58 protein-coding genes and 1 pseudogene (1 of these 59 running past the window's edge) are annotated in these 55,280 nt (G+C 62.5%); 34 read left to right on the top strand and 25 right to left on the bottom strand.

From position 1 onward, the window contains the following. The 8 genes from VSR71_RS31850 to VSR71_RS31815 form a co-directional block, all read left to right on the top strand. A protein-coding gene (locus VSR71_RS31850; RefSeq protein ID WP_342917545.1) for a cupin domain-containing protein crosses the window boundary here: on the top strand, positions 1-18 show its 3' portion. Its footprint begins 513 nt before the window's first position; the window shows 18 of its 531 coding nt (coding positions 514-531); its start codon lies off the left edge, out of view; the stop codon is at positions 16-18. 63 nt (positions 19-81) lie between these two features. Continuing rightward, positions 82-588: a hemerythrin family protein gene (locus tag VSR71_RS31845; RefSeq protein WP_342917544.1), complete on the top strand. Its 507-nt coding sequence runs from the start codon at positions 82-84 to the stop codon at positions 586-588. Between the two features lie 2 nt (positions 589-590). After that, positions 591-1,532: a 3-carboxyethylcatechol 2,3-dioxygenase gene (locus VSR71_RS31840; RefSeq protein WP_342917543.1), complete on the top strand. Its 942-nt coding sequence runs from the start codon at positions 591-593 to the stop codon at positions 1,530-1,532. A 42-nt stretch (positions 1,533-1,574) separates the two neighbouring features. Further along, on the top strand, positions 1,575-2,366 hold the full coding sequence (mhpD, locus tag VSR71_RS31835) for a 2-keto-4-pentenoate hydratase (protein WP_342917542.1): 792 nt from the start codon (positions 1,575-1,577) through the stop codon (positions 2,364-2,366). 13 nt (positions 2,367-2,379) lie between these two features. Continuing rightward, a complete protein-coding gene (locus tag VSR71_RS31830; protein WP_342917541.1) occupies positions 2,380-3,348 on the top strand; it encodes an acetaldehyde dehydrogenase (acetylating) in 969 nt (322 codons plus the stop codon). Continuing rightward, positions 3,345-4,379: a 4-hydroxy-2-oxovalerate aldolase gene (dmpG, locus tag VSR71_RS31825; RefSeq protein ID WP_342917540.1), complete on the top strand. Its 1,035-nt coding sequence runs from the start codon at positions 3,345-3,347 to the stop codon at positions 4,377-4,379. The genes VSR71_RS31830 and dmpG overlap by 4 nt, the downstream gene beginning before the upstream one ends. A 17-nt stretch (positions 4,380-4,396) precedes the next feature. Continuing rightward, positions 4,397-5,269 carry an alpha/beta fold hydrolase gene (locus VSR71_RS31820; RefSeq protein ID WP_342917539.1) on the top strand — a complete coding sequence of 291 codons (873 nt, stop codon included), beginning with the start codon at positions 4,397-4,399 and terminating at the stop codon, positions 5,267-5,269. Positions 5,270-5,366: 97 nt separating this feature from the next. Then, positions 5,367-6,110 (top strand): SDR family NAD(P)-dependent oxidoreductase, encoded by a 744-nt coding sequence (locus VSR71_RS31815; protein WP_342917538.1) that lies wholly within the window; start codon positions 5,367-5,369, stop codon positions 6,108-6,110. A 109-nt stretch (positions 6,111-6,219) separates the two neighbouring features. On the opposite strand, the gene VSR71_RS31810 is transcribed toward VSR71_RS31815, so the two are convergent. The 4 genes and pseudogenes from VSR71_RS31810 to VSR71_RS31795 form a co-directional block, all read right to left on the bottom strand. Next, positions 6,220-6,423: a GSU2403 family nucleotidyltransferase fold protein gene (locus tag VSR71_RS31810; protein WP_342917537.1), complete on the bottom strand. Its 204-nt coding sequence runs from the start codon at positions 6,421-6,423 to the stop codon at positions 6,220-6,222. Then, entirely contained in the window at positions 6,384-6,800 is a 417-nt protein-coding gene (locus VSR71_RS31805; RefSeq protein ID WP_342917536.1) for a GSU2403 family nucleotidyltransferase fold protein, read from the bottom strand. The genes VSR71_RS31810 and VSR71_RS31805 overlap by 40 nt, the downstream gene beginning before the upstream one ends. 326 nt (positions 6,801-7,126) lie before the next feature. Further along, positions 7,127-8,497, bottom strand: a complete 1,371-nt coding sequence (locus VSR71_RS31800) for a Fic family protein (RefSeq protein ID WP_342917535.1) — start codon at positions 8,495-8,497, stop codon at positions 7,127-7,129. Positions 8,498-8,606: 109 nt separating this feature from the next. Then, positions 8,607-8,849, bottom strand: a pseudogene (locus VSR71_RS31795) (tyrosine-type recombinase/integrase); the annotation flags it as partial. Between the two features lie 304 nt (positions 8,850-9,153). Here VSR71_RS31795 and VSR71_RS31790 point away from each other — a divergent pair. Next, complete coding sequence (locus VSR71_RS31790; protein WP_342917534.1) at positions 9,154-9,735, top strand: copper resistance protein CopQ; 582 nt, start codon at positions 9,154-9,156, stop codon at positions 9,733-9,735. 210 nt (positions 9,736-9,945) lie between these two features. Further along, positions 9,946-10,515 carry a TetR/AcrR family transcriptional regulator gene (locus VSR71_RS31785; protein WP_342917533.1) on the top strand — a complete coding sequence of 190 codons (570 nt, stop codon included), beginning with the start codon at positions 9,946-9,948 and terminating at the stop codon, positions 10,513-10,515. A gap of 125 nt (positions 10,516-10,640) precedes the next feature. Here VSR71_RS31785 and VSR71_RS31780 read toward each other — a convergent pair whose 3' ends face one another. Together VSR71_RS31780 and VSR71_RS31775 are read right to left on the bottom strand one after the other, a co-directional pair. Then, positions 10,641-11,213 (bottom strand): NADPH-dependent FMN reductase, encoded by a 573-nt coding sequence (locus VSR71_RS31780; protein ID WP_342917532.1) that lies wholly within the window; start codon positions 11,211-11,213, stop codon positions 10,641-10,643. A 696-nt stretch (positions 11,214-11,909) separates the two neighbouring features. Continuing rightward, on the bottom strand, positions 11,910-13,157 hold the full coding sequence (locus VSR71_RS31775) for a tyrosine-type recombinase/integrase (protein WP_342917531.1): 1,248 nt from the start codon (positions 13,155-13,157) through the stop codon (positions 11,910-11,912). 140 nt (positions 13,158-13,297) lie between these two features. On the opposite strand from VSR71_RS31775, the gene VSR71_RS31770 reads away from it, so the two are divergent. Together VSR71_RS31770 and VSR71_RS31765 are read left to right on the top strand one after the other, a co-directional pair. Beyond that, positions 13,298-14,473 carry a DNA-binding protein gene (locus VSR71_RS31770; protein WP_342917530.1) on the top strand — a complete coding sequence of 392 codons (1,176 nt, stop codon included), beginning with the start codon at positions 13,298-13,300 and terminating at the stop codon, positions 14,471-14,473. Further along, positions 14,457-14,723 (top strand): H-NS family nucleoid-associated regulatory protein, encoded by a 267-nt coding sequence (locus tag VSR71_RS31765; protein WP_342917529.1) that lies wholly within the window; start codon positions 14,457-14,459, stop codon positions 14,721-14,723. Before VSR71_RS31770 ends, VSR71_RS31765 begins: the two co-directional genes overlap by 17 nt. Before the next feature lie 221 nt (positions 14,724-14,944). Here the strand turns inward: VSR71_RS31765 and VSR71_RS31760 are convergent, their stop codons facing one another. The 6 genes from VSR71_RS31760 to VSR71_RS31735 all read right to left on the bottom strand — a co-directional run bounded on the left by VSR71_RS31760 (position 14,945) and on the right by VSR71_RS31735 (position 21,012). Next, on the bottom strand, positions 14,945-15,853 hold the full coding sequence (locus VSR71_RS31760) for an alpha/beta hydrolase (RefSeq protein ID WP_342917528.1): 909 nt from the start codon (positions 15,851-15,853) through the stop codon (positions 14,945-14,947). Between the two features lie 138 nt (positions 15,854-15,991). Further along, entirely contained in the window at positions 15,992-16,975 is a 984-nt protein-coding gene (locus VSR71_RS31755; RefSeq protein ID WP_342917527.1) for a LysR family transcriptional regulator, read from the bottom strand. Between the two features lie 272 nt (positions 16,976-17,247). Next, positions 17,248-18,867 (bottom strand): class I adenylate-forming enzyme family protein, encoded by a 1,620-nt coding sequence (locus tag VSR71_RS31750; protein WP_342917526.1) that lies wholly within the window; start codon positions 18,865-18,867, stop codon positions 17,248-17,250. Next, positions 18,867-19,664 (bottom strand): enoyl-CoA hydratase/isomerase family protein, encoded by a 798-nt coding sequence (locus VSR71_RS31745; RefSeq protein WP_342917525.1) that lies wholly within the window; start codon positions 19,662-19,664, stop codon positions 18,867-18,869. Before VSR71_RS31745 ends, VSR71_RS31750 begins: the two co-directional genes overlap by 1 nt. Before the next feature lie 50 nt (positions 19,665-19,714). After that, entirely contained in the window at positions 19,715-20,503 is a 789-nt protein-coding gene (locus VSR71_RS31740; RefSeq protein WP_342917524.1) for an enoyl-CoA hydratase/isomerase family protein, read from the bottom strand. Between the two features lie 212 nt (positions 20,504-20,715). Next, positions 20,716-21,012, bottom strand: a complete 297-nt coding sequence (locus VSR71_RS31735) for a DUF1330 domain-containing protein (RefSeq protein WP_342917523.1) — start codon at positions 21,010-21,012, stop codon at positions 20,716-20,718. A gap of 477 nt (positions 21,013-21,489) precedes the next feature. On the opposite strand from VSR71_RS31735, the gene VSR71_RS31730 reads away from it, so the two are divergent. Beyond that, the gene (locus VSR71_RS31730) at positions 21,490-22,836 is read left to right on the top strand and encodes an MFS transporter (protein WP_342917522.1); all 1,347 of its coding nucleotides are present in this window, start codon (positions 21,490-21,492) and stop codon (positions 22,834-22,836) included. 232 nt (positions 22,837-23,068) lie between these two features. On the opposite strand, the gene VSR71_RS31725 is transcribed toward VSR71_RS31730, so the two are convergent. From VSR71_RS31725 to VSR71_RS31715, 3 genes are all read right to left on the bottom strand, one after another. Further along, on the bottom strand, positions 23,069-24,436 hold the full coding sequence (locus VSR71_RS31725) for an aromatic acid/H+ symport family MFS transporter (RefSeq protein ID WP_342917521.1): 1,368 nt from the start codon (positions 24,434-24,436) through the stop codon (positions 23,069-23,071). A gap of 111 nt (positions 24,437-24,547) precedes the next feature. Beyond that, positions 24,548-25,321, bottom strand: a complete 774-nt coding sequence (locus tag VSR71_RS31720; protein ID WP_342917520.1) for a gamma-glutamyl-gamma-aminobutyrate hydrolase family protein — start codon at positions 25,319-25,321, stop codon at positions 24,548-24,550. Positions 25,322-25,419: 98 nt separating this feature from the next. Further along, positions 25,420-25,653 carry a hypothetical protein gene (locus tag VSR71_RS31715; RefSeq protein WP_342917519.1) on the bottom strand — a complete coding sequence of 78 codons (234 nt, stop codon included), beginning with the start codon at positions 25,651-25,653 and terminating at the stop codon, positions 25,420-25,422. A gap of 224 nt (positions 25,654-25,877) precedes the next feature. Between VSR71_RS31715 and VSR71_RS31710 the strand changes: the two genes are divergently transcribed. The 5 genes from VSR71_RS31710 (at position 25,878) to VSR71_RS31690 (ending at position 31,142) form a co-directional block, all read left to right on the top strand. After that, a complete protein-coding gene (locus VSR71_RS31710) occupies positions 25,878-27,194 on the top strand; it encodes an aromatic ring-hydroxylating dioxygenase subunit alpha (RefSeq protein ID WP_342917518.1) in 1,317 nt (438 codons plus the stop codon). Between the two features lie 82 nt (positions 27,195-27,276). After that, positions 27,277-28,713, top strand: a complete 1,437-nt coding sequence (locus tag VSR71_RS31705) for a glutamine synthetase family protein (RefSeq protein WP_342917517.1) — start codon at positions 27,277-27,279, stop codon at positions 28,711-28,713. Between the two features lie 22 nt (positions 28,714-28,735). After that, a complete protein-coding gene (locus tag VSR71_RS31700) occupies positions 28,736-29,059 on the top strand; it encodes a 2Fe-2S iron-sulfur cluster-binding protein (RefSeq protein ID WP_342917516.1) in 324 nt (107 codons plus the stop codon). A 3-nt stretch (positions 29,060-29,062) separates the two neighbouring features. Further along, a complete protein-coding gene (locus VSR71_RS31695) occupies positions 29,063-30,319 on the top strand; it encodes an NAD(P)/FAD-dependent oxidoreductase (protein WP_342917515.1) in 1,257 nt (418 codons plus the stop codon). A gap of 94 nt (positions 30,320-30,413) precedes the next feature. Next, positions 30,414-31,142 (top strand): GntR family transcriptional regulator, encoded by a 729-nt coding sequence (locus VSR71_RS31690; RefSeq protein ID WP_342917514.1) that lies wholly within the window; start codon positions 30,414-30,416, stop codon positions 31,140-31,142. Positions 31,143-31,156: 14 nt separating this feature from the next. On the opposite strand, the gene VSR71_RS31685 is transcribed toward VSR71_RS31690, so the two are convergent. The 3 genes from VSR71_RS31685 to VSR71_RS31675 form a co-directional block, all read right to left on the bottom strand. Beyond that, positions 31,157-32,074 (bottom strand): oxygenase MpaB family protein, encoded by a 918-nt coding sequence (locus VSR71_RS31685; protein ID WP_342917513.1) that lies wholly within the window; start codon positions 32,072-32,074, stop codon positions 31,157-31,159. A gap of 174 nt (positions 32,075-32,248) precedes the next feature. After that, positions 32,249-32,959: a nitroreductase gene (locus tag VSR71_RS31680; RefSeq protein WP_342917512.1), complete on the bottom strand. Its 711-nt coding sequence runs from the start codon at positions 32,957-32,959 to the stop codon at positions 32,249-32,251. A gap of 3 nt (positions 32,960-32,962) precedes the next feature. Continuing rightward, a complete protein-coding gene (locus VSR71_RS31675; RefSeq protein WP_342917511.1) occupies positions 32,963-33,511 on the bottom strand; it encodes a DUF4863 family protein in 549 nt (182 codons plus the stop codon). 114 nt (positions 33,512-33,625) lie between these two features. Here VSR71_RS31675 and VSR71_RS31670 point away from each other — a divergent pair, with 114 nt between their 5' ends. The 5 genes from VSR71_RS31670 (at position 33,626) to VSR71_RS31650 (ending at position 36,750) form a co-directional block, all read left to right on the top strand. Next, positions 33,626-34,606: a LysR substrate-binding domain-containing protein gene (locus VSR71_RS31670; protein WP_342917510.1), complete on the top strand. Its 981-nt coding sequence runs from the start codon at positions 33,626-33,628 to the stop codon at positions 34,604-34,606. A gap of 108 nt (positions 34,607-34,714) precedes the next feature. Then, entirely contained in the window at positions 34,715-35,077 is a 363-nt protein-coding gene (locus VSR71_RS31665; RefSeq protein ID WP_342917555.1) for a TetR-like C-terminal domain-containing protein, read from the top strand. Positions 35,078-35,144: 67 nt separating this feature from the next. Continuing rightward, on the top strand, positions 35,145-35,552 hold the full coding sequence (locus tag VSR71_RS31660; RefSeq protein WP_342917509.1) for a hypothetical protein: 408 nt from the start codon (positions 35,145-35,147) through the stop codon (positions 35,550-35,552). 208 nt (positions 35,553-35,760) lie between these two features. Next, on the top strand, positions 35,761-36,093 hold the full coding sequence (locus VSR71_RS31655; RefSeq protein ID WP_342917508.1) for a DUF883 family protein: 333 nt from the start codon (positions 35,761-35,763) through the stop codon (positions 36,091-36,093). 240 nt (positions 36,094-36,333) lie between these two features. Then, entirely contained in the window at positions 36,334-36,750 is a 417-nt protein-coding gene (locus tag VSR71_RS31650; protein WP_342917507.1) for a TraR/DksA family transcriptional regulator, read from the top strand. A 1-nt stretch (position 36,751) separates the two neighbouring features. Here VSR71_RS31650 and VSR71_RS31645 read toward each other — a convergent pair whose 3' ends face one another. Then, the gene (locus VSR71_RS31645) at positions 36,752-37,006 is read right to left on the bottom strand and encodes a hypothetical protein (protein ID WP_342917506.1); all 255 of its coding nucleotides are present in this window, start codon (positions 37,004-37,006) and stop codon (positions 36,752-36,754) included. A gap of 422 nt (positions 37,007-37,428) precedes the next feature. Here VSR71_RS31645 and VSR71_RS31640 point away from each other — a divergent pair, with 422 nt between their 5' ends. After that, entirely contained in the window at positions 37,429-37,860 is a 432-nt protein-coding gene (locus VSR71_RS31640) for a host attachment protein (protein ID WP_342917505.1), read from the top strand. Positions 37,861-37,981: 121 nt separating this feature from the next. Here VSR71_RS31640 and VSR71_RS31635 read toward each other — a convergent pair whose 3' ends face one another. Next, positions 37,982-38,692: an SDR family oxidoreductase gene (locus VSR71_RS31635; protein WP_342917504.1), complete on the bottom strand. Its 711-nt coding sequence runs from the start codon at positions 38,690-38,692 to the stop codon at positions 37,982-37,984. A gap of 290 nt (positions 38,693-38,982) precedes the next feature. On the opposite strand from VSR71_RS31635, the gene VSR71_RS31630 reads away from it, so the two are divergent. The 8 genes from VSR71_RS31630 to VSR71_RS31595 are packed head-to-tail and all read left to right on the top strand — an operon-like array spanning position 38,983 to position 45,484. Next, positions 38,983-39,453 carry an SUF system Fe-S cluster assembly regulator gene (locus tag VSR71_RS31630; protein WP_342917554.1) on the top strand — a complete coding sequence of 157 codons (471 nt, stop codon included), beginning with the start codon at positions 38,983-38,985 and terminating at the stop codon, positions 39,451-39,453. Positions 39,454-39,484: 31 nt separating this feature from the next. After that, positions 39,485-40,933 carry a Fe-S cluster assembly protein SufB gene (gene sufB / locus VSR71_RS31625; protein ID WP_342917503.1) on the top strand — a complete coding sequence of 483 codons (1,449 nt, stop codon included), beginning with the start codon at positions 39,485-39,487 and terminating at the stop codon, positions 40,931-40,933. A gap of 46 nt (positions 40,934-40,979) precedes the next feature. Then, positions 40,980-41,750 (top strand): Fe-S cluster assembly ATPase SufC, encoded by a 771-nt coding sequence (sufC, locus tag VSR71_RS31620; RefSeq protein WP_342917502.1) that lies wholly within the window; start codon positions 40,980-40,982, stop codon positions 41,748-41,750. Beyond that, positions 41,747-43,078, top strand: coding sequence for a Fe-S cluster assembly protein SufD (sufD, locus tag VSR71_RS31615; protein WP_342917501.1), 1,332 nt, complete (start codon positions 41,747-41,749; stop codon positions 43,076-43,078). The genes sufC and sufD overlap by 4 nt, the downstream gene beginning before the upstream one ends. Then, complete coding sequence (locus VSR71_RS31610; RefSeq protein ID WP_342917500.1) at positions 43,075-44,343, top strand: cysteine desulfurase; 1,269 nt, start codon at positions 43,075-43,077, stop codon at positions 44,341-44,343. The genes sufD and VSR71_RS31610 overlap by 4 nt, the downstream gene beginning before the upstream one ends. Then, positions 44,343-44,789, top strand: a complete 447-nt coding sequence (gene sufU, locus VSR71_RS31605; protein WP_342917499.1) for a Fe-S cluster assembly sulfur transfer protein SufU — start codon at positions 44,343-44,345, stop codon at positions 44,787-44,789. Before VSR71_RS31610 ends, sufU begins: the two co-directional genes overlap by 1 nt. 4 nt (positions 44,790-44,793) lie before the next feature. Further along, the gene (locus VSR71_RS31600; RefSeq protein ID WP_342917498.1) at positions 44,794-45,162 is read left to right on the top strand and encodes an SUF system Fe-S cluster assembly protein; all 369 of its coding nucleotides are present in this window, start codon (positions 44,794-44,796) and stop codon (positions 45,160-45,162) included. Between the two features lies 1 nt (position 45,163). Next, on the top strand, positions 45,164-45,484 hold the full coding sequence (locus VSR71_RS31595; RefSeq protein WP_342917497.1) for a non-heme iron oxygenase ferredoxin subunit: 321 nt from the start codon (positions 45,164-45,166) through the stop codon (positions 45,482-45,484). Positions 45,485-45,661: 177 nt separating this feature from the next. Here VSR71_RS31595 and VSR71_RS31590 read toward each other — a convergent pair whose 3' ends face one another. The 4 genes from VSR71_RS31590 to VSR71_RS31575 form a co-directional block, all read right to left on the bottom strand. Beyond that, entirely contained in the window at positions 45,662-46,711 is a 1,050-nt protein-coding gene (locus tag VSR71_RS31590) for a porin (RefSeq protein ID WP_342917553.1), read from the bottom strand. A 309-nt stretch (positions 46,712-47,020) separates the two neighbouring features. Then, positions 47,021-47,683, bottom strand: a complete 663-nt coding sequence (locus VSR71_RS31585) for a response regulator transcription factor (RefSeq protein WP_342917496.1) — start codon at positions 47,681-47,683, stop codon at positions 47,021-47,023. Next, complete coding sequence (locus VSR71_RS31580) at positions 47,664-49,331, bottom strand: MASE1 domain-containing protein (protein WP_342917495.1); 1,668 nt, start codon at positions 49,329-49,331, stop codon at positions 47,664-47,666. Before VSR71_RS31580 ends, VSR71_RS31585 begins: the two co-directional genes overlap by 20 nt. A gap of 903 nt (positions 49,332-50,234) precedes the next feature. Next, complete coding sequence (locus VSR71_RS31575; RefSeq protein ID WP_342917494.1) at positions 50,235-51,899, bottom strand: ABC-F family ATP-binding cassette domain-containing protein; 1,665 nt, start codon at positions 51,897-51,899, stop codon at positions 50,235-50,237. 504 nt (positions 51,900-52,403) lie between these two features. Here VSR71_RS31575 and VSR71_RS31570 point away from each other — a divergent pair. After that, the gene (locus tag VSR71_RS31570; protein WP_211958502.1) at positions 52,404-52,607 is read left to right on the top strand and encodes a cold-shock protein; all 204 of its coding nucleotides are present in this window, start codon (positions 52,404-52,406) and stop codon (positions 52,605-52,607) included. Positions 52,608-52,703: 96 nt separating this feature from the next. Here the strand turns inward: VSR71_RS31570 and rpoD are convergent, their stop codons facing one another. Then, positions 52,704-54,572, bottom strand: coding sequence for an RNA polymerase sigma factor RpoD (gene rpoD / locus VSR71_RS31565; protein WP_342917493.1), 1,869 nt, complete (start codon positions 54,570-54,572; stop codon positions 52,704-52,706). On the opposite strand from rpoD, the gene VSR71_RS31560 reads away from it, so the two are divergent. Further along, the gene (locus tag VSR71_RS31560; protein WP_342917492.1) at positions 54,571-54,747 is read left to right on the top strand and encodes a hypothetical protein; all 177 of its coding nucleotides are present in this window, start codon (positions 54,571-54,573) and stop codon (positions 54,745-54,747) included. The genes rpoD and VSR71_RS31560 overlap by 2 nt on opposite strands. The last annotated feature ends 533 nt before the right edge of the window (positions 54,748-55,280 follow it).

Here is a 55,280-nt window from a genome sequence, read left to right as displayed (position 1 = left end):
ATCGGTGCCGACAGGTAAAGGTTGGGGCAGTCCGCCAGCGGCACCCACTGCCGCTGGCGAACTTGCCAGGAGAGTATTGGAATGAAAGACACATCGGATATCGGGGCGCCGCCCGCCGCGGATGCGTGCCAGGAGCTAACGTGGACGGATGCCATGTTGCTGGGCCATGGGCCGATCGATGACGCACACCAGGAATTCGTTGAAGTGGTGAACGCCCTGGCCCACTGCACGCCAGAGACGGCGGCAGCGCGCCTGCAGGAGCTCGAGGCACATGTACACACGCATTTCGCCGTCGAGAAGGCGTGGATGGAGAAGACGGATTTCCCGGCCGCCGATTGCCATATCGACGAGCACGAGCGCGTCATCGACGCCGTGCAGAAGGTCAACGCAAAACTGCTGCTTGGCGAACTCGGGCTGCAGGACCTGAAGCGGCTGGCAAAAGCCTTGACGGACTGGTTCCCCGCTCATGCGGCCTACATGGATTCGGCACTGTCTGCCTGGATCAATAAGAAGACCTACGGCGGTGCGCCGGTCGTGCTCCGGCGCGATCTCCGCGCGGACCTGCGTCACGCCGAGGCAGGAGCATAAGCATGCCGCTTCATCTTGAATGCCTCTCGCACACGCCGTTGCACGGCTACTTCGACCCGGCCCCGCAGATCCTTGCCGAAGTCGAGCGCGCGCAGGCTGCCGCCCGCGCGCGCGTCGAAGCCTTCGATCCCGAGCTTGTGATCGCCTTCGTGCCGGACCATTACAACGGTTTCTTCTATGACCTGATGCCGCAGTTCTGTGTCGGCGTGGCCGCCAGCGCGGTGGGAGACTTCAAGAGCCTGGCCGGCCCGCTGTCGGTCCCGTCCGATACGGCGCAGGCGCTGGCGCAAGCGGTGCTGGATGCCGATATGGACGTAGCGGTCTCGTACCGCATGCAGGTCGACCACGGCTGCGCGCAGGCGCTGGAAATACTGTCCGGCAGCCTCGACCGCTACCCGGTGATACCGGTCTTCATCAATTCGGTGGCGCCACCGATGGCGAGCTGCCGGCGCGCACGGCTGCTGGGCGATGCCATCGGGCGCTTTGCCGGGCGCCTGGGCAAGCGCGTGCTGGTGGTGGGTTCGGGCGGCATATCCCATGAGCCGCCAGTGCCGGAAATTGCCACGGCCGCGCCGGAGAACGTTGAGCGGCTGATTGCCGGGCGCAATCCGAGTCCGGAATCACGGGCCGCGCGGCAGGCCCGCACCCTTGCCGCCGCGCAGGCGTTTGCCGCCGGCGAAAGCCACCTGCGTGCGCTCAATCCCGAGTGGGACCGCGCCTTCCTCAAGACCATGGCGAGCGGGGACCTGACCGCAGTGGATGGCCTGACCACCCAGGCCATCACTCGCGAGGGCGGAAAGTCCGGCCACGAGATCCGGACCTGGATCGCCGCCTTTGCCGCACTTGCCGCCAACGGGCCATACCGGGCCGAACTCGATTATTACCGGGCCATCCCCGAATGGATTGCCGGCTTTGCCGTCATGCACGCACAGCCAGATGCGTGAGGCCAAGGCCTCAGACCAGACCTGAAAGACAAGGACAACGACATGACCAATCCACATATCGTGCAAGCACTGGCCGAACGCCTGCGCCGCGCCGAGCAAAGCCGCATTCCCGTTGCGCCGCTGCGCGGGGAAATCGCTGCCGGCGACGCCGCCACGGCTTACGCCGTACAGAGTGCCAACGTGCAGGCGTGGCGCGCCCTGGGCCGCCGCGTGGTCGGCCGCAAGATCGGGCTGACCTCGCTTGCAGTGCAGCGCCAGCTCGGCGTGGACCAGCCTGACTTTGGCACGTTGTTCGCCGACATGGTGTACGGCGACGACGAACCCATTCCCGTTGCCCGCACGCTGCAGCCCAAGGCCGAGGCCGAAGTGGCACTCGTGCTCAAGCGCGACGTCACCGCCCGCGATGCCACGCTGGTAGACCTGATCAATGCGGTCGACTACGTGCTGCCGGCCGTCGAAGTCGTGGGCAGCCGCATCGAGAACTGGAACATCTCCTTTGTCGACACCGTGGCCGACAACGCCTCCAGCGGCCTGGTGGTGCTGGGCGCGGTGCCGGTGCCGCTGGCCGGCCTGGACCTGAAGGGCGTGCAGATGGAGATGTTCCGGGGCGAGCAGCGGGTCTCAACCGGCAAAGGCGCCGACTGCCTGGGGCATCCGCTGAACGCCGCGGTGTGGCTGGCGCGCAAGCTGGCATCGCTGGGCGATCCCCTGCGCGCCGGTGACCTGGTGCTGACCGGTGCGCTCGGGCCGATGGTCCCGGTGGAACCGGGCCAGTGCTACGAAGCCCGCATCAGCGGTATCGGCAGCGTCCGTGCGGCGTTCGCCGCAGAGTGAAAGAGAGAAAGACATGGCTTCCAAGAAACTCAAAGCAGCAATCATCGGCTCGGGCAATATCGGTACCGACCTGATGATCAAGATCCTGCGCAACGGCAGGCATCTGGAGATCGCGGCAATGGTCGGCATCGATCCGGCCTCGGACGGGCTCGCCCGGGCCGTGCGCCTGGGCGTGGCCACCACGCATGAGGGTGCCGAAGGGCTGACCCGCCTGCCGGTCTTCGACGATATCGACTTCGTGTTCGATGCCACATCGGCCGGCGCACACGTGAAAAATGACGCGCTGCTGCGCCGGCACAAGCCAGGCCTGCGCATGATCGACCTGACTCCCGCCGCGATCGGGCCGTATTGCGTGCCGGTGGTCAACCTCGATGCGCACCTGGACGCACCCAACGTCAACATGGTCACCTGCGGCGGCCAGGCGACCATCCCCATGGTCGCTGCCGTGTCGCGAGTGGCGAAGGTCCACTACGCCGAGATCGTCGCGTCGATCAGCAGCAAGTCGGCGGGTCCCGGCACCCGCGCCAATATTGACGAGTTCACCGAGACCACCTCAAAGGCAATCGAAGTTGTCGGCGGCGCCGTGAAGGGGAAGGCCATCATCGTGCTCAACCCGGCCGAGCCGCCGGTGATGATGCGCGACACCGTCTACACGCTGTCCGAGCTGGCCGACCGCGCGCAAATCGAGGCATCGATCGATGCCATGGCGCGCGCGGTGCATGCCTACGTGCCCGGCTATCGCCTCAAGCAGACCGTGCAGTTCGACGAAATCCCGACCAGCGCGCCGCTCAATGTGCCGGGCCTGGGCCACTTCAGCGGGCTGAAGACTTCGGTGTTCATCGAAGTGGAGGGCGCTGCCCATTACCTGCCTGCCTACGCAGGCAATCTCGACATCATGACCTCCGCCGCGCTGGCCACCGCCGAGCGCATGGCGCAGTCGCTGCTGAGCGCCAGGGAGACCACTGCAGGAGCCTGCGCATGAATACGCCCGCCAAGAAACTCTATATCTCCGACGTGACGCTCCGTGACGGCAGCCACGCGGTTCGCCACCAGTACTCGATCCAGAACGTCCAGGATATTGCACGCGCGCTGGACCGAGCCAGGGTCGACAGCATCGAAGTCGCGCATGGCGACGGCCTGCAAGGCTCGAGCTTCAACTATGGCTTCGGCGCGCACAGCGATCTCGAATGGATTGCTGCCGTCGCCGACGTGGTGGAGCATGCCAGGATCGCCACGCTGCTGCTGCCCGGCATCGGCACCACGCATGATCTGAAGGCGGCCTACGATGCCGGCGCGCGCGTGGTGCGCGTCGCCACGCACTGTACCGAGGCCGACATCTCCAGGCAGCATATCGAGTATGCGCGCGAGCTCGGCATGGATACGGTCGGTTTCCTGATGATGAGCCACATGACCGCGCCGGAGCATCTCGCGGCCGAAGCGAAGAAGATGGAAAGCTATGGGGCGACCTGTATCTATGTGGTCGACTCCGGCGGCGCGCTGACCATGAACGACGTGCGTGCGCGCTTCCGGGCGCTCAAGGACGTGCTGAACGCCGACACGCAGACGGGCATGCACGCCCATCACAACCTGTCGCTCGGTGTCGCCAACTCGATCGTCGCCGTCGAAGAAGGCTGCGACCGCATCGACGCGTCGCTGGCCGGCATGGGGGCAGGGGCGGGCAACGCGCCGCTGGAGGTCTTCATCGCCGCGGCCGAACGCCTCGGCTGGAATCATGGCACCGACCTGTACGCGCTGATGGACGCGGCCGACGACATCGTGCGCCCGCTGCAGGACCGCCCGGTACGCGTGGACCGCGAAACGCTCGCGCTTGGCTATGCCGGGGTTTACTCGAGCTTCCTGCGCCACTCCGAAGTGGCAGCGAAGAAGTATGGCCTGAAGACGGTCGACATCCTCGTCGAGCTGGGCCGGCGCCGCATGGTCGGCGGTCAGGAAGACATGATCGTTGACGTCGCATTGGACCTCATCCAGCGCAAGTCCGCGGCGCAGCAGTGATTGGAAGGAAGATCATCATGAATGCGACAGAACAAGTCATCACGGAGGCCTCGACGAGCCGCTTCGTCTCCGTGCAGGTCGGAGAGAACGCCTCCTTCCGTATCCACTACAACGATGCCGGCACGGGCGCAGAGACGGTGGTCATGCTGCATGGCTCGGGACCCGGCGCCAGCGGCTGGGCGAACTTCAGTCGCAATGTCGAGCCGCTGGTGGCGGCAGGCTACCGCGTGCTGCTGGTGGACTGCCCGGGCTGGAGCAAGAGCGACCCCGTGGTCAACACCGGTTCACGCTCAGAACTGAACGGCCAGGTGCTCAAGGCAGTGCTGGACGCGCTGGCAATCGAGCGGGTCCATGTCATCGGCAACTCGATGGGCGGCCATAGCGCCGTGGCCTTTGCGCTGGCCAATCCGCGGCGCGTCGGCAAGCTCGTCCTGATGGGCGGCGGCACCGGCGGCCCGAGCCAGTTCGTGCCGATGCCGACCGAAGGCATCAAGCTGCTCAACGGCCTCTATCGCGAGCCGACCATCGACAACCTCAAGCGGATGATGAGCGTCTTCGTCTATGACGCGAGCGCCCTCACCGAGGAGCTGATGCAGGCCCGCCTGGACAACATGCTGGCGCGGCGCGAGCACCTGGAAAATTTTGTCCGAAGCCTGGCGGCGAATCCCCGGCAGTTCAACGACTATGGGGCGCGCCTGGGCGAAATCGCCGCGCCCACGCTTGTCATCTGGGGGCGGGACGACCGCTTTGTGCCGATGGACGTGGGCCTGCGTCTGCTCGCCGGCATACCGGATGCGCAAATGCATATCTTCAACCGGTGCGGGCATTGGGCGCAGTGGGAACATGCTGACGCGTTCAACCGAATGGTGATCGATTTCCTGTCGCGCTGATGGTTGGGGCGAGTGAGGCGGTGCGTGAGGGCGCACCGTCCGCAGTCCACACTGCATATTGGCCGGTAAGTTGGTGATTCAGTTGGAGGAGCGAACAATGTCCATGCAAGGGAAGATCGGCCTGGTGACAGGCGCAGGATCCGGGATGGGACGCGCCGCCGCGCTGGCACTGGCGCGCAAAGGCGCAACAGTCGTGCTGGCCGGACGTGGCGCGGAAAAACTCGAAACCGTGCGCAGGGAAATTGCGGCCGCCGGTGGCCACGCCGAAATCAAGACGGCCGATGTGTCGCGCCGCGCCGATAACCAGGAGCTGGTCGCATTCATCATGGAACGCTTCGGCCGCCTAGACTTCGCCTTCAACAATGCAGGCGGGCATGCCGACTTCAAGCCGATCGACCAAACGTCGGTCGAAGAGTCGGAGTGGGTCATCGACCTCAATTTCAAGGGGGTCTATTACGGCGTGAAATACCAGGTGGAAGCCATGCTCAAGAACGGCGGCGGCAGCATAGTCAATAACGCCTCGATCTTCGGCCTGAAGGGGATGGATGGTATTGCGCATTATGTCGCCAGCAAGCACGCCGTGGTCGGCCTGACACGTGCGGTCGCCAAGGAGTACGCGATGCGCAATATCCGCGTCAACGCGGTTTGCCCGGGCGCGACCGAGACACCGAACTACATGCGCTCGACTAACAATGACGTCCACCTGCTCGACGCCGTTATCCCCATGGGCCGCATCGGCCAGCCGGGTGACGTCGCCGAAGCCGTCGCCTGGCTGCTGTCCGACAAGGCGAGCTATGTGACCGGGGCCGCGCTTTCGGTTGACGGCGGAATGGCGGCGTAAGGAAACAGGCAGCGGCTCATGGGGCCCAGATGGACAAGAATGCGGCCAGGGGGCGGAAAGTCCGGCTTGAAGAGTAGACGACAGCATGCGGCAGGCAACGCGCGGCTTGCTAAACACCGAGCCGGAAGCGGTTGGCGAGCTCTTCCACGATCGATGCCTGCAGCCTGTCGCGAGATATCTTGAGCGGATCGCGCTCTGCGGTCGATGCCATCCAGCGCTTGAAGTCGACGAACGCGGCTGGACTGATCGTCGTCATCCGCGCCATCCTTCCGGTCACGGAAACGATGGGTGCAGAGAATGGAGGCGACCCCAACAGAACATTTGCGCGTCGGGCCTGGACTGCCCAGAGGTCGTCTTCATCGTCGGTCGTTGGAGCGGGAGGGGGTCAAGATCGGCGGCCTCGCGACGCAGGATGTCCACCTCGAAGCCTTTTGCGTTCACTGCCGTAAAGAGTTGATCATCCCGAATCTCGAACGTGCTATCTACCTTGCGTAAGACATCCAGCATCGACAGATCCAGGTTCTTCATTCGGGAAGCAAACTGAAGGCGTTTGCGCGTATCCCAAGGAAGATCAACGTCGCGAGTTGCGAGGGCGCGTTCCTGCAGGCGAACTCCGGCCGCGGCTTCGTATGCCTTCACATGATGACTCGGCTCAATATTGCCGAACATTTCATCGTCATCGGAACGCATGCTCTATATGCGTCGGCATGAGCCACAACATCGTCGAGGCTTCGGTACAGGCGGTGGGTCGGCGTGGCAAAACCGACTGCTGCGGCAACGGCGGGCTCAGGCTTGATCATGTCGCGTGGCGCGTAAGAACTCGGGCCAGCGGCGCAGAAGCGCCCGGAACACGATTTCTGCCTTCATTAGCGCCAACGCGGCGACCAGCCGCAGCACCGGGCTTCGGTATCGTAGAATTTGCGCGGGCTTCCCTTCTTTTCGGGACAGGCTTCCACACCGCGACCCCTACCGGGAGGATGCAGAGTGTAGAGCTTGTTCACGTGGCGGCAATGTAATCAGTTGGGAGGCCCTACCACCTGGGACGCCTTCCAGGCTGCGAGTTCCGAAGGGCGCAAGCCGTAGCGGGCCAGTACGCCCTCGTGCAGCCGTCGGAGTTCTTCGACGATCAGCGCTTGCACGTTGTCACGATCAACCTCTGGCACTGTTGCCATGACGGCCTGCCGAATCACGGAAAGCGCATCCTGATCGGGTTGCAGCACGACGTCCCGGATCGTTTGTTTGATCGCATCCCGCCAGGCAAGGCGTAGCGGATCGGGTTCCGCCAGATCCTGCCTGATGGCCAGGTACTCTTGCGTTGAGCGCTCGTAGGCCCAAACGTAGAGATCACGCAGCAATTCGACGCGGGTCATCTCATACATGCCAAGGATGGCGCGACTATAAGCTTGCTCCGGCACATCCAGGAACGTCAGCGGACAAAGGTTTGCACGGAACAGCGGCAGATTGGCCACCAGGCGCGAGGTGCGTTTGTTGACGTCCGCGAATGGCTGCAGGTATGGCAGGTGCACCAGCACGAAGAAAGATTGTTCAAAGGGATCGGCAATTTGATTCACTTTCTCGAGCAGGAGATCTAGTGCGTCCTCAATTTGCTGTGGTGCCGACAGGGGACGGTAAACACTTTGGCCAATGTCCACGGCGTGCTGGCGAATCCGGCCTTCATCGGCAGGGTTGGGCAACAGGTTCTCCGACAAGGCGCTATGCAGGTTCATCAAGGTATAGCGGTCGAAACCGACCGTACCGATGTTCTCCACCAGCAGTTCGATGGCCGTCTTGTGGTTGAGGATCATCTGGGTTTCGATGGCCGCCTTGCCTTGCGCCGCCTTCCCGTGCTCAATCAGCTCACGGGTGTCCAGGCGGGAATAGGTGTTCCCCTCCAAGTGACTCGATGCCCATGACAGGTCGATCAGCAGCCGGTTCAGAATAGCCCTGCTATAGGTTCCAGCGGGGGCATCAGCCTGTGCGGTCTTGCCCATCTTGTGCAGCTGACGCCGAAGCGATTCCGACAGATACCGTGTCACATTCGGTTGATAGGCGTCAAGGAAGTCGCGTTGGTAGCCCACGGGCTTGCGCGCTTCCGGGGGCTGATCGATATACGCCACGATGTCGCGGCTGTCTGCGGAAAGCGGGATGTAACCCGGGAAGCGGTCCCGCTCCGTGGCGGTCGTGGCAGCCTCTGTCGTCTTCGCCACGAAATAACGACGAGCGCGCCCTTCGCCGATCGCCGTGATCTGTCCGCCATCGATCCATTGGCTGATCCAACGTTGTGCTGTCCGCCGCGCAACGTCGGGATGCTGTGCCAGCAACTCGGCGAGCATCAATCCCGCGGGGGCTTTCCGAATGCTTTCTAGCAGGGCGTGGGCAGTGGACATGTGGGCGTGGCGCAGTTTGCCTGAGGGATGGCGTCATTGTGGCGCAGTTCTTCGAACTGCGCCAAAAATTGGCGCCGGTGTGGCGCCGTATTAGGGTGGCGCCATATATTCACGATGATGAAATAATCAGTAGGCAATCATTCTTCGCTTCCCAGCCAATGCGGTGCCGCTCCTGTGTGGCTTCATGGCGTGCATCCTTGCTGTGCAGGTAGCCGCTTGTCGTCGACAGCGAGCTGTGCCCGAAGTTGTCGCGCACAAAGCGCAGATCGGCCTGCGGGTCGGCCATGTGCGAGCCGGCGGTGTGGCGCAGCCAGTGCGCCGAGGCACTGGCCAGCAGCGTGGCCTGCGCCTGGACGCGAAAAATCTCCATATTTATCAATGGGTTGTCGTTGAAAGGCAAAGGCCTATCGACGTGATAGGAATGTTTTTTCTTGACTATCTACCTAGTAGTAGATAGTATCTAGTCCATGGAAGCGCTGCTCCACCGGCAAAGAAAATGGAAGCCGGTTCTGCAACGGGCCCATCGCAATACCGTGAAATCGGTCTTTTTTTAGATCCGGCTATCTATCTACTAGTAGATGTGGGGTCAAGAAGAGACCCAGCAAAGTACCGATTCCGCGACGCCCAAGGGGAGGTCGCCAGCCAAGGAGCCCATCATGAATGCCAAGTTCGCCAAGACCATCATCACTGCAGCTACCCTTGCCGCCGCGCTCGCCACCGGCGCAGCCCAGGCCTCGGGTCCGCGTGACAGCACCTTTGCCGGCGACAAGTACGGCTACAGCTTCCGCGTCGGCAAGGCCGATGCGTTCACCGACGGCGCCAAGGTCGGCAAGTTCGACCCGTACACCGATGGCACACGCGTAGGCAAGGCTGACCCGTTCACCGACGGTGCACGCGTTGGCAAGGCGGATCCCTACACCGACGGTGCCCGCACGGTCGCCGGGCTGGATACGCGCGGTGTGTCGGCAACCCCGGCCCGTAGCGTCGATCCGTACACCGATGGTGCCAAGGTCGGCAAGTTCGACCCGTACACCGATGGCACACGCGTAGGCAAGGCTGACCCGTTCACCGACGGTGCACGCGTTGGCAACGCGGATCCCTACACCGACGGTGCCCGCACGGTCGCCGGCCTGGATACGCGCGGCGTCTCGGCAACGCCGGCCCGTAGCGTGGATCCGTACACCGATGGTGCCAAGGTCGGCAAGGTCGACCCGTACCTCGACGGCGCACTGGCCTGACCTGACCGGCCGGCCTGTGCCGGCCAGCTGACATCAACAGCGGGCGGCGTTGCCTGGCCCGGTTCCAAGGGGAATATCATGAATTTGCGTGACAGCGCGCTGATATTGGTTGGATGGGTGGGCCTCTGCCTCTTCAGCGGATCACTCATCACGCTGCTTGCGCAAACGCTGCCGGCATGACCGGCAGTACCTTGCAAGAGGTCTGAAGCCATGAAAACATTATCCGTTCGCGAACAGCTGATCGAGCACACACTGGTGCTGATCCGTCGCAAGGGGTTCAACGGCTTCAGCTACCGCGACCTGGCCGAGCTGGTGGGCGTCAAGACCTCGAGCATTCATTACTATTTCCCGTCCAAGGACGATCTCGTGCTCGAGGCGGTGCGTGAATACAGCGCCCGCGTCCACGAGCGCATCCGCACGATTGACACCACGCTGCCTCCTGCCGAGCAGGCGCGGCAATACCTGGAGCCGGTCCGCACGGGCTGCGGCACCGATCAGGCCTGTCTTGTCGGCATGCTGTCGGCCGATGTGCTATCGCTTTCCGAGCCGGTGCGCACCACGATGCGCGAGTACATTCGCATGCACGAGCAATGGCTAACCGGCCTGTTCGAGCGGGCAGAGCCGTTGCGCGACAAGCCGTATCCGGTGCCGCCCGCGCTACTGGCGCAAGTGGTCTACAGTGGGCTGCAGAACGGGGGGATGGCGGCACGGCTGTTCGGCACACGGGAGCGACTTGAGGCCGCCGCAGCCCTACTGGCCGGAGTCATGACGCAATCGTGATATGGCGTACCGCTGTGTCGCACTGCCAGCCCGGATCATCCAGCAGGTCGTGCCCGGCCCATGGATGCCGGTGCGCTGGTACTTTTGCTTCCACCTGAACTTGCGAACAAGCGAGCCTATCGCGGCTAGGTGCTTCTCGGCAGTACCGTCAGAACCCTGACGACAAAGGCATGGAACTCTGCCATGTAATGACGCAGGAACTCTTCCGTCGACGCATCGGTGACCTCGCCGGTCTCGCTGATCAAGCCGGGTCGGAACTGGATGTAGGCTTCTGGTGCGTTCATCTGGGGAGAATTGCAGAAACTCAGCAGGCCGCGCAGGTGCTGCTGCGCGACTGCGGTACCGATTGCTCCTGGGGACGTGCCGATTACGGCCGAGGGCTTGTGCGTGAAGGAATTCTTCCCATAAGGGCGGCTGGCCCAGTCAATGGCGTTCTTTAGGCCACCGGGTATCGACCGGTTGTACTCCGGCGTAACGAACAGCACCGCGTCGACATTCGCGATGGCCTGCTTGAATGCCGTGGCCTCCGGTGGGAAATTGTCGTCATAGTCGTAGCTGTAGAGCGGAAGCTCCTTGAACGAAATCTCCGCCAATTCCAACTCCGGCGGAGCCAGCTTGACCAGCGCCTTGGAAAGCGTGCGATTGATTGAGGCCTTAGCCAGACTTCCAATAAGGTAGCCGACTTTATAGGTTGCCATACGGACTCCTTTGTTGGTGATTTGCATTATTGGGCCAGAAGAGGGTGCTTCAAATGGCGTCCCCGACTTCGTCCCTGGAACCCATGTGCTACTTGTTCACCGCGAATCGGCGCCACGCAGCAGTGCTCTCTATGATAGGAGGCTCGCGACGGCCTGATGGCGACCCGAAGCGGGACAACCCAGCACGAAAGCGATCACCGGAGCGGCCTCGGGCCGTAGTTTCATAACCGCGGCCTGGGTGTCCGACTCCGGCCCCCCGTGCCCGCAGGCGCGCAGCCGCCATGCCGAATAGAGCACTGTGCACAGCCAGCGCCAACGTGCGGCAGGCAAGGCGTTCGTGGTCGGTCGTGACCGGTATCGCCACGATGGCTTCCTTGACGGCGTCCCAGAGGTCGTGGGTGAGGTAGCGCATAATCCGCGCTCGGGTGGAGCGCACCGACGCTCCGAGATACCCGGCTTCGGTTAGCCATGTGAACAATGCACGGGGAAACAGCGGTCGCGGAGCCGGCGCCAGCGGGGATGGCGGAGCTTCCTCTGCCAGCCAGCGCCCAGCGCGCGGCCCCCGGTAGGCGGACAGCGTCGCCGCGCTCGCTGCCTAGGGCGCCACAGGGCGGCGACGGCTGCTTGGTCCGGACGGCGCGGCAATACGGGGGCTTATTCCGCCATGCCCGCTTTTCGGGGAGAAGCAGACGGGCTTTATTTCGTGTTGATCCAGCCAATCCGATGCCGCGCCTGCGTCGCATCATGCCGCGCATCCTCCTCGCTGTGCAGGTAGCCGCTCGTTGTCGAGATCGACGAATGCCCAAAATTATCTCTGACGTAACGCAGGTCGACCTGCTGGTCGGTCATGTGCGAGCCGGCGGTGTGGCGCAGCCAGTGCGCCGAGGCACTGGCCAGCACCGTGGCCTGAGCCTCCCACTCGGGGCCGCGCGCGCGCAGGCGCGCGGCCGCCAGGCCGAACACTTCCTTCAGGATCAAATGCAGCGCGCCGCGTGACAGACCCTGGTCACGATCCCCGCGCCCCTCGCGTTGCTCGCGTCCGATCACCGGCAGCACCAACGGCAGCGCCTCGCCAGGCTGCGGCGTCGGGGGTAGGTCATTGGCGCGACGGTAGCGCGCCAGCTCGGCGATCAACTCGTCGGTAGCCGGCACCAGCCGGGGCTTGTTGCCCTTGCCGGTCACTTCCAGCCACCAACGCTCGATGCCCTGGGCATCGCGCCGGTAGAAGAAGGCCCCCATGGTCGTGGCCGTCAGCTCGGACGCGCGCAGGCCGCCCAGGTAGAGCACGGTCAGCACCCAGCGGCAGCGCGCCGCATGTAGACGCGCGCGGGCGGTGTCAGTCGGCATGGCTCCCACGGTGTCCTTCACCGTCTCCCACAGGTCGTGGCTCAGATAGCGTGTGATGCGCGCCTTGGCGGGCGCACGCCGGCGACGGGCGAGGGCGAGCGGGTTGCCGGCCAGGTAGCCGGCTTCAGTCAGCCAGGCGAACAGCGCGTTCAGGATCACCAGCGCCTGGCGCACGCTGCGGGGCGCCAGTGGCCCGGCAAACGGGCGCCAGTCGGGGTGGCCGCGCGCAAGCTTCTTCTTGCTGCCGGCCAGGACCCAGCGCGCGGCCGGTTGCGGGTCGGCCAGGAAGCGTTCGTACGTGAGCAGGTCCTCGTGCGTCAGCGAGGACAGGGGCTTGCCCAGTTGCAGCACCGACCACAGCAGCAGCCGCTCGGCTTCGCGTCGGTAGGTGGCAAGCGTAGCCGCGCTGTCGGCATAGCGCGCGAGCCAGGCGGTGACGGCGGCGAGATCGTCGGCCGCGGCGATGCGGGTGGCGGTGGCTGGGGCGCGATTGCTGCCTGCAACGCCGGACAGGGCCGGCGGCACGCGTAGGTGCTCGAGCGGGGGCAGCAGCGCCGCGGCCAAGCTTGGCCGCGGCGGGGGCGGGAGGCGTTCCATTAAGACGGGCAGTATGCAATTTGCGTCAGCATACCAAAATACTAGACATAAGCGGATTTATGTCTAAAGTTTGCCACCGGCAGTTTTATTTATAACGTATTACGTAGTAAGATTTATCATCACAATACACCTTTTACCCGATGGCCACCGCCGACCTGGAGTTGACCGACGCCGCGCTGCAGGCCGCCATGGCCGACGATATCGCCGAGCTGCGCGGCCGTTTCCCCGAGACCCGCGCGCTGTACCGCGAGGTCTGCGGCCTGCTGTTCTTCCGCTACGGCATCACGCCCACCGCCAACAAGCTCTATCAGCTGGTGCGCAAGGGCAGCATGGGCACGCCCGTCGAGGTGCTGCAGGGGTTCTGGCAGGAGCTGCGCGGGCGCACGCGCGTCACCATCGACCATCCGGACCTGCCGGAGGCCCTGAAGGACATCGCCGCCGGGGCGGTGCGGACCATCTGGCAGGCGGCCAACGAGGCAGCCACCGGTGAGCTGGCCACGCTGCGCGCCGAGGCGCGCGCCGCCGCCAGCGCGGCCGAAGCCGAGCGCGATGCGGCGCACGCCGAGACCGCGCTCGCGCGCGAGGAAGCGGCGGCGCTGGTCGCGCAGCTGGACACCGCGCGCCAAACCATCGAGGAGAATCAAGCGGCGCTGGCGGCGGAGCGGCAGGACCACGCCGCGACCCAGGCGCGGCTGGAGGCGGGGCGGGCGGAACTCGAGGCCGCGCGCCGGCAGCTGGACGCGTTGCGTACCCAATTCTCGACGGAGCTGGAGCGGGCCCGCGAACAGGTGGCCATTGCCCAGGAGCGGGCCGAGGCCAGCGAGCGGCGCGCCTTGCGCGAACTGGACGCGGAGCGCACCGCGCGCCAGAAGAGCGAGCGTGCCACCGAGGAGTTGCGCACGGAATTGGCGGCGGCGCGCCACGAGGCCCGCGACGCCGCGGTGGCGCAGGCCGAGGCCCGCGCCCGGCTCGAGACCCAGGCCGCAGCGCTCACCGAGCAGCTCACCACGCGGCTCGCGGCCGCCGACGCTGCGGAGCGGAAAGCCGCCGCCGATCTGGCCACGGTGCAGGCGGACCTTACCGCAGCCCAGCGCCGGGCCGAGCGCGCCAAAGCCGAGGCGGCGCTGGCGCGCCAGCTGCTGGCAGAATTGCGCCTGTCGCGCGAGCGGGAACGGCGGCGCAAATCCGGTGGCTCGGCACCGACCGATAGCGAAGCACCAAACGAAAAGCTGACCGACGAGCACGGGACGTCTACCGGCTCGAACCCGGAAGATGGCAGCGACGGCAACGACAACCTCGATGACAGCAAAAACTGAGCGGGCGGCCGCGATCCGCTGGGTCCAGGACCAGATGGCCGACTACGACCTGACCATGGAGGAACTGCTAGCGGCGGGGTGCTTTGATCCGCCGCCTCCACCGCCCCCGCCACCTCCACCAGCGCCGCCGCCAGTGATCTGCTACCGCAACGCGTCGGGACAGAGCTGGGACGGGACCGGCGAGATGCCGGACTGGCTGCAGCGGGCGGTCAATGCGGGGCAGAGTAAGGAGTTTTACCGGGTCGAGTAGCGCAGCCGGTGCTTTCAGCTTCGACAGCGGGCCAGTCCGGGGCGGTATCCCTTAATGCTAGCGCGGTCCCCCTTATCTTGGCATGCTGCCGAAGGCAGGGCGGACCATTCCGTGATCCCGTTCATGCTCATGGTCTTTGTCTAGTCAGCATGCTATGGCGTGTCACGCAACAAACGATCCCTAGCGACTCGCTCAAAGCAGTCAATCAATAGCAGAAGGCCTCACTTTTCCATTCTCGTGATGAGATGTTCCTTGAACCATTTGCATGCCTCGTAAGCTGTCGCGTCCAGATAGGGCGGGAAATATGTGCCCCAATGCCCGGCTCGGTGAATGTAGAGCGACTTTGGCTCAAGCGCGTTCTCGTACGCCTCGAAAGCGAGGTCCGGGAAGCATACGTTGTCCCGGGCTCCAACGATCATGAGCAAAGGCGTCGGACTAACAAATTTGATCAACGCTCCGGGCTCATACTCAAATAAGTTCTCGAGAGAACCAATTGTCACCTCGTTTCTCCAGGCTGCGGCTTGATCGATGCTTGCCTGCACAAAGCGCTTTGAGACCGGTGATGGGAGACAGCAAAAGTCTTCCGAGTCCGAAACCACCGGCAGCATCGCGGATGGCTCGCCATGCAAGCGGTTCTGTCGATCGTCATCGAACATCTGGCGCAGCTCGGTCAAGCGATGCACCGTATAGAAGCGCTCGGCGCTTCGGTGTCCGCTAATAAAGGGAATCTGGGAAACGACGCATTTGATGCGTCGATCATTTGCGGCTGTCACAATCGCATGTCCACCAGCGAGACTGGTTCCCCACATCCCGATACGTTCCGGATCGACCTCCGGGAACCCCCGCAGCACCGTGACTGCGCAGCGCAGGTCAGCCAACTGGCGAGAAGGCTCTATATGCAGGCGCGGCTGTCCGTCGCTCGCACCAAAGTTGCGATGATCGTAAAGTAGCACGGCAAAGCCTTCTGCCTGGAACGCTTGGGCATATTGCGTGAGCGTTTCCTTGACACCCGAAAACCCATTGATCATGACAATCGCGGGCGCGGGCTTGTTGGGCGGGATATCGGGCACATACTTCCACCCACGAAGCGTTACGCCATCCTCGGCACGAAACTCGACCTCTGCTCTCATCACACTGTCCCTTGCCTATCGCAGCGAGAGATTCATGCCCGGTTTCCGAGGCCAACTTGGCCTTGTTCATTCGCCCGCGGTGGGGACCGTCGTTCGCCACGAACTGGTGTGGTCACGTGCGGTGGCGGGAGCGATGGATCACTCTTGGCTAGTGCCGACAAAGTCAGCAGCCTTCTGATGCGCCTGTGTTCGAATGTACTGCACCAGTGCTCTGACACCGGGCAATTTTCGCGTCCCTTCGTGCGTGACTAACCATAGAGGTAGCACAGGCAGTTTGACTGTTATCGGGACGCGCACAAGGTTAGCCGAGTTCTTACCTAATAGACAGGCCAGTAGTGCAATACCTAAACCGTTCTCAGCCGCGAGATAGCCGAAAGCCAGGCTATCGGAGGATATCGCCATACACTCATGCGGCACGATATCGTTCAACCAGACAGCTGGCTCAAATCTCGCGAGCTTGCCAGACCAGCCTATAAAGCGATGCGATTCCAGATCGGCGTCATTGGTGGGTATCCCATGTACACGGACGTACTCGCGCGAAGCATACAGTCCAAATTCGACGCTGGCGACTCTCATCGCGTACAGAGAATCATGGCCTGGAGAGCCAAGCCTGAGTGCAACGTCTGCCTCATTATGGCCAAGGTCGATAGACTGGTTACTAATGATCAATTCGACTCTGGCGCCAGGGTTGGCCTCCAGGAAGCCAGGCAACAGGCCGCAGACCCAGTATTGCCCGATACCTTCACTGGTGGAAAGCCTCACTACGCTGGTGCCGATCTCAGAAACTCCTAACGCCAATCTGTGAAGCTCAGCAATGCTGGTTTCGATGTCTGATGCGCGCTCACAAATGTGTCGTCCGGCTTGGGTGAGGACCAAGCCACGTGTCGATCGCAGAAACAGCGAGCAACCCAGCATCCCTTCCAGCTCAGTAATTCTTCTGCCAACCGTGGGCTCGCTGACGCCCAATCGCTCCGCAGCACCGGAGAGACTACCGACTTCCGCGGCCGCAACGAAAAAGCGGTACAGATCCCAATCGACCGCTCGCCCACGGAGTTGCCGCGACGCGGGAACAGCCGCGCCTGCGGAATTCTCTGCGCTGACCCTGCTTGAACCTGGTGCCATAGATCGCTCCCGATTTCACCCCGCCCACGGAGCCAACTTCACCGACAGCGCTTCCATTCTGCCGCAGATAACATCGCTTGCACCTCCCGGCACTGGCGATGATTGACTCCATCGACTGTCGTCGGGTGCCGAATAGTTGCCGTGGGGCGATGTCGCATCGTGGTGAGAACCAGACAAGCAAATAGGACCGTTGCCTCTACATTTGACCGGCGGTCTCGCATAAGGCTCACCGGCACGGAAAAACATCCTGTGCCGCCCCCGGTTCGAGGTCGCTATGCGACCTTGACAAGGATGTCTTGTGCGTTCTGTCTCAGCATTCGCTTGTCGATTTTCCCGGCCAAATTCCTCGGAAGCGTTGAAATGAACACAATCCGTCTCGGAACCTTGTAGTCAACCAGTTTCTCCCGGCAAAATTGCACCAGATCCTCAACGTCAACCACTGCCCCATCCCGAATCACCGCGAACGCAAATACGTCTTCGCCAAGTTTCGGATGTGGCACCGCCACGACTGCCGCCTCCTTCACGTCGTCGTGCCGGAGAAGAACATTCTCAACCTCCACCGATCCGACCTTGTAGCCGCCTCGGACGATCATGTCTTTTGAACGATCGACGTGAAAGAAGTAGCCTTTGTCATCGACATATCCGATATCACCCGTGTGAAGCCAGCCGTCGGATAATGCGCTCGCAGATGCCTCGGGATCCCGGTGATAGCCCTTCATCACACTTGGTCCGCGAATCAGAATCTGTCCCAGTGTTCCTGGTGCAACGTCGGCATCCTTCTCATCCCCGATCCTCATCTGGCATAAGACAGGCTTCCCGATCGAACCCACATGTTCGAAGAACACATCAGGAGACAGATATGACCCGACGGTCGACGACTCGGTCATTCCGTAAATCTGCCCTAGCTGAATCCATGGGAACAGCTTCTTGACTCGCTCCAGTGTGGACACGGTAATAGGCGCAGAGCCGAAACAGAACAACCTAACCGTGTCGAGTGAATGTCGCTCTGGCACGAACTGATCTGCCATAAAGATGATAATCGCGGGAACCACCAGTAGCACGGTGGTCCCTTCGGCGCGAATGCGTGCAAACGTTACCTCCGCATCGAAAGGGGGATCAATAATCAACGTCGTACCGGCGAAGAACGGGCCTAGGCGCGAGACAAAGGTGCCGGCGCTTGTGGTGAGCGGTATCGGCGTCTGCACAATGTCGCCGGCGCGAATGCCCCACGCACGCGCCATTGCGCCGCCACCGGCCACGCCGTTCGCATGCGTCAGCACGACCGCCTTTGGTTTCCCGGTAGTACCCGACGTCATAATGATGTATGCGTCGTCTGACGGTTTGGGACGCGGATGGGACTCTCGTAAGGCCATTTTTGGCTCGAGGAGCAAATGCCAGTCGAGAACGCCCGTCTCGCCATGCTGTTGGACCTCGAATATCGGGCCCAATGTCGGCAACCGCGCACCTAACGCGCGAATCTCCTCAGCGGTTTCTCTCCCGATAACGACCGCCCGGCACTCGGTTAAAGCCAGGACGTGCAGTAACTCGTCGCGCTTCGAGCCTGGATTGACAAGAACCGCCACTGCGCCCAAGCGGGCACACGCGAGTTCCGTGAGCACAAATTCATAGGCTGCCGCGTTCCCGAGCACGATGGCTACGTGATCCCCAGGCACGATACCGTGATCACGCAGTCCAGCCGCTACGTCCTCAGCCCGATTAGCGAGTTCTTCATAGGTGAGCCGCTTCACCGTACCATCGAGCGAGCATGCAACCAGCGCGAGCTTTTGAGGTTGTCGGCTGGCATGCCCCCAAATGATGTCGACAATCGTGTGCCGCTCGTTGTCCTCGGACAGCGGGACAACGGCGTTGTACGGGTTGTTCTGCGTCATCATTACTGCTCCTTGCTAAATACGGGCTTACGCTTGCTCCGAAATGCCGCGACAGCCTCGCTGTGATCTGCCGTGTAGTTGGTCAGCATTTCGTACGCGAGACTCGCATCGAGAATGGAAGCGGCGAGCTGCTTCAGGCCAATGTTTACCGATACCTTGGTCCATCGAATAGCCTGACGCGCCCCGGCGTGCAGGCGGTCTACAAATTCGTCGACGCGAGCGTCAAGCTCGGCCGCGGGAACCACATGGTTGATCAGCCCGATCCTGGCTGCATCCGATGCTGGGATCAGGTCACCTGTCATCAGGTATTCCTTGGCGCGGGCGTATCCAATAAGTTGCGGCCAGATCACCGCACCACCGTCGCCGGCAACAAATCCAACACTGACGTGCGGATCGCCAAACTTTGCCCCTTCCTGGGCAAAGATAACGTCGCTGAATAGCGCCAGGGTCGCTCCCAGGCCCACTGCCGCACCGTTGACCTTGGCAATGATGGGCTTATCGCATTCGAGAATCGACATGACAATGCGCCGCGCATCTGTCCCGGCTTTGTGGTATTCGGCTGGATAATCGATCATTTCCTGCAGCCAGTCGAAATCGCCTCCCGCGCAGAAGGCTTTTCCAGCACCAGTCAGAACGATGGCGTCGGATTCCTCATCCCGTGCCGCATCAATGAAAACGCGACTGAGCTCTTCATGCATGACGCCGTCAACCGCGTTGAGAGCTTCCGGCCGGTTGAGAATAATGGTGAGAATGCGACCTCGACGGGAGAAGGAAAGGGTCTTGTACGCTTCGAAGTTCATTGATGTCTCCTGGGGTGTAGAAAGAAGGGGCACGCGATTGGTGCTGACCACTATTTGCCAATGAATCTCGCGCGTGCGGCGAGATTGCGAACACCGTGCTCGACGAGGGTTTCAACGCCGTGCTGCATGTCAACTGTCTCGAACAGCGGCATTGCAGCATCGAGAACGTGCTGGTCCGCGGCATCCAGTCCGGCAGTGAGATACTTCCTGATGAGTTCCTTCCCAACCATGTGCGATGCGGTCGGGCCAGCCGCGAGGACTTTGGCGTATTTCATGACTTCGTCGTTCAACTGGTCGTCGGGAACCACACGGTTCACGATGTTCCAGCGCTCGAGCGTATGCGAGTCATACTGCGCGCCGCTGAAGACCATTTCCTTGGCTCGGGCAGCACCGGCACGGGCGGTGATTCGTTGAATGCCGCCCAGCAGCGTGCTTGTGGCGATCATTGCTTCCGTTTGACCCAGCCGTGCCGATTCACCAGCCCAGATGAGGTCGCAAGCAAGCACCAGTTCCATTCCCGCCGCCAGACACAAGCCCTGTACTGCGGCGATTGTGGGGAAAGGAAGCGTTTCGAGCTTTCTGATCACTGGCAGGTACAGTTCGAACATCTCACGTGCAGCCTTTGTCGACATGCCCTGGAAGATCTTCACGTCGGCGCCGCCGGAAAAGAACGGCCCTTCGGCTCGTACTACCAACGCGCGAATTGCTGACCTGTACGCGTCGTCAACAGATGCTTTCCAATCCGCCATGAGTTCCAGGCTCCACAGATTTAGCGGGGGATTGTTTAGCGTCAGGACTCCAACATCACCTTCTATAGAGAAACTTGCAGCTGCCATCATCGTCTCCGGGAATATGCTTGCGGGGTACGAATCATGTTATTGACAACTTCGCGTCAGCAGAACGGCCATGGGCGTAGCCCACCTGTTCATTCATGAACAACTGCTTCGCCGCCAGCGGGCTGGAGCAGTTTCCGGCGGCCTCTTTGCTCCAAAATGAAGACCGCCCGCGCTGCCATGCAGCGCGGGCGGTCTCGGCAGCCTGCGGGGACGGATCAGTCGTCGATACCCGCTACGATGCGCGCGTCCCTTTCGGCACCATCACCCAGTACGGCCAACGCCTGCTGATAAGCTTCGCTCTCATACGCGGCAAGAGCCTGTTCGAAGCTCGGGAATTCAACCAAAACGGTCCGTTCCTTCAGACCCGCTTCGAACGCAACGACCTCGCCGCCTCGCGCCAGGATCTTTCCGCCCGCTGCTTTCACAGCCGGTCCCACAAGGGCGCCGTACGCCGCGAGCTTGCTCGCGTCATGAATCGCCCGATATGCCGCCACCCAATATCCTTTTGCCATTTCGCTTCCTCGCCTAGAGCAGTGCCCCGCTTCGCGCATGCTTATGGGGCAGGGGTCATGCTATCCATAGCCCCGCGTCAGCAGAACGTCTAACGGCGCAGCGCGCTTGTTCATTCGTGAACAGGTGATCGGGGGAAGATTGAATCCGCAAGGTCAAATGGTCAGCGCTCGCGCGGCTTGGCGACAGGGCGGCGGCTCAGTCAGCGACCGATTCAAAGCGGTCCTTGGAACAGCTGTTCACAAATGAACAAGCGTGCTTCGCCATTAGACGTTCTGCCGGCGAGGCGCTCTCGATAACATAATTCGGACCCCGTCACCAAGGCGTTATTCGCTGAACTGTACGCGTGGTCAATAGATTTTCTCCAATCAGCGATTCAGACTTCCCAGACTCGGCTTGACCCACCCGGAACCGCACTAGCTGTTTTGTCGATGAAGTCTTGATGATTTGAGCGAACCAGAAGATGCAAGGAGACAGCCATGCACCGTGTCGACGTTTACAAGCTGGCCGAAGAGGCCAGGTTCAACCGATTCCACGCCACCGTCCTTATCTGGTGTTTCATGATCGTGATGCTAGATGGGTATGACCTGGCTGTCGCGGGTGCCGCGCTGCCATCTATCATGAAGGCCATGGGCGTAGACGCCACCACGGCGGGCTTCATGGCGAGCTCCGCATTGTTCGGGATGATGTTTGGCGCGATCGTGCTAGGCGCGTTGGCTGACAGGCTGGGTCGTCGCTGGACGATTTCAATCTGCGTTTTCCTGTTCAGCGCCTTCACCGCGGCGGCCGGATTCACGAGCGATCCGCTCGCCTTCAGCGTCATGCGCTTTTTCGCCGGTCTCGGCATCGGGGGGGCCATACCGAACCTGGCCGCCCAGATGACCGAATACTCGCCCAGGAAAGTCCGGGGCGTCGTCGTCACCTTGGCGTGTTGCGGCTACGCGGTCGGCAGCATGCTGGCCGCTCTTCTCGGCAAGCAATTCATCGAGGCCTACGGGTGGCAATTCGTGTTCCTGGCGGCGGGCGCGCCGGTACTGCTGATCCCCTTCATCCTGAAGTACATGCCGGAATCATTGCCGTTCCTTGTCAAGCAGCACGACGACACCCAACTACGGCAGATCGTATCCAGAATTCAGCCGGGCTTTCGCATGAAGGCGGGCGAAGCGTTCCAGGCGCTTGCCGGTGACAAAGCCCAGGAGCCGGCTGTCAGCCAGCTGTTCCGTGACGGCCGAGGCCTTAGTACGGCCATGCTGTGGGTAGCCTTCTTTATGGGGCTGTTCATGATGTATGCGCTCAATACCTGGCTGGTCAAGCTGATGGAGCTGGCCGGCTACAGCCTCGGGTCCGCGCTGAACTTCCTGCTGGTGTATAACGCTGGAGCGATCGTTGGTGCGGTCGGCGGCGGTTGGCTTGCCGACAAGTTCAACATCAAGTTGGTGCTGTTCATCTTCTACGCGATGTCGGTGGCTTCGCTTGCCATGCTGGGCTATGGGGTTCAACCATTGATTCTTGTGGTTGCTGTAGTCGGTGCATCCACGCTCGGCACCCAGATCCTTTGCTACGCCTATGCGGGGCAGTTCTACCCGACGCCGATCCGGTCGACGGGAATCGGCTTTGCTTCCGGAGTCGGGCGGGCTGGCGCCATCGTGGCACCGATAGCGCTCGGTGTACTGGTCTCGGTGAGGTTGCCGCTGGAGCATAACTTCCTGGCGATTGCGGCGGCAGGCGCGTTGGGAGCCGTGGCGATCGCTCTGGTCAATCACCGGGTTTCCGCCTCGAGATCCGGCATATCGCACGACGGTATTGTCGCATTGGAGAGCCGCTGACGTGGGACGCAGGGGCCGATCAATGGTGGCATCCCCAACGCCGGAAAAGAAGTCCATCGCCTTGCTGCTTAGTCGGCCCCAGGCCTGGCGCGGTCGCCGAGGTCGGCCATTGCGCAAGCCAGGCCGGATCTACGCTGACCGTGCATGCCACCACGACAGGTATCGTCCGGCCTGTGGCCTTATTTGCTGGCGCTCCCTTCAGCGTGGGGAGAATTCATTCTGAAATGAGTTCTTAGTGCGATGCGACCACATCGGTCGCATGTGCCACATCACGCGCGCTCAGGTACTTCACCACCAGTGCGGCCATGGCGATGAACGCCGGGATCGTCAGCAACGTGAAGATCGTGTCGAAGCCCAGGCGCATGCGGAGCAGCTCTGCGCCGAGCAGCGCGCCGGTGATACCGCCGAAGCGACCGATGCCAAGCATCCAGGCAACGCCCGTGGCGCGGCCTTGGGTCGGGTAGAAGCCGGCCGCCAGCGTTGGCATGGATGCCTGCGCACCGTTCATGACCGTGCCGGCCATGAAGATCAGCACTCCGAGCATCACCTGATCGCCCATGCCATGGCCCACGGTGTAGATCAGTACGCCGGCAAGCCCATACATGACGGCCACTACCTTGTTGGGATTCATCCTGTCCATCAGCCAGCCCGCGGTGATGGTGCCGATGCCGCCACCGAGCGGGAACAGCGCGGTCAGGAGCGAAGCGCGCTGCAGCGAGAACCCCGCATCCTTCATCAGCGTGGGCAGCCAGCTGGTCAGCAGGTAGAAGATCACCAGTCCCATGAAATACGTCAGCCACAGCATGACCGAGCCAAGCAGATAGCGGGGCGCCAACACCGTGCCGATCGCCGAATGGGCGGCAGGTGCGGTTTCGTGAATGGTGAAGCGCTCCACGCCAGCCACGTTGGCCCCGGTGACGCGAGTCAGCAAGTCGGCAATCCGGGCGTTCGGGTAGTGGTGGACCACCATGAAGCGGATCGACTCGGGCAGCGCGAACACCAGCACCACGCCCAGCACCAGCGGGACCACGCCGCCGAACTGCAGGACGCTTTGCCAGCCGAAGTGCGGAATGACTGCCGCTGCAAAAAACCCGCCTGCCGCTGCACCGAGCGGAAATCCACAGAACATCGTGTTCACCAGCACGGCGCGGCGCCTGGAGGGTGCGAACTCGGATATGAGCGTGACCGCGTTAGGCATGGCGGCACCCAAACCAAGGCCCGTGAGAAAACGCAGCACCGTCAGCCACCAGAGCGTGGGCGCGAACGCGGTGGCCAGGCTGCAGGCCCCAAAGAAAAACACCGACAACACCAGCACCTTCTTCCGGCCCACGCGATCGGCCATCGGCCCGGCGAAGATCGCGCCAAAGGCCAGGCCGAACAGCGCGGCGCTCATTACGGGGCCGAGCGTGGATTTGTCGATGCCCCAGTCTTGTACCAGGGCAGGTGCCACGTAGCCCATGGCTGCGGTATCGAAGCCGTCGATCGCGACGATCAGGAAGCACAGAACCAGGATCGCCCATTGGTAGGCCGATAAGGGGCGGTTGTCGATCAGGGTCTGGACATCGACCGTGCCGGTCGAAGGGGGGCTGGATGGGTGCATGTCTCTCTCCGGATTGGGGGCGGATGATGTAAGAGCGTTCCCTTGCCGCGCCGTCAGGGGCGGCGGTAGCGCCAGGTTTGGTGTTGGGAGTTACGTTGCTGCGGAGGTGTGTCAGGGTGGGCCGGCGTAGTGGCGGCAGGCATCGCCGAAGCGGGTGAACAGCGCTTGCGAGAGCGGATCGACGCTCGCCGTAACCTCCGGATGCCACTGCACGCCGATCGCGAATGGCGCCCCGTCGAGGCGGATCGCCTCGATCAGTCCATCGCCATGGGTCGCTTCGACCGCAAGGCCCTGGCCGAGCGTGCGGATGCCCTGGGTATGGAGCGAGTTGACAACCGCCGTTTCGTCGCGGGCCCAGTTCCTGAGCAGGCCGTCGGATGCCAGCGCGACCCTGTGCTTGTAGCGGTAGCGTTCCGCCATCGATTCGTTCGGGTCCTCGCGATGGTCGGTGGCGTGGCCCGCGTCGTAGATGTCGGGGTGCAGCGTGCCTCCGAATGCGACGTTGATTTCCTGGAATCCCCGGCAGATGGCGAGGATCGGCATTCCGCGCGACACGGCGCCACGGATCAGTTGCATGGCGACATGGTCGCGGGCCGGATCGACAAGGAACGCAGCGGGTTCAGCGCCGCCGTAAAGACCTGGCGCCACATTGGATGCCCCGCCCGGGAACAGCAAGCCCGATACCGCGCCCAGGTATGGCGTCACGTCAGCGATGTCCTCGGCGGCCGGAATGAAGACCGGCGTGACGGCGGCGACCTGGCTCAGTGCGCGGCGGTAGCTCTCCTTCACGCTATGGAGATCGTGGTCCCCGACGAAGAACCGGTCGCAGACGATGCCAACCAATGGGCGATCCGGCTGGTGCAGCGGGGTGGTGGATGACGGCATGTGCGGGCTCTCGATCACGTATGCAAGTTCATTGCATGCCGATAATAGATTGCTGCATGCAATCATCGCAAGAACTATATGTATAAAGGACGTATGAGTCATTTATAAATGAAGAGGTGCGCAATCATGTATGCATGCTCATTGCGAGCCACCTGAGCCGGCATGGAATGCGGCAGGCTGGCTTCGGCTGGTGCGGCCAACGCGGTAATGGCGATACCGGTTCCCCGTGATACACGCTGCACGCAATGACGCACAACAAGATCAAGCATGCATGCAATCAATGCCAAAATCAGATGTAAAGGGTAAACACCTAGCCGTTGGATGCTGCTCAAATCCGCGCAAAATATATCGTTACAAATCAATTATATAATTCACTTTCCTTAAGTTGAATCCCACATTCCGCTCGATCATGCGAGACAGTCCGATGGTTACGTTCTTGCATTGACTGTATGCAGTGACTAGTATCGCTGCATACAACGCCGGTTCAATCCTGGCAATCCCAATCCCAATCCCAATCCCAATCCACAAACCACCATCGAGCAGGAGACCCCCATTCATGATGTCCAGGGAACAGAACGACTTCATCACCCGCGTCGGCGCCGATGCTCCGGCTGGCCGGTTGCTGCGCCAGTACTGGCAGCCCGTTGCACTGATCGACGAGTTCGAAGCCGAGCGCCCGGTGCGTGCCGTGCGCCTGATGGGGCAGGACTTTGTCCTGTTCCGCGACGAACGCGGCCAGTACGGCATGTTGGACCGCGACTGCCCGCACCGGGGCGCCGACCTCAGCTTCGGGCGCCTGGAGGACGGCGGGCTGCGCTGCCCATTCCACGGCTGGTTGTTCGACCGCAACGGCACCTGCCTGCAAACGCCGGCGGAGCCGGCCGGCAGCAAGCTTTGCACCCGTATCAAGCAGAAGGCCTATCCGGTGGTGGAGCGCAGCGGCATGCTGTTCGCCTTCATCGGCGAAGGCGAGCCGCCAGCGTTCCCTGCCTTCGACTGCTTCGTCGCCCCCAGTCAGTACACCTTCGCCTTCAAGGGGTTGCTCGAGTGCAACTGGCTCCAGGCGCTGGAGGTCGGCATCGACCCGGCGCACGCCTCGTTCCTGCATCGCTTCTTCGAGGACGAAGACACCGCCGAAAGCTATGGCAAGCAGTTCCGCGGCGCTTCGGCGGACTCGGCCATGCCGATCACCCGGGTGCTGCGCGAGTTCGAATGCCCCGAAATCAACCTTGCGCCGACCGATTACGGCATGCGGCTGACCGCGCTGCGCGACCTGGGCGAGGGCCAGCAGCATGTGCGCGTGACCAACGTGGTGTTCCCGCAGGCGTTCATCATCCCGATGAGCGCCGAGATGACGATCGCGCAGTGGCACGTGCCCGTCGACGACACTAGCTGCTACTGGTACGCCATCTTCACAAGCTTCACCGAGCCGGTAAACAAGCAGCAGATGCGCGACCAGCGCCTGGCGCTGTATGAGCTGCCTGACTACCGTCCGCGCCAGAACAAGAACAACCAGTACGGCTTCAACCCCTATGAGCAACTGACCAGGACGTACACGGGCATGGGCAACGACATCAACGTGCACGACCAGTGGGCGGTGGAGTCGCAGGGTCCGATCCAGGACCGTACGCGCGAGCATCTCGGCACCACCGACAAGGGGATCATCGCCTACCGCAAGCAGCTGGTGGCGGCCATCGAGGCCAACGAACGCGGCGAGAAGGCGCTGATGATGGTCGATGCCGCGCAAGCCAGCACGCTGACCGGGCCGCCGTCGATCGATGGCGTCAGCAGCGGCAACATGGCCCACGACGCGTACTGGCGCGGCGCCGATGCGAAGCGTCGTGCGGATTCGGAATGGGCGTCGCGCGCCTGACGGCATCGGAATCGGACCACCCATCAACTACCGAGGCGGCCTGACCGAGCGCGCATGGCGCGACGCGGATGGCCGGACCCATATGGCATTTGTAGACAAATTCGGCCTCTGGACCGAAGCGCAGGCCCGCGCTGCGGACGAGGTCGCGCAGCGGATCGACGCCGGAGACATCGAGGTCGTACGCTTTTCCTTCCCCGACCAGCACGGCGTGCTGCGTGGCAAGGCGCTGGTGGCGTCGGAGGCCGTCAAGGCGCTGCGCAGCGGCCTTAACGTCACGACCACATTGTTCGCCAAGGACACCTCGCATCGCACCGTGTTTCCCGTGTTTGCCTCGGGCGGTGGCTTCAACATCCCCGGCATGCAGGGCGGCGCGGATGTCAACCTCATTCCCGATCCCACCACGTTCAAGGTGCTGCCGTGGGCGCCGAATACCGGCTGGATCCTTTGCGATCCGTACTTCCACGATGGCCGTGCCGTGCCGTTCGCCACGCGCCGCGTGCTGCGCAACGCCGAGCAACGGCTGGAGGCCGAAGGCTACCGGCTCGTTACCGGGCTCGAGGTGGAGTTCCACGTCTTCAGGCTGCTGGGCGAACACATGAAACCCGACGATGCCGGCCAGCCGGGCGAGCCGCCTGAAGTCGGCCTGCTATCGCACGGCTACCAGTTCCTGACTGAACTGCGCTATGACGCAACGGAGACCGTGATCGAGCTGATCCGCAAGAACGTGCAGCAGCTCGGGCTGCCGGTGCGCTCGCTCGAGATTGAGTTCGGACCGAGCCAGTTCGAATTCACGTTCGCGCCAGCCTCGCCATGCGAGACGGCCGACGCCATGGTGCTGTTCCGCAGCGCCGTCAAGCAGGTCTGCAAGCGGCATGGTTACCACGCCACGTTCATGTGCCGGCCGAAGATCAGCAATGTGGTGTCGAGCGGGTGGCACCTGCACCAGTCGCTTCAGCGCGTGCAGGATGGCGCCAATGCGATGGTGCCCCAGCGCGACGGCGACGACCTCTCGGCGGTGGGGAGTCACTACCTGGGTGGCCTGCTGCAACATGCGTGCGGTGCCACTGCGTTCTCCACGCCGACGATCAACGGTTATAAGCGCTTCCGTGCCTATTCGCTGGCGCCGGACCGCGCGATCTGGGCGCGCGACAACCGCGGGGCGATGCTGCGTGTCCTGGGTGGCGTCGGCGATCCGGCCACGCGCATCGAAAACCGCGTGGGCGAGCCGGCGGCCAATCCGTACCTGTACCTGGCCTCCCAGGCCGTATCGGGCCTCGACGGCATCCGGTGCCAACTGGACCCGGGACCGTCCGCCGACTCGCCCTACGAAACGCCCGCGCCGTGCCTGCCGAAAACCCTTGGCGAGGCGCTGGATTGCCTGCGCCACGATGAAGTGCTGCGCGAGGGCATGGGTAGCGGCTTCGTCGACTACTTCTGTCATATCAAACAGGCCGAGATCGATCGCTTCAACCTCGAAGTGAGCGATTGGGAGCAGCGCGAGTACTTCGACACGTTCTAATGAACATGCCAGTGAGGATGTCATGCCGACAATTACCTACGTCCTGAAGGACGGCAATACGAAGACAGTGGCCGCGGCCAATGGGAAGACGCTGATGGAAGTGGCCATTGCAGGCAACGTGCGCGGGATCGACGCCGAGTGCGGCGGCTGCTGCTCGTGCGCCACGTGCCACGTCTATATCGACGAGGCGTGGCTGGACATGCTGCCGACGCCCGACGAAATGGAGGACGAGCTGCTCGAAGGCGTTGCCGCCGCGCGCACGGACTTCAGCCGGCTCAGCTGCCAGATCGTCATCAGCGATGCGCTGGACGGCATGGTTGTACGTGTGCCCGAGAAGCAGGGGTAGATCATGGCCGATCTCGTCATCATCGGCGCTTCCTACGCGGGCACCCAGCTCGCGCTGGCCGCGCGTGCCAACGGCTTTGCGGGCAACATCACCATGATCGGCGAAGAGTCCCATCCGCCGTATCAGCGTCCGCCGCTGTCGAAGGCTTTCCTGCGCAATGAGGTGGACGCGTCCAGCCTGCCTTTGCAGTCGCCGGAGCGCTTCGCGGAGGAGCGCATCACGCTGCGGACCGGCGTCACGGCGCTTCGGATCGAACGTGAGGCGCGCAAGGTCGAACTGTCGGATGGCAGCGAGATCGGCTACGGGCATCTGGCCCTCACCACCGGTGCGCGCTGCCGGACGCTGACGTGCGAAGGCTCCGGTCTTGGTAACGTGCACTATCTGCGCAATCTGGCGGATGCGTGCGCGATCCGGGATGCCGCAAGCCGTTCCCGGACCGCAGTGGTGATCGGCGGCGGCTTCATCGGGCTGGAGGTGGCGGCTGCGCTGCGCACGCTTGGCGTCGAGGTAGCTGTCGTCGAGATGCAGGACCGGCTGCTGCAGCGCGCAGTGCCACCGCTGATCTCGACGTTCCTGATGCGCGCCCATGCGCATGAGGGCGTCCGGTTCCATCTGTCGTCGCGTGTGCGACGCTTGCTTGGGCATGCATCGGTCGAGGCGATCGAGCTCGAGTCGGGGGAGGTGATTGCCGCCGACATGGTCGTGGCGGGGCTCGGGGTGGTGCCGAATGTCGAATTGGCCCAAGCCTGCGGCCTCGTGGTCGACAACGGCATCGTCGTGGATCGTTATGCACGGACCAGCGATCCGCAGATCGTGGCCGCCGGCGACTGCGCAGCGTACCCGAATCCTTGGCTCAATGCCGTGGGGCAGGGGGTGGGGCAGGGAGTGGGGACCAAGCGCTGCGTGCGCGTGGAGTCAATCCAGAGCGCGAACGACCTGGCCCGGGTCGCCGCTGCCACGCTGGCCGATCGTGCCATGCCGTACGAGGCCGTGCCGTGGTTCTGGTCGGACCAATACGACTACAAGCTCCAGATGGCCGGGGCTTCGGCAGGCCATGAGCAGATCGTGCTGCGCGGCGACGTGGAGAGTGGCAAGTTCACCGCGCTCTATCTGCGGGACGGCACCCTCATCGGCGCCGACACGGTCAACCGGCCTCTCGACCATCTTGCCGCCCGGCGCCTGATCGCGGCACGGGTACGGCCGGATCCGACGGCGCTACAGGACGAATCGATCCCCCTGAAATCGCTTGCGGCGGCCTGATTGCGCCTCGCTGGTGTACCATACCAGGCATTGCATGCAATGCCTGCCGGTTCGGTATGCAGTGCTGCCAGAGATCCACTAGAGAAGGGGCGAAATGGAATCCCACCAGACGCGGGTATTGGTACAGCTGCGGGATTTGATCCTGAAGGGCGAGTTCGAGCCGGGCGCACGCCTTGCGGAAATTCCGCTGGCGGAGAAGCTCGGCGTGTCCCGCACGCCGGTCCGGCTGGCGCTGGCCTCGCTCGAGCAGGAAGGGCTGATCGAGCCTTCTCCCAGCAGCGGCTACATGATGCGGCGCTTCACGCCGCGCGAGATCCAGGACGCCATCGCCGTGCGTGGACATCTGGAAGGGATGGCCGCGCGGCTGGTGGCCGAACACGGGCTGTCGCGGCAACTGTCGCTCGATCTGCAGGATTGCCTGCGCGAGGGCGACCGCGCGCTGATGAAGGCGCAGCTCGACTATGACGACTACGTGGCATATAGCAATATGAACGACCGCTTCCACGCGTTGATCGTCGAGGGTAGCGGCAACAGCGCGCTGGCGCGCGCCATCGAACTCAATAACCGGCTGCCGTTCGCCGCGGCCAGCGCCATGCTCCCCATGCAATCCGCCGTGGAGGAAGGCCAGCAGTGGCTGGTTTACGCCCATCGCCAGCATCACAGCCTGTTCGATGCCATGCAACGCGGGGAGGGCGCCCGTGCCCAGGCGTTGGCCACCGAACACGTAAACGTGGCCCGCCTGAACCTGGAGACGGCGCTGGATCGCCCCGAACAGGCATCGCAGGTCATGCCCGCGATGCGCCTGTTCGTGACCGCTGCCTGAGCCTGAACTCAGTGTCATGAAATGATCTGCGGTGATGCGACGCGCGCACGTGCGCGCATTGCCGCGCTGTCCCGGATCGACCAGCGCAGCACCACGCAGGCGGCGCGCATGGCCGGCTCAGTCCATCCGTGAACGAATCGCGTCAATGCTTCGCCCACCATGGTGCTGGCCCACGGCGGCAGCAGGCGGATGGCGGCGCCGACGAAGATCCGCATGGCCAGTCGCTCGGCGCCGTTGGCACCGGCTTGCGTGACAAGCTGCAAAATGACTTCGTGCAGGCGGTGGCTGGCCACCAGTTCGCCACGCTGTTCCTGGATGCACGCTTTCAGCCCTGCCCGCGTCTCCGGCACGTCTGTCGCGCCCAGCAATCGCGCGACCGTGGCCGTCTCCGCCAGATATCGATCCTGGTCCGCACGCGCCAGCTGCAGGTTCACGTAGCGCAGGTGGGCATCGAGAAAGCTCGAAACCTCGGCCACATGCACCCATCGAAGCAGGGTCGGGTCCGTGGCGGTGTAGGGATGTCCATCGGCACTGACGCCGGCAATACCCCGGTGAATGCCGTTCACATGGCCGATCAATCCGTTGGCATCGCGGACGCTGCCGTACGTGGTGCCGGCCACGAACTGGGCGGTGCGCGCCAAGCGGCCGCGCATGTCCTGCCGATAGATCGAGTGTTCCAGCACACCGGCCAATGCCAGCGGATGCAACGCCTGAAGCATCAGCGCACGGATGCCACCGACCAGCATCGCCGGAAAGTCGTCGTGCACCTGCCAGCAGACGGCGGCCGGGCCGAACAGGCCGGGATCGCCGTGAGGTGTCGAGAGATCGATGGGGTGGCCCGTGGACGTGCGCGTCACCGACCAGATCTTTCCCTCGATGCGGCGCCGCAGCGCCTCGATTGGCGAACAGTATCTCGACAGAATCTCCTCCATATCTCCGTGCCTCGCGAGAAGGCACGGATTCCATGGACGCCGCATGAGGAATTGCGGGGCCCGCGTGACAAAGCGATCGGCACGAAAAAGAAGTGATCGCCTGGCACAAGGGTTTGCCGACGCCGGCTCCGGCTCCGGCTCCGGCAACATACGCTGGAGCATTTGCCGTGAGTTTCAAGCCGGAAATCCGAAGAGCCGCGCGAAGTCTTGCACGCGCTCCCGTGGCATTCTCGTCTTATTGACCTTGGCTTCCGGGTCTCCGTATCCCATGGCCATACCGAACGCGGTTACTTCCTCCGGTGGCATGTGCAGATGCGAGGCAAGCACGTCATGGAACGGCGCGAAGGAAACCTGCGGGCATGTGTCGATGCCGCGCGCTTTCGCGGCGATCATCAGGTTCTGAGCGAACAGGCCGATGTCGATCCAGCTGTGCGGCTTCAATCTGCGGTCGATGCTGATGATGAGGCCCACGGGTGCGCCGAAGAATGAGAAGTTCTGTTCGGTCTGCCGCGCGCGCGCCAGGTGGTCGTTGCGATCAATGCCGAGCGAAGCGTAGTAGCGCGCCCCGAAATCGATCAGTCTCGCGCGGAACACGTCTGGCAATGGCTCAGGGAAATGGGCCGGGGCGGGTGCAGTTCCGGCGCGGGAGGCAGCGACCAGGGCATTGGCCAATTCATCCTTGATCGCGCCGCTAACCACATATACCCGCCACGGCTGGGTGTTGGCTCCGCTCGGCGCGGTCGCGGCTGCTTCCAGTATGTCTTCTACGTCTTCCCGGCGCAGCGGCTCAGGCTTGAAGGCACGGATGGCTCGCCGGGAACTCACGACGTCGGCAATGCATCTGGCGACCGTCTCCTGCGACCATTCAATTGGCGCTTCTACCATGGCTTACTCCTGCGGGACGTCGTGGTACGAAATCCGACCAGCGGGCAGGAAAAACAGCGCGATCACAGCGCCACCCCTCGCTTCCGGATAGTGATGACTGCCTGGCGCCGGGGCGGTCCAGCCTCCAGAGCACCAGCCATTCGGCCCGTTCAGAGCGGCGCCGCGATCCAGCGGGACGACCATGTTGAACTCGCCATAGGGATGACCGTGATACTGCCCCCTGAAACGCTGGTCAGGGTGCCCTTGCAGATTGCCGGCGCTGTCCATGTACACAGCGGTGATGCTGAAGTGGAGCGTGCGCTCGGAGGGCTCCGAGATGCGGCTGCGGCGGTAGGAGGGGCCATCGATCGCAATGTTCGCTGCCCAGCCGTCCTCCACGCCCTTCCTTACTAAGCGAGACAGCGTCTGGTAGAGCTCGCTGTCAGGTCCGTACTTCTGGTTCAACCAGCGCTCGACCTCGGTGCCAGCGGTCAGGTCCTTCACTTCCTCAAGGAAGGGAATGCAGTGCTCGATCAGTGCCTCCCGATCATTGATGAGGTCTTCGGCAGCCATAGTGTTGTTTCCTTTTCAAAAGGGTGGACCTGATCATGCGTCAACCCTGACTTGAATGGAATTGATGTCTTTGCAATAACATAATGCATGCTGTTCAATTGATGGAGCGAGATCATGAGCATCGGCCGCACGGACCTGAACCTTCTGAAGGTGTTCGAGGCCGTCTATGAGGAGCGCAATCTGATCCTGGCGGGTAAGCGTCTCAATCTCACGCAATCGGCGGTTAGCCATGCGCTTCGAAGGCTACGCGAGCTGGTCGGCGACGAGCTCTTCATGCGCACGGGGAAGGGCATGGTGCCGACCGGCCGTGCCACGGCGATGGCGCCCGCGCTGCTCGACGCACTGCGTCGCATCGAGGACGCGCTCGGCATGGAGCTGTTTTCCCCGCAGACATCAACACGGCGCTTTGTCATCGCGGCGAACGATCACGTCACGGAAGTGATCGTTGCGCCTTTGGCCCGCGCATTGCAGAAGGCGGCCCCGGGCGTCGACCTCGTCATCCGGCCGTCCACGCGGCTGGACCTCGCCGAGCAGATCGACCTGGGACGCATTGACCTTGCCATCGGCATCTTTTCCCAGGTTCCGCCCCGCCTGAACTCCCGAGCGCTGATGTCCCAGGGAGAGTCAATCTTGATGTGCAAGCGACATCCTGCTTCCCGACGGAAGCTCACCATCCGAGATTTGGCAAAATACCCCCTTGTCACCCTATCCGTCGGCGGGCAGGAAGAAGGCGCGGTAGGGGGGTTCATCGTTGAGCGCGGCCTCGCGCGCCAGTCGGAGATGTTCGACCGGCGTGCGTTAGAGAAGGCGCTGCTTGAGTCGAAGGCGATGTCGCGGTTGAGGGTTACCGTCCCGCACTCGCTCGCCATTCCAGCGCTGCTTCGTGATACGCACATGATGGCGATTGTGCCGGCTTCGCTGGCAGTGGCTCTTACCAAGAGCGGCGACCTGATTCGCCGACATCCGCCGTATCAAGCAGGAATTGAGACCATGCGTGCGGTTTGGCATGAACGCGGCGACTACGACGCCGGTCACTCCTGGTTGCGCGAGATGATCGCGAAGATCGCTCAAGCCGTGGAAGAGGCGCTCGAGTAGTCACGGTTCGCAAAAAGTCCGCCACATCTCCGGCCAAGCAGCTGATTTGAATTGGAAATCGATCGATGGATCGAGTGGTGGCACGCGCCTCTGGAAGTCAAGTAGGTAATCGCCGAACCGGTTGATAGGGAGACCGCGCCAAAACGGGGGCTGAACTGGACTACTGCCGACGATCCGGTCAGGTGGCTCGTGCAGTTTCAATTGATCGCGCAGGCGAGGCTCGATCCGGAACTCGCCGCGATCTTCCAGCGGCGCTACGCCCAATATCGACGCAAACGCGTGGGGGAGAGGGGGCAGGAAGAGGGCGTGATCCGCAACGATATCACTGCGGAGCTGCTCGCCGACCAACTTAGCGCGATTGGCGAAGGCTGGATGATGATGCTCCCTATCGGGCAGCGCCGCGTACCGTCCCGCCGGGACGGGGCCGGCAGTACCGCATCCGACACCTGCTTACCTTTGCGCCTCGTCTAGGCATACTATGCAAGTATGCGCATGCCATGCATGGCGCATCACCATCGTCGTCGCTCAGGAGTCGATCATGCACAAGCCACCCAAAGTGGATTTGGGCGGGACGCGGCGAAGCGGAGCACCGCATCGGTCGCGCGCCAATCGCGCCATGCCCAGCATCCTGGATCCGATCGAACCGGAAGAGGTATGGGAAAACATCGAACAGGCCGTCGAGCAGATCGTCGAACGGGTGCTGGAGCCGGTTGATTTTCCCCATGGCCACCAGCCGGATGATGACGATGTGCCGGAGGAAGGCCAGGACGAAATCACCCGCGCTGCGGAGAGCATCCCCTCGGACAGTCCGGCAGACCGGACGGATCATAGCGCAGTACGGGAAGAGCACCCGCCAATGCCGCCAAGCATCGATGACGTCGTGGACCAGGATCTGATCCCCGAGCGGAAGTACAGCGCGCGGCACGCCAGGAAGAGCGGCAAGTGATAACCCTCCTCAGCGACAAGAGGCTTTGGTGGGGTAGGCGCGACGATACTTCTGTCGCATTGGTTCCACTGTCTTCTTGCCTCGTTCCGGGCTGCCTCGATGTGCCTTGCTGTTTGTCATGCCGGGCTGTCAAGCCAATCCTATATTGGACACAGTGCCAATCGTGCTGCGCGACGCACCGCGATGATTTCGCTAACAGGAGGGCAAGATGAACGACATCCGATCCGATTTATCCATGCGCAAGGACGCATTGGCCCGCGACGTCGATACGCTGATGGCCGACGTGCAGGCACTGCTCCATGATGTCAAAGCCGAGACCGGCGTAGGAGCCAGCCTTGAGCGCCACGCACTCAAGGCCCGGCAGCGCGCGCTGCAGGACCGCCTCGTTACGCTGCGCGAAGAAAGCCGCGCCAAAGTCTCCGAGTGGGCGACCACGACCGATCGCTACGTTCACGAGCATCCGTGGCAAAGCATGGGTACCGTGGCCGCCATCGCGGCAACCACGGGCGCTATCGTCGCACTGGCTGCCAGCCACCGCTAAGCACTCGTGGCTGCAGCGCCGGCATGGCGGTGACATGTGATAGTCCCGCATGCGACACGTGATGCTTGCCATGCGGGCAACGGCTGCAGTGCCTTGCCGGTGCCTCGATCTGAGCAGTGATACATCTGAGCGGCAATACAGCAACACCCGTCGTGCCAGCCCAATGCAATTGGCCAGGCGCGCTTCGCTGGACGGTCTGCCTGAGTGCAATCCGCAGGATGTTTATTCAAGAGGCCAATCATGGAAGGGCTGACAAAAGAGGAACTGGCGAAGTTGGCGGCCACCATGGACGCCGAGGAGTTGCGTATCCGTGCCGTCGCCGGAACCGCGGATTCGCCTGTGGTGGCGCCAACGCAGCGTGAACACCTCGATGAAGGTGAAGTGGCGGACGAGAAGGCCGCGCAGCGCCAGGGCGACGCGATGCTGAAACACTATCGCATGCAACTGACCGAGATTGACGCAGCCCGATCGCGGATGCGGAGCGGCCAGTATGGCGTTTGTATCGACTGCCAGGAGGCCATCCCTTTCTCCCGCTTGCAGGCGTACCCAACCGCTATGCGCTGCACGGCATGCCAGAGTCGCCACGAACACCTTTCTCCCCGCCAGGGACAGGACGCGCGCCGACCAGCAAGCGCAGACCTCTGGTCGCGGAGCTGACTCACTCGTTCCTGAGATCAATGCCGAAGCCGCCAGCCAGCTCGCAATCGATGATCCCGACAGCGTAGGCAAAAAGCCAGTCCTCTGCCTCCTGCGGCGTTGCGGGCGGGTGGGGCCAGTCCGGCGTAAAACGGATGCCCATGTCCTCATTGCGCTCGGAGATCTGGACGCGTCCGTTTGGCTTGCCCTGTTCAATCGCCTCCGGCACGAACAGCGCAACGTGGAATCCCTTGTAAGACCGTTTTCTTTCCAGCATTTCAGTCTCCGGCAATCAACACAGGTCCGTGACGCCCCTGTCGCCGGGTCAGTCCCCCGGCACACTGCGAATCCCCGGAGCGAAGCCTGCGTCAAAGCGGGTCCGGCCGCGTTCGGTAAGGACTTCCCCTTAGCTGAAGGACGGAGTGCCGAGGGCTGCAGGGCATGAGTACATTGTAGGTGGTCCAATAGCCTCTCAATGGCAAACATCGTCGTGGCCTCCGGCTTGGCGCAGTTTCAAGGTAATGCCGTGCTCAGAAGTGGATGTCGCGATCCATTCTCCTACACATCACCTGCGCCACGGCAGGCGCAACGGTCCAGAACACCGCTCGCCCCGACGCGGCGTTACAAAGCTGCCGGTACGATCGCAGGTCCAGGCCTATCCTTGTTACATCGCTACTGCCGCCACGAAAGGAGAGAGCGATGACGACGATCTGGACACTAGCCGCAGATAGCACCCACGCTCGGATCTTCCAGGCGCATGGGATGGAAAGGGACATGGAAGAAATTCAGGACTTTGTTAATCCGCTTGGCCGGGCCAAGGACGGCGAGCTGCGCGACGACGCGCAAGGGCGCTTTGCCGGCAAGGGCGAGCCCATGCATTCGATGGCGGCGCGGGTAGATCAGGCCGATAAGGAGCGTGACGAGTTCGCCCGCATGCTGACACGGTATCTCGAGCAGGCACGCACCGAACAGCGCTATGACAAACTGCGGCTTGCCGCCTCGCCGAAGTTCCTGGGTATGCTGCGCGAGCATCTGGGTAAAGAAGTGCAGAAGGTGGTCTTCGAGGAGATCAACGAGGATATGTCCAGGCTGGGCGCGCGCGAAATGCAGGACCGCCTGGCCAGCCGCTGAGCCGGGCCAGCGCCAACGTGGCGCGCATTGCCACCGAGATCCGCGCCGAGCTCGAGAGCCGCGCGGCCGGGCTGAGCGGGGCATGCGCGCCCGTGCGAACCCCTCTCTTGAACGCGCCTGGCTACCATGGAATCGGCTGGCGATTGCGGAAAAAGCCACCGGTCGGACCATCGTCGGGCAGCGTTGCCAGCCAGATCACGGTGTCTATACCCTGTTCGGGCGAGAGCAGCGCATCGGGGCCGCCCAGGTCGGTGCGACACCAGCCGGGACACACCGAGTTGACTTTGACGCCGCTATCGGCCATCTCGGCGGCCAGGATGCGCGTGACGGCATTTAGCGCCGTTTTCGAGATTCGGTAGGCCGGCACGCCGCTGCCCATCTCCGCCAGCTGTCCCATGCCCGAAGCCAAGTTGACCACCCGGCCGGCGCGGTTGGCGCGCAGCAGCGGCGCCAACGCCTGGGTGGTCCGCAGCACGCCGAAAAGATTGGTTTCCAGGGTGCGGCGCAGGGTCTCGAGCGGCAGTTCGAGCAGGCTGGTGTCGTAGTGGTCGAGCGAAACACCAGCGTTGTTGATCAGCACGTCCACGCGACCGAAGCGTTCGGTCAGCCAGCTGGCCAGCGCAGCTGCCGAGCTGTCCTCCGTGACGTCAAGGGGGTGGCAAGCGATCGCATGACCCGCAAGCCGGAGCTCTGTCACCAGCACGTCGAGGTCCGTCGGGTTGCGCGCCGTGGCGACGACGAGATGGCCTTCCACGGTGGCCAGCCGGCGCGCGGCTGCGCGGCCCAAGCCGCGGCTCGCGCCAGTAATGACGGTAATAGGTTGGTTGGCCATGCCTGAGTCTCCTCGCGCTGGGGTGAGGCGGGCCTGCTCTCGCGGCGTTAAAGACTCGCCCACATTGCACACCCGCGCACGTTGCCAGAGGGACGCGATGAACTCGTTCCAGAGTCCCCTGAAAAGTCTCGGCGTTCGCATGTCCCTCAAACGTGCAGCTAATCATCTATACACCTCTGACGGCGGCCTGGTGATAGCGGATTCCTCCATATCCTGGCCTGACGCGAAACAGGGATGCTGGAACAAATGAGGACCAGATTGGTTCTAATTTGCAAATACTGGTGGCGACGATGCTCAGGCTAAGCAAGCTGACCGACTACGGCACGGTGATCATGACGCACCTGGCGCGAAATTCGGACCGAATTTACAGTGCCGCGGAGGTCGCCGCCGCGATCGGCGTGGCGGTACCGACGGCAAGCAAGATTCTGAAGACGCTGGCAAGGCACCACTTGCTGCAGTCGTTGCGCGGCGCCAATGGCGGCTACCTGCTGGCACGACCGCCGGAACAGATCTCGATCGCACAGGTGATTGACGCCATGGAAGGGCCGGCCGGCATGACCGAGTGCAGCGTCGCTGCCGGCCTGTGTGCGCAGGAAGGTCTGTGCGCCATCCGCGCCAACTGGCAATCGATCAATAGGGTGATCTTCAGGGCGCTAGACGATGTGACACTGGCCGATATGGCACAACCGGTGTTGCACCCGGTGGATATTGGCGCCTTGCGCGCCCGACACGCACACGGACCGCAGGCTGACATTTCATGATCTGGATGACAGTGGCAAGCGAAGGCAGAACATGGCAACCCCGGCACGCAAACTCGACGAACTGATCAGCCAGGGCTATAAGCATGGCTTCTACACGCCCGTGGAGACGGACACGGTGCCGTGCGGGCTGAACGAGGACGTGATCCGCATGATTTCGGCCATCAAGGACGAGCCGGAATTCATGCGCGAGTGGCGCCTCAAGGCCTACCGCCACTGGCTGACGATGTCCGAGCCGCACTGGGCGACGGTCAAGCACCCGCCTATCGACTACCAGGCGATCGCCTACTATGCAGCGCCACGCTCCCAGAAGGCCGGGCCGAAGACGCTGGACGAGGTCGATCCCGAGTTGCTGCGCACCTATGAAAAGCTGGGCGTGCCGCTGCACGAGCGCGAGTTGCTGGCAGGCGTTGCCGTGGACGCGGTATTCGACAGCGTCTCGGTGGCCACCACCTTCAAGCAGAAGCTGGGCGAACTCGGCATCCTCTTCTGTTCGTTCTCCGAGGCGGTGCGGGAGCATCCCGAGCTGGTGCGGCAGTACCTCGGCACGGTCGTGCCCTATACCGACAACTACTTCGCCACGCTCAACTCGGCCGTATTCAGTGACGGCTCGTTCTGCTATATCCCGCCCGGGGTACGCTGCCCGATGGAGCTGTCCACCTACTTCCGTATCAATGCCCGCAACACCGGCCAGTTCGAGCGCACCCTGATCATCGCCGACGAAGGCGCTTACGTCAGCTATCTGGAAGGCTGCACCGCGCCGATGCGTGACGAGAACCAGCTGCACGCCGCGGTGGTGGAGCTGATCGCACTGGAAGGCGCACAGATCAGATACTCGACCGTGCAGAACTGGTATCCGGGCGACAAGGACGGGAAGGGCGGCATCTATAACTTTGTCACCAAGCGCGGCGACTGCCGCGGCGCGCGCTCGAAGATTTCGTGGACCCAGGTGGAGACCGGCTCGGCCATCACCTGGAAGTATCCAAGCGTGATCCTGCAGGGCGACGACTCGGTCGGCGAGTTCTATTCGGTCGCGCTGACCAACCACTACCAGCAGGCCGACACCGGTACCAAGATGACCCACCTCGGCAGGAACACCAGGAGCACCATCCTCTCCAAGGGCATTTCGGCCGGCCACGGCCAGAATGCCTACCGCGGGCTGGTGAAAGTGGCCAAGAGCGCAATCGGCGCGCGCAACTACTCGCAGTGCGATTCGCTGCTGCTGGGCGACAAATGCGCCGCCCACACCTTCCCGTATATCGAGGTCAAGAATGCCACCGCGCAGGTCGAGCACGAGGCCTCCACCTCGCGCATCGGCGAGGACCAGTTGTTCTATTGCCAGAGCCGCGGCATCAGCGCAGAGGATGCGGTATCGATGATCGTGAACGGCTTTTGCAAGGAAGTGTTCAAGGAGCTGCCGATGGAATTCGCGGTGGAAGCCCAGAAGCTGCTGGGCGTAAGCCTGGAAGGCAGTATCGGATAAGGGTAGCGCCCACGCATCGGCGCTGCGTTGGAGAAAGAAGCCAGCCATGCTTGAGATTCGCAAGCTTCACGTCAGCGTAGACGACAAGCCCATCCTGCACGGCATCGACCTCAGTGTGAAGGCCGGCGAGGTGCACGCCATCATGGGTCCCAACGGTTCGGGCAAGAGCACACTGGCCCACGTACTGGCCGGGCGCGATCGTTTTACCGTGACGGCGGGCGAAGTCCTCTACGACGGCGCCAACCTGCTTGGCTTGCCGCCGGAAGAGCGCGCGCGCGCGGGCATCTTCCTCGCCTTTCAGTATCCAGTGGAAATCCCCGGCGTCTCGAATATCTACCTGCTCAAAGCGGGGCTCAACGCGATCCGCAAGCACCGCGGCGAGCCAGAGCTGGACGCCATGGATTTCCTCGCCCTGGTCAAGGACAAGCTCCGGCTCATGGAAATGGACCAGGACCTGCTTTACCGCTCGGTGAACGAGGGCTTCTCCGGCGGCGAGAAGAAGCGCAACGAGATCTTGCAGATGGCGGTGCTGGAACCCCGGCTCGCCATTCTCGACGAGACCGACTCCGGCCTCGACATCGATGCGCTCAAGATCGTCGCCAGGGGCATAGAAGCCATGCGCAGCCCGCAACGCGCCATTGTGCTGGTCACGCACTACCAGCGCCTGCTCGATTACATCGTGCCGGACCAGGTGCACGTGCTTGCACAAGGCCGCATCGCCAGGTCCGGCGGGCCCGAGCTGGCGCGCGAACTGGAGCGGCACGGCTATGCCGGAATGGAGGCGCAGGCCGCTACCGGGACGGAGTCTTCGGCATGAGCGCAAGTGGACTGGAACACTATCTCGCCGAGTTCAACCGCGTCGAGGCCGCACTGCCGGGCCGCCGCCTGGGCTGGCTTGCGCACGCCCGCCGCCAGGCGCTGGATCATTTCGCCCAGGCCGGGTTCCCCACGCTGCGCCAGGAGGACTGGAAATACACCAGCGTGGCCGCACTCGAGAAAAGCCGCTTCGCCGTGGCACTGCCGCAGGCCGGCGACAGCCTGGACTCCGCGCTGGCAGCGCAGATAGAGGCGCTCGCCCTGGCCGGCGCGCACCTGCTGGTGTTCGTCAATGGCGCGCACCAGCCGCAGTGGTCGCGCATCGGTGCCCTGCCTGCGGGGATGGTGCTCGCCAGCCTCGCCGCCACGCTGGAGCGCGCACCGGACTGCCTGGAAGCGCTGCTGCTCCTCCGTGCAAGCGACTACCCGTCCGGTTTCGCCGCCTTGAACATGGCGTTCATGACCGACGGTGCCTATATCCGCGTGGCGGCGGGCACCGTCCCGGAACAACCGATCCACTTGCTGTTCCTCGCCACCGCCGGCGAGCTGGCAACCCATGCGCGCAACCTCGTGGTGGCGCAAGCCGGCAGCCGAGTCTGCATCGTGGAGCACCACGCGGGCCTGGACGGCCTGGGCTATTGCACCAATACCATCACGGATATCGTTGCCGAGCGTGATGCGCAGGTCGAACATCACAAGCTGCAGCAGGAGAGCCTCAAGGCCTTCCATATCGCCGGCGTGAACCTGGACCAGCGGCAGGGTAGCCGCTTCACCTCCAGCTCCTTTGCCCTCGGTAGCGCCCTGGCGCGGGTCGACATCGAAGTCGGGCTCAATGCCGAGCATACCGAGTGTTCGCTGGACGGGCTGTACATGACCGCCGGGCGGCAGCATATCGACCACCACACCCGCATCGACCACGCCAGCCCGCACAGCAAGAGTCGCGAGTTGTATAAAGGCGTGCTGGCGGGCGCCTCGCGCGCCGTCTTCAACGGCAAGGTGGTGGTGCATGCCGATGCCCAGCACAGCGATGCCCACCAGTCCAACCGCAACCTGCTGCTGTCCGACCACGCCGAGGTCGATACCAAGCCGCAACTGGAGATCTATGCCGACGACGTCAAATGCAGCCACGGCGCCACCGTAGGCCAGCTCGATGCCGAGCAGATCTACTACCTGCGCTCGCGCGGGATGGACGAGGGCGCGGCGCATGCCCTGCTGACCTTTGCCTTCGCCGAGGAGGTCGTCAAGCGGCTCGGCCCCGCCCCATTGCGCACGCGGCTGGACACGCTCCTGCGCGGCCGGCTGCCCGAGCCTGTGAAGGAGCTGCCATGAACACGGCAGTGCATGAACTGATGGCCGTGGAGCGCGCGGTGCCGGCCGCCAGCCTGGAGGTGGAGCGGCTGCGGCAGGATTTCCCTATCCTGCGCCAGACCGTCAACGGCAAGCCGCTGGTCTATCTGGACAACGCCGCCACCACCCAGAAGCCGCAAGGCGTGATCGATTGCGAAGCACGTTACTACGGCGCGCTCAACGCCAATGTGCACCGCGGCGTGCACACCCTGAGCCAGCGCGCCACCGATGCCTACGAGGCGGCGCGCGACGCAGTGCGAGGCCTGATCAACGCGGCCGGGCGCGAGGAAATCGTGTTCGTGCGCGGCACCACCGAGGCGATCAACCTGGTGGCGGCCAGCTTCGGCCAGCGCCTGAGCCCGGGCGACGAGATCCTGATCAGCGCGATGGAGCACCACTCCAATATCGTGCCTTGGCAACTGGCGTGCCAGCGCTCCGGCGCCTTGCTGCAGGTGGCGCCGATCAACGATGCCGGCGAGCTGATGCTAGAACCGTTCGCACAATTGCTCGGCCCCCGCACCAGGCTGGTTGCGTTGGCGCACCTCTCCAACGCGCTCGGCACCGTCAACCCGGTGCGGCACATCATCGAGCTGGCGCATGCCCAGGACATCCCGGTGCTGATCGATGGCGCCCAGGCGGTGCCGCACCTCAAGGTCGACGTACGGGCCCTCGATTGCGATTTCTACGCCTTCTCCGGGCACAAGCTCTACGGCCCCACCGGCGTCGGCGTGCTCTATGGCAAGGCTGCGCTGCTCGATGCCATGCCGCCTTACCAGGGCGGCGGGGACATGATTCGCGAGGTCACGTTCCGCAAGACCACCTACAACGCGCTTCCCTACAAGTTCGAGGCCGGCACCCCCAATATCGCCGGCGTCATTGCCCTTGGCGCCGCCATCGGCTACGTGAGCGCGCTCGGCCTGGAGGCCATCGCCGCCCACGAGCACGCGCTGCTCGCCTACGCCAGCGCGAAGGCAGCGCAGGTCGCCGGCCTGCGCATGATCGGCACGGCTGCCGACAAGGCGAGCATCCTCTCGTTCACCCTGGACGGCATCCATCCCCACGATGTCGGCACCATCCTCGATCAGCACGGCGTGGCGGTCCGCGCCGGCCATCATTGCGCCATGCCGGTGATGGAGCGTTTCGGCGTGCCTGCCACCGTGCGCGCTTCCTTCGCGCTGTACAACACGCGTGAAGAAGTCGATGCACTGTTTGCTGCCGTGCGCGCGGCACAGGAGGTATTCGCCTGATGTCTGACCTGCGCAACCTATACCAGGAAGTGGTCGTCGACCACAGTCGCTCGCCGCGCAATTTCGGGCGGCTGGCGGCGGCTAACCGCAGCGCCGAGGGGTTCAACCCGCTGTGCGGCGATCGGCTGACGCTGTACCTGAGAATCAGCGATGGGGTGATCGAGGACGCCAGCTTCGATGGTTCGGGCTGCGCCATCTCCACCGCCTCCGCCTCGCTGATGACAGAAGCGCTCAAGGGCAAGACCGAGGCACAAGCGCGGGCCTTGTTCTCTGCCTTCCACGCGCTGGTGACCGCAGAGCCGGGGCGGGCGGGCGTGCAGTTGGGCAAGCTGGAGGTCCTGGCCGGGGTGCGCGAGTTCCCGGCGCGCGTGAAGTGCGCAACCCTTGCCTGGCATACCATGCAAGCCGCTTTGGAGAACAGCGCCAAGCCGGTCTCAACGGAGTAAAGCGATGAGCATTATCGATTGGCTGCGCAAGGCCGAGGAACACGAAGACAGGTTCGAGCCTGAGCCGGACAGCCTGGAGGGGCGAGTGATAGCGGCCTTGCGTACGGTGTACGACCCCGAGATCCCGGTCAATATCTACGATCTTGGCCTGATCTATCAGTTATCGGTGGACGAATCCAGCGGCAAGGTGGGCATCCGCATGACGCTGACCGCACCGGGCTGCCCGGTGGCGCAGACCTTCCCCGGTGTGGTTGAGGGTGCCGTGATGGAAGCCAGCGGGGTGAACAAAGTCGAGGTTGAACTGGTGTGGGACCCGCCCTGGTCGAGAGAACGAATGAGCGAGGCGGCCCGCCTGGAACTGGGGCTGCTCTGAGATGAGCGAGTGGATCGATGTCGCCAGGGCCGAGGAGTTCGCGCCCGGCACTTGCCGCAGCGTCGATGTCGATGGCGTACAGGTCGCGGTATTCAATGTGGGCGGCAATTACTACGCCATCGAGGACCTCTGCTCGCACGAGGCCGAGCCGCTTTGCGGCGGTGACGTGGAAGGCCAGGAAGTCGTCTGCCCGCGCCACGGCTCGCACTTTTCCCTGATTACGGGCGAGGCGCTGTCCCCGCCCGCCTACGAGCCGGTGGCGACCTTTCCGGTTCGGGTGGATGCCGGCAAGGTTCAGGTCAGGGACGAGCGATGGGAATAAGTGGCCGCGCCCTGGCTGGCCATTCGACTGTTGGTTGTCAGACGGGCCGAGAATGTTAAGGGGTTGTCCGATGCCTCTATTGGGCATGGCATCCTCCGCGCCGCCTGCTCATCCGCACCAGCCACGCCCCTTCGCGGTGACGCCAAATACGCTGTAAAGCTATGACCAAAACGCATATCAGAACCGGTGACGAACGCCCATCACCGCACCCACCTGGTCCTTTCCAGGCTGGACGTTGAACACTGCCGACGTCCCGCTGCCGCTGTTGAAGCCGTTGACGCCCAGTGTCGAGTTCCCCTTGTTAAGGGCATAGGAGACTGATGTATAGAGGTCGGTGCGCTTACTGAACGAATAGTCGCCGGTAAGCACGAATTGCCACGGGTCGGACCCGGTCTGCCGGAAGTCCTGGTAGTAAGCCGCGCCAGTTAGGGAGAAAGCCGGCGTCACTTTGTATGCTAGACCCAGCCAGTAGAGGTTCGAGCCGGCATCAACTGCCTGGGCACCCGGCAACATGGCACCATCATAGGCTTTCGCCAGGCGGTAGCCCAGATAGACCTTAGCGTCACCCACCGCGTATGTGCCAGCTACGGAGACGCGCCGCAGGACCGGCGCCTGGTTTGACGGCGTGCCAACGTGCGCATCGTCATAGGCCAGGCCCAGCGCGAAGGCGCCAGAGGCATAGTTGACGAGTGCGCCGAAATTACGTCCGAAAACGTTACTGCCAGCCACCTCGCTGCCATTAGCCTGGAAAGAGTAGAAGGCCTGTCCCGTTAGCTTTCCGAACTTTGCGACATACTTGATGGAATTGTCTGCGCGCGCGCCAAACTCTGGCGCAATCGAGAGAATACTGTAGCGGTCGGCAATTGCATTGGGATCATAGATATTGCCAAATTCGCGCATGGCGGTTTGCTGCCGCCCCAGTAGCAGTGACCCATATTGGCTATCGAGTCCGACATAGGCATTACGGCCGAACAGACGCCCGCTTTGCGCCGAATTTCCGGTATCAATGTCGAATCCGCTTTCCAGGAGAAAGACAGCCTTCAGCCCGCTACCTAGATCTTCCCCGCCCCGCAGCCCCCAACGCGAGCCGGACTGATTCCCGGAAACCAGCCGCACGAGACTGTCGCCGTTGCGCCCTGCATTATTGTTGTATTCAATACCGGCGTCGGCGATCCCGAACAGCGTCACGCTGGATTGGGCGTGGGCGTTTGCACAACACCCTATCATTGCCAGGAACAAGGATACGTCAACGAGATGTAGTCGTCGCATGGTGGTCCCCCTTCTTCCTAATTTTCGGCCAGCAATGCCACCGCGGTAATCGTCCAAATGGTTGGACCTTGATCAATATTTTTTTGAAAGGATCTATTCAAAAATGAAACATTCGTACCTCGTCGAAATTTCGCTACCATGAATTTGGCCCGGAGAGAAGCTCGCACCCCTCACGAGGCGATGTATGCAGCCATGCACTTGGTCGCGAGCGGTCCCGTCTGGTGAGCAAGGGGTTGCTGTTTCGGCTCGACTTTGGCTACTGCCTCCCTATTCACCCTCTAGCCACTGGATCGCAAAGCGCATCAACTCCTTGCCACTAGAAATGTCAAGCTTTTCCTTGATGTTGGCCTGATGTGCCTCGATGGTCTTGACGCTCCGATTCAGTTTCATGGCGATCTCGCGAGTACTGAAGCCGAGCCCGATCAGGTGCAGGACTTCGAATTCCCGTTCGGAAAGACTGGCAACCGAGCCTGGCGGGATGTTTCTGGGGACCGCCAGTGCCCGAGCAAGTTTGGCATGCATCGCGGCGCTGAGGTAGATCTTGCCAGCCAGCACCTCGCGGATGGCACTCATCACATGCTCTGTTGCCTCGAGTTTCATCAGATACCCGTTGGCGCCTGCTCGCAATGCGCGTTCGGCAAACAAGGTCTCGTCATGCATGCTGAGCACGAGTATTGCCAGGTTCGGGTAGTGTTGCCGGAGCGTCTTGATAAGATCCAGGCCGGAATCCGACTGCAGGCTGAGATCCACAATGGCCATGTCAGGCTCGCAGGCCATCGCCGCCAGCGCTTCTTCAGCACTGGCGGCCGCGCGGCAGACGTCCAGATCCTCTTTCAGCAGCAAATGGGTTAGTCCCTCCCGGATAATGGGGTGGTCGTCGACGATCAGGACCTTTGTTGCAGGGCCATGGCTAAATGGCTTCTCTGGCATGGCCGGGACCCTCCGGTATTGGATAGCTGATGGCGACCGTGGTGCCGCCCATGGCATTGCAGGTGACGGTGCACGAACCGTCCAGCAGACTTGCCCGGTGACGCAGGTTGTGAAGGCCCAGTCCCGAAGTACGTTCCATCTGGTCCGGGTCGATCCCCACACCATCGTCACTGATCGAAAGCCTCTGGACTTCGCCTTCGCGCTCCAGGTCGATCCAGATATGGCTGCCATGGCTGTACTTCAAGGCGTTATTGACTGCTTCCTGTGCCGCGCGGTAAAGGTTGGTCTGCATCGGCGGATCCGGCAAGTCCACATCCGAGGCGATGCGAAGCGTACAGCCAATGCCGTTCAGAGAGCGCGTCGTTTCTGCCAGGCCTTGCAGGGCGACCGAGAGGTCACCGGACTGCATGACGGGGTCCAGCCCGTGGGCAATCCTGCGAGTCATCAGGGAGGCCTCTTTCACCAGTTCGACAACGGTGGCCGCATCCGCGGCTGCCGGGTTCCCCTGCTTCTGCAGCTCACGGCTCAAGGTGGTGCAGTAGAAGCCCAGGCTGGTGAGGTGCTGCCCGAGGCCGTCATGCAGTTCCCGGCCAATGAGCCTCTGCTGGTGATCGCCGATTCCGATCAGTTCTGACTCCAGCCGGTGGCGCCGTCCCATCTCCGCCTTCAGTTCGTTGTTGGCCCGCTCCAGATCCTGGGTTCGCTCTTGCACGCGCCGTTCGAGTTCCTTGTGAGATGCGATCAGGAGGCGATGAAAGCGCTTCTGCTGGGCATGCGCCGCCACCAGCAGCAGAGCGGTGATCGCCACCACATTCGCAAACGCACACCATCTCACAAGGCTATCTACCGGAGATTCAGCGGCAAAGGGACCGGTGCCGTGCGTGGTGCCCCGGATGGCGATGATCGAGACCAGCAAGGTCGCGAGGCTGGCGCCAAGGTGATCGAAGCGCAAGGCGGCCCAGATAATGAACGGAAAGATCGCCATGGCCGCAGGGTAGTAGCCGTGCCCGGCAAGCTGAGGGGCGCCGAAGATCAGGTAGCTCACCCAGAAGATCACCACGGCCAGCCCGCACGCTTCCACGGCTTGCCTCGCCGAACGGACGGGACTTGGATAGGTGAGCAGGTTGAGCAGCGGCGGAGCCACCACGAGCACTCCCATCATGTCGCCGAGCCACCATTTCAGAAAGGCCGCGCTGTATTCGTCGGCTGACAGTAGACCTCCCCCTAAGAGGGCGGTCGCGCCGATCAATGCGCTCAGTGCCGAGCCGAGCATCGCAGCCAGGATGATGAAGGCCAGCACGTCCCTGATGCGATCAAGCGACACCTGGAACCCGGCGACTCGCTTCAACAACCATGTGGCCGTTAAAGCGGCTCCGGTGGCGCCGAGGCTGATGACCGCGGCGACATGCGGAGGCACACCCACTGACATGTTGGCCAGCACCGAGCCAATGGCAACGCCTGGCGTAACGCCGAAGCCCATCGTGAGCAGCGCGACGAGGGCGATGCCGCTGGATGGCCACACCAGGGACACTGCGCCGCCCACAACCGCATAAGCAAGCCCCAGCTTTGCACCGGCAAAATACGCCAATGTGACAAATCCGGTTTGAATGAAGGGGTTGAGCCTCGATTTGTGCAGAATGATGGCCATTGTTCGATTCCATCCACCAAGACAGACCCTGGCACTACAAGTCATGTCCACCATCCACTGAAATGACAACTCTCTTCAGAAAGCCAACACACCCAGATTTGTTGAAAACCACGAATCTGCACCGAATCCGTGCAACGTGTAGGCAGACAGATCTGCCGATGATGCTAATGCTTCCTATCAATTTAGGTCAGATCGCTGCTGCGTGGGTAAGTGTTCTCGAATGAATTCGATAAGTTCCCGACCGCCTTCCGAATAGGGCATTCCCCTAGCCCCTTTTCGGAAGCAAGCCCTATTCATCCACCTGTCGTCAGGGCATACATTGCAGTCGTACAAAGCTATGCCCTCACACTGGAGCGAAAAGGATTCGCTGCCGTGCTCTTGCAACTGCCTAAGTAGGAGGTGAAAAAAATGGTAAAGACACTCATTCTGCTAGCTGGCGCGTGTGCGGCGCTAGGTTCCAGCCTGGCCTATGCTGGCATCGGGGCACGAGATGTGTACACGGACGGCGCGAGCGTCATGGGGCCGCGAGATACATTTTCCGATGGGAGCGCAAAGTTTGACGTCTATTCAGATGGCGCGAGAGTCGTGGACCGGCGAGACGTGTTCACCGACGGCGCGAGAATCACCAATCGCGACGGGCTAGAGGAAGGTAAGTAGGCAACTACGTAATAGCCGAGAAGGGTCTGGTCTATAAAACGCGGTCGCGCGCCGCGTCTTCGCCACAAACCAGTATCTCCCCCGTGCAACTGCATCGGGGGTTTTTTTTGGTTCATCGACCGCTGCCGGAGGCCGCTCAGACCCGCGTTCGAATCAGTCTCGAGGCGCTCAATGGCGACCTTCACGCTGAATCCTGTGAAGGTCACGCCTGCCCATTGTCCCACTATTCCAGGCGATGACGACCTTCTACTCTGCGGCAGGCTGCTCGCGCATGCGACGGGCTTCGTCGCGCAGGAACTGCTGGTAATCGTCCAGATCGCCATCGAAGGGTTCGACGCCGCCCTTGGTGACCAGCCAGAACTCGTCACATACGGCGCGCAGCAGGGCGCGGTCGTGACTGACCAGCATCACTGTGCCTTCGAATTCGTTGAGCGCCATGCCTAGCGCTTCGCGTGTGGCCAGGTCGAGGTGGTTGGTAGGCTCGTCGAGCAGCAGCAGGTTGGGGCGCTGCCACACGATCATGCACAACACGAGCCGCGCCTTTTCGCCGCCGCTCATCGTGCTAACCGCCTGATGGACCATGTCGCCACTGAAGTTGAAGGTGCCGAGGAAGGTGCGAAGGGATTGTTCGGTTCCACTCTGGCCAGGCGCGCGCATGTGAGCCGGCGTGTCCTTGGCAAGGCGAATCATGTGTTCCATCGGCGTATCGAGCGGGCGCAGCACGTCGAGTTCCTGCTGTGCGAAGTAGCCGATATTCAGGCCTTTGCCTTCGCTGATTTCGCCGGCAATCGGCGCCAGCGCGTGCGCCACCGTCTTCACCAACGTGGACTTGCCTTGGCCGTTGGCACCGAGAATGCCGATGCGCTGCCCGGCCAGCACGGAACGGTTGATGCCCCGCACGATGACCGTGGGCGGCGTGCCCGGCAGTGCGCCTGTCGGCGCCGGGTAGCCGAAGCTCGCGTCCAGCATCGACAACAGCGGATTCGGGACGTTGAGCGGCTCCTTGAACTCGAAGTTGAACTCTGCCTCGGCAAGCACCGGTGCGATCTTCTCCATGCGTTCCAGCGCCTTGACCCGGCTCTGCGCCTGCTTCGCCTTCGAGGCCTTGGCCTTGAACCGGTCGATGAATTTCTGCAGGTGGGCGATTTTGTCCGCCTGCTTGGCCATCGCGGCCTGCTGCAATACGAGCTGCTCAGCGCGCATGTCTTCAAACTTGCTGTAGTTGCCGCCATAACGCACGAGCTTGGCGTTGTCGACGTGCACCGTCACCTGCGTCACCGCGTCGAGGAATTCGCGGTCGTGGCTGATCACTACCAGGGTTCCTTGATAGCGCTTGAGCCAGGCTTCCAGCCAGACCAGCGCGTCGAGGTCGAGGTGATTCGTCGGCTCGTCGAGCAGCAGCAGGTCGGACGGGCACATGAGCGCGCGCGCCAGTTGCAGTCGCATGCGCCAGCCGCCGGAGAAACTGTTGACCGGCTGACTAAGCTGCGCAGCACTGAAGCCAAGGCCCAGGATCAGCGCTTGGGCACGTGCGGGGGCATCGTGTGCACCGGCGTCGTGCAGGGCCATGTAGGCGTGTGCCATGCGCATGCCGTCGTCGTTGGCCTCGGCGGCGGCTACTTCGGCCTGCGCGGCCAACAGCACGGTATCACCCTCGACTACGAAGTCGGTCGCGCTCTGGTCGGTCTCCGGCATCTCCTGCGCGACCTGGCCCATCTTCCATGCAGCGGGAATCGAGAACTCGCCGCTGTCTTCGTGCAGCGTGCCGTTGAGGAGGCCGAAGAAGGACGACTTGCCGGCGCCATTGCGGCCGACAAGACCGATCTTTTCGCCGGGGTTGAAGGTGACGGACGCGCGGTCGAGTACGGCATTGACGCCACGACGCAGCGTGACATTACGGACGAAAATCATAGGGAGCTACTTCGGAGAGGATTGGCATGATAGCCGAACGGACGTGCAGGGCTGTCGCTTTTCTGGCCGCACGCGTGAGGAGCCGCTTGCGCTTTGCGGCGCCCACCGGCCACAAAGCAAGGCAGCCCCTGGCACACCGGGCGTTCCGGCTGCGGGGCCAGCGAACATAGCGGTGAATGACGGCTCCTGCCGGCTACTGCCTTTGCACTTCACGTCATCCCCGCGTGATGCGGGTGGGGGGAGGCGGGGGCCAGCGTCGCAGAAGAGGTCGATAAGGTCCGATAACGTTGCGCTTATCGCGTCGTCACCACGCCTAGATGCCCACGGGCTCACGGCAGCCCTTGCCGATGAATATGCCCATTCGGCACAGCGTCATACCACAGCGCAGCGGACCCGTTCAAGAAAGCCCGGATTGTCGGCGGCGCCTCAACCGTGATACAAGATAGTCACACGTCTGGCGCAGGCCGGCGGCGTCTAAATTTGGTCTTCTTTGGAATTCAGAACATGGCAACAGGTACCGTCAAGTGGTTTAACGATGCAAAGGGTTTTGGGTTCATCTCGCCGGACGACGGCAGTGATGACCTGTTCGCGCACTTCTCCGAGGTTCAGGGAAGCGGCTTCAAATCGCTTCAGGAAGGTCAGAAGGTCAGTTTTGAAGTCAAGCAGGGCCCCAAGGGGAAGCAGGCCGCGAGCATCAAACCGCTGTAAATTTTCTGCTCTGCGAACGCGTCCTGTCAGCGCAGCGATCAGGCCTATGCGTGATCGCTGCAGGTGCGGAAAGGGGGCGCGCGCCTCCGCCTTTGCTCAACGCTCGAGAAAGGGCCTCAACTTGTCAGCGCGACTGGGATGCATCAGTTTGCGCATCGCCTTGATCTCGATCTGACGGATCCGCTCGCGGGTCACGTCGAACTGCTTGCCAACCTCTTCAAGCGTGCGATCGGACGTCGTATCGAGCCCGAATCGCATCCGCAGGACCTTTGCCTCGCGCGGCGATAACCCGTCGAGTGCCTCATCGATCGCGGCGCGCATGTTCGCGTGAATCGCGGCCTCAGTTGGTGAACTCGCAGAGACATCCTCAATCATGTCGCCGAGCGTCGCGTCGGCGTCGTCGCCCACGGGGGTCTCGAGCGAGACCGGTTGCCTCGCGCTCCTGAGGATACTGCGCACTTTTTCCTCGGACATCTCCATGCGCTCGGCGAGGACGGCGGGATGCGCTTCCTGTCCCGTGTGTTGCAGGAATTCGCGCGAAATCCGGTTCAGCTTGTTGATCATCTCGATCATGTGGACCGGAACACGAATGGTCCGCGCCTGATCGGCAAGTGCACGCGTGACAGCCTGCCGGACCCACCAGGTGGCGTACGTCGAAAACTTCCAGCCGCGCCGGTATTCGAACTTGTCCACCGCCTTCATCAGACCGATATTGCCTTCCTGGATCAGATCCAGGAACTGCATACCCCGGTTCATGTATTTTTTTGCGATTGAAATGACAAGCCGGAGATTCGCTTCGATCAGCTCTCGCTTGGCCTGCCGCATTTCTAACTCCGCGGCACTCATCTCGCGATTGATCCGCTTGAGCTGCTGGAGCGGCAACGAGACCCTGGCCTCGATGTCGATGAGTTTCTGTTGGGCGGCCTGAATGGCCGGCAGATGTCGCTTGAGCGCCGCGCCAAACTGCCGCGAACTCGCCGCCATCTGGCTGGTCCATTTAAGGTCGGTCTCGTGGCCCGGGAACGACTCGACAAACGCCTCGCGCGGCATGCCGCAACGATCGACGGCAATCTCCAGGATGCTGCGCTCGATCGAACGAACCTCGGCAACCTGTTCGTGCACACTGGCACACAGGCGGTCGATAGTCTTGGCCGTAAAGCGGACCGGTGCCAGTTCGCGCTGGATCTCCGAGCGCAGTTTCGCAACGGCTGCAGAACGGGTTCTCCCAGTAACGGGGGCATCCGGCAGCTGCTCGAACAGTGCCCGAACGCGCGCGAAAATCGCAAGACCGTCGATCGTGAGTTGTTCGAGGCGGGCTGCGTTCGCTTTCTCCGAATCGCCAGCGTCCGTTTCAGCATCATTACCGTCCGGGTCATCGTCGGAGGCGTCTGCTTCCACTTGAGCTTCATCGGACTCTAGCGTTATTTCGCTTTCGTTCAAGTCGTCACTGATGCCAGCGATCAGTTCGTCGATACGCAGTTCGCCGGCAACGATGCGGTCCACATCTGCAAGAATCGTGGACACGACTGACGGACAGGCGGCGATCGCCTGAATCATGTCCTGCAGGCCGCATTCAATGCGTTTGGCGATCTCAATTTCACCGGCGCGTGTCAGCAGTTCACTGGCGCCCATTTCGCGCATGTACAGTCGGACCGGATCAGTCGTGCGGCCGAATTCGGAATCCACCGTCGACAGTGCAGCTTCCGCTTCCTCATCCGCCTGATCGTCGGATGCCGCAGCAGGCCCGGCATTGCTCAACAGGAGTGTTTCCGCGTCCGGCGCCTGCTCATACACGGTCACCCCCATGTCGCTGAATGTGCTGACGATCATCTCCATCGCAGCAGTTTGCGTAAAGTTATCGGGCAGGTGATCGTTGATGTCCGCGTGGGTGAGATAACTGCGCTCGCGGCCAAGCGCGATCAGCGCGCGCATCTGGCGTTGACGCTCCTCGTCCTGGCGCGCCATGGACGCGATCTCCACCGGTGCTGCGACTGCTTGGATCCTTCCTTTTGGAGAGCGGCGGCCGGTCTTTGATGTGACCGCGATCGAGCGGGATGCTGAATCGCCGCGAACTGAATTTGCCAATACACTCTCCTCGACAGATTGGCCGACGATCATCGCGGACATGACGGCCGGTTAAGCCCGTCGCGGGGGCGCGAACGAAATCGTGGAATGACGCACGGACGTTTGAGGCCGGAATGTCTCCCGCGGAGTCCAGTGTGCGCAGAATGGGGATTTTGGATAATACCAGATGTCGTTGTGCAGTGCAATATGCGATTGCCACTGGTTTGCCAACAGTCATCGGACAGGAGGTGTCTGCCACCAGGTTAGCCCGCTCGAAGTAATGCTGGGGAAGAATGAGGGGTTACCGGGTTCTCAGTGGTGATCTGTAGCGCACATTGCGGATCAGGCTCAACCTTCCAATGCGTCCGCTAATCGCACCCGGCAGATGGTGCGAAGCAGCAAATTACCTTGTTTCCGCTCTCTTAAAGTTGTATTCTGAATGCATGTTTAAGGGATTCGGACCGGCCAACCATCTCTCCTGAACGGGTCTGACCAAGATAAGGCCGATTTCCTATCATAAGCCTTCCAGTTATATATATTCGAATCTATAGATCTGATTGTTATAAGAGACTGAGCCCTCTATCGAGCGACTCTTCCGCTACACTGGCC

Source organism: Cupriavidus oxalaticus (assembly GCF_038900635.1).
Taxonomy (GTDB): Bacteria; Pseudomonadota; Gammaproteobacteria; order Burkholderiales; family Burkholderiaceae; genus Cupriavidus; species Cupriavidus oxalaticus_B.
The sequence above is the reverse complement of the archived record's forward strand: the minus strand, read 5'-3'. Positions and strand labels throughout refer to the sequence as shown.

Bases quoted from the DNA above. Each gene is read 5' to 3' on its own strand.
- VSR71_RS31845 (WP_342917544.1), top strand. From the start codon at position 82: ATGAAAGACACATCGGATATCGGGGCGCCGCCCGCCGCGGATGCGTGC.
- VSR71_RS31840 (WP_342917543.1), top strand. From the start codon at position 591: ATGCCGCTTCATCTTGAATGCCTCTCGCACACGCCGTTGCACGGCTAC.
- mhpD (WP_342917542.1), top strand. From the start codon at position 1,575: ATGACCAATCCACATATCGTGCAAGCACTGGCCGAACGCCTGCGCCGC.
- VSR71_RS31830 (WP_342917541.1), top strand. From the start codon at position 2,380: ATGGCTTCCAAGAAACTCAAAGCAGCAATCATCGGCTCGGGCAATATC.
- dmpG (WP_342917540.1), top strand. From the start codon at position 3,345: ATGAATACGCCCGCCAAGAAACTCTATATCTCCGACGTGACGCTCCGT.
- VSR71_RS31820 (WP_342917539.1), top strand. From the start codon at position 4,397: ATGAATGCGACAGAACAAGTCATCACGGAGGCCTCGACGAGCCGCTTC.
- VSR71_RS31815 (WP_342917538.1), top strand. From the start codon at position 5,367: ATGTCCATGCAAGGGAAGATCGGCCTGGTGACAGGCGCAGGATCCGGG.
- VSR71_RS31805 (WP_342917536.1), bottom strand. From the start codon at position 6,800: ATGCGTTCCGATGACGATGAAATGTTCGGCAATATTGAGCCGAGTCAT.
- VSR71_RS31800 (WP_342917535.1), bottom strand. From the start codon at position 8,497: ATGTCCACTGCCCACGCCCTGCTAGAAAGCATTCGGAAAGCCCCCGCG.
- VSR71_RS31790 (WP_342917534.1), top strand. From the start codon at position 9,154: ATGAATGCCAAGTTCGCCAAGACCATCATCACTGCAGCTACCCTTGCC.
- VSR71_RS31785 (WP_342917533.1), top strand. From the start codon at position 9,946: ATGAAAACATTATCCGTTCGCGAACAGCTGATCGAGCACACACTGGTG.
- VSR71_RS31780 (WP_342917532.1), bottom strand. From the start codon at position 11,213: ATGGCAACCTATAAAGTCGGCTACCTTATTGGAAGTCTGGCTAAGGCC.
- VSR71_RS31775 (WP_342917531.1), bottom strand. From the start codon at position 13,157: ATGGAACGCCTCCCGCCCCCGCCGCGGCCAAGCTTGGCCGCGGCGCTG.
- VSR71_RS31770 (WP_342917530.1), top strand. From the start codon at position 13,298: ATGGCCACCGCCGACCTGGAGTTGACCGACGCCGCGCTGCAGGCCGCC.
- VSR71_RS31765 (WP_342917529.1), top strand. From the start codon at position 14,457: ATGACAGCAAAAACTGAGCGGGCGGCCGCGATCCGCTGGGTCCAGGAC.
- VSR71_RS31760 (WP_342917528.1), bottom strand. From the start codon at position 15,853: ATGAGAGCAGAGGTCGAGTTTCGTGCCGAGGATGGCGTAACGCTTCGT.
- VSR71_RS31755 (WP_342917527.1), bottom strand. From the start codon at position 16,975: ATGGCACCAGGTTCAAGCAGGGTCAGCGCAGAGAATTCCGCAGGCGCG.
- VSR71_RS31750 (WP_342917526.1), bottom strand. From the start codon at position 18,867: ATGATGACGCAGAACAACCCGTACAACGCCGTTGTCCCGCTGTCCGAG.
- VSR71_RS31745 (WP_342917525.1), bottom strand. From the start codon at position 19,664: ATGAACTTCGAAGCGTACAAGACCCTTTCCTTCTCCCGTCGAGGTCGC.
- VSR71_RS31740 (WP_342917524.1), bottom strand. From the start codon at position 20,503: ATGATGGCAGCTGCAAGTTTCTCTATAGAAGGTGATGTTGGAGTCCTG.
- VSR71_RS31735 (WP_342917523.1), bottom strand. From the start codon at position 21,012: ATGGCAAAAGGATATTGGGTGGCGGCATATCGGGCGATTCATGACGCG.
- VSR71_RS31730 (WP_342917522.1), top strand. From the start codon at position 21,490: ATGCACCGTGTCGACGTTTACAAGCTGGCCGAAGAGGCCAGGTTCAAC.
- VSR71_RS31725 (WP_342917521.1), bottom strand. From the start codon at position 24,436: ATGCACCCATCCAGCCCCCCTTCGACCGGCACGGTCGATGTCCAGACC.
- VSR71_RS31720 (WP_342917520.1), bottom strand. From the start codon at position 25,321: ATGCCGTCATCCACCACCCCGCTGCACCAGCCGGATCGCCCATTGGTT.
- VSR71_RS31710 (WP_342917518.1), top strand. From the start codon at position 25,878: ATGATGTCCAGGGAACAGAACGACTTCATCACCCGCGTCGGCGCCGAT.
- VSR71_RS31705 (WP_342917517.1), top strand. From the start codon at position 27,277: ATGGCATTTGTAGACAAATTCGGCCTCTGGACCGAAGCGCAGGCCCGC.
- VSR71_RS31700 (WP_342917516.1), top strand. From the start codon at position 28,736: ATGCCGACAATTACCTACGTCCTGAAGGACGGCAATACGAAGACAGTG.
- VSR71_RS31695 (WP_342917515.1), top strand. From the start codon at position 29,063: ATGGCCGATCTCGTCATCATCGGCGCTTCCTACGCGGGCACCCAGCTC.
- VSR71_RS31690 (WP_342917514.1), top strand. From the start codon at position 30,414: ATGGAATCCCACCAGACGCGGGTATTGGTACAGCTGCGGGATTTGATC.
- VSR71_RS31685 (WP_342917513.1), bottom strand. From the start codon at position 32,074: ATGGAGGAGATTCTGTCGAGATACTGTTCGCCAATCGAGGCGCTGCGG.
- VSR71_RS31680 (WP_342917512.1), bottom strand. From the start codon at position 32,959: ATGGTAGAAGCGCCAATTGAATGGTCGCAGGAGACGGTCGCCAGATGC.
- VSR71_RS31675 (WP_342917511.1), bottom strand. From the start codon at position 33,511: ATGGCTGCCGAAGACCTCATCAATGATCGGGAGGCACTGATCGAGCAC.
- VSR71_RS31670 (WP_342917510.1), top strand. From the start codon at position 33,626: ATGAGCATCGGCCGCACGGACCTGAACCTTCTGAAGGTGTTCGAGGCC.
- VSR71_RS31660 (WP_342917509.1), top strand. From the start codon at position 35,145: ATGCACAAGCCACCCAAAGTGGATTTGGGCGGGACGCGGCGAAGCGGA.
- VSR71_RS31655 (WP_342917508.1), top strand. From the start codon at position 35,761: ATGAACGACATCCGATCCGATTTATCCATGCGCAAGGACGCATTGGCC.
- VSR71_RS31650 (WP_342917507.1), top strand. From the start codon at position 36,334: ATGGAAGGGCTGACAAAAGAGGAACTGGCGAAGTTGGCGGCCACCATG.
- VSR71_RS31645 (WP_342917506.1), bottom strand. From the start codon at position 37,006: ATGCTGGAAAGAAAACGGTCTTACAAGGGATTCCACGTTGCGCTGTTC.
- VSR71_RS31640 (WP_342917505.1), top strand. From the start codon at position 37,429: ATGACGACGATCTGGACACTAGCCGCAGATAGCACCCACGCTCGGATC.
- VSR71_RS31635 (WP_342917504.1), bottom strand. From the start codon at position 38,692: ATGGCCAACCAACCTATTACCGTCATTACTGGCGCGAGCCGCGGCTTG.
- VSR71_RS31630 (WP_342917554.1), top strand. From the start codon at position 38,983: ATGCTCAGGCTAAGCAAGCTGACCGACTACGGCACGGTGATCATGACG.
- sufB (WP_342917503.1), top strand. From the start codon at position 39,485: ATGGCAACCCCGGCACGCAAACTCGACGAACTGATCAGCCAGGGCTAT.
- sufC (WP_342917502.1), top strand. From the start codon at position 40,980: ATGCTTGAGATTCGCAAGCTTCACGTCAGCGTAGACGACAAGCCCATC.
- sufD (WP_342917501.1), top strand. From the start codon at position 41,747: ATGAGCGCAAGTGGACTGGAACACTATCTCGCCGAGTTCAACCGCGTC.
- VSR71_RS31610 (WP_342917500.1), top strand. From the start codon at position 43,075: ATGAACACGGCAGTGCATGAACTGATGGCCGTGGAGCGCGCGGTGCCG.
- sufU (WP_342917499.1), top strand. From the start codon at position 44,343: ATGTCTGACCTGCGCAACCTATACCAGGAAGTGGTCGTCGACCACAGT.
- VSR71_RS31600 (WP_342917498.1), top strand. From the start codon at position 44,794: ATGAGCATTATCGATTGGCTGCGCAAGGCCGAGGAACACGAAGACAGG.
- VSR71_RS31595 (WP_342917497.1), top strand. From the start codon at position 45,164: ATGAGCGAGTGGATCGATGTCGCCAGGGCCGAGGAGTTCGCGCCCGGC.
- VSR71_RS31590 (WP_342917553.1), bottom strand. From the start codon at position 46,711: ATGATAGGGTGTTGTGCAAACGCCCACGCCCAATCCAGCGTGACGCTG.
- VSR71_RS31585 (WP_342917496.1), bottom strand. From the start codon at position 47,683: ATGCCAGAGAAGCCATTTAGCCATGGCCCTGCAACAAAGGTCCTGATC.
- VSR71_RS31580 (WP_342917495.1), bottom strand. From the start codon at position 49,331: ATGGCCATCATTCTGCACAAATCGAGGCTCAACCCCTTCATTCAAACC.
- VSR71_RS31575 (WP_342917494.1), bottom strand. From the start codon at position 51,899: ATGATTTTCGTCCGTAATGTCACGCTGCGTCGTGGCGTCAATGCCGTA.
- VSR71_RS31570 (WP_211958502.1), top strand. From the start codon at position 52,404: ATGGCAACAGGTACCGTCAAGTGGTTTAACGATGCAAAGGGTTTTGGG.
- VSR71_RS31560 (WP_342917492.1), top strand. From the start codon at position 54,571: ATGGACGCGATCTCCACCGGTGCTGCGACTGCTTGGATCCTTCCTTTT.
- rpoD (WP_342917493.1), bottom strand. From the start codon at position 54,572: ATGGCGCGCCAGGACGAGGAGCGTCAACGCCAGATGCGCGCGCTGATC.